This window comes from Sphingobacterium sp. UBA2610, assembly GCF_002339225.1.
Classification (GTDB): domain Bacteria; phylum Bacteroidota; class Bacteroidia; order Sphingobacteriales; family Sphingobacteriaceae; genus Sphingobacterium; species Sphingobacterium multivorum.
Map to the genome: position 1 here is coordinate 361,896 of NZ_DDKA01000023.1, position 57,671 is coordinate 419,566.

General features: G+C 41.5%; 45 protein-coding genes and 1 tRNA gene (2 of these 46 cut by a window edge). 25 read left to right on the plus strand and 21 right to left on the minus strand.

The annotated features are described in order from the left end of the window. Both B4Z47_RS17465 and fbp read right to left on the minus strand, forming a co-directional pair. Positions 1 to 781, minus strand: partial view of a L,D-transpeptidase family protein gene (locus B4Z47_RS17465; protein ID WP_083295796.1) — the 5' portion only. It extends 668 nt beyond the left edge of the window; only the first 781 of its 1,449 coding nucleotides appear in the window; its start codon is at positions 779 to 781; its stop codon lies beyond the left edge, outside the window. Between the two features lie 114 nt (positions 782 to 895). Next, positions 896 to 1,906: a class 1 fructose-bisphosphatase gene (gene fbp, locus B4Z47_RS17470; protein WP_070561917.1), complete on the minus strand. Its 1,011-nt coding sequence runs from the start codon at positions 1,904 to 1,906 to the stop codon at positions 896 to 898. A gap of 270 nt (positions 1,907 to 2,176) precedes the next feature. Here fbp and B4Z47_RS17475 point away from each other — a divergent pair, with 270 nt between their 5' ends. The 8 genes from B4Z47_RS17475 (at position 2,177) to B4Z47_RS17510 (ending at position 9,202) form a co-directional block, all read left to right on the plus strand. Next, positions 2,177 to 2,410, plus strand: a complete 234-nt coding sequence (locus tag B4Z47_RS17475; protein WP_046676375.1) for a hypothetical protein — start codon at positions 2,177 to 2,179, stop codon at positions 2,408 to 2,410. Positions 2,411 to 2,661: 251 nt separating this feature from the next. Beyond that, positions 2,662 to 5,259: a heavy metal translocating P-type ATPase gene (locus tag B4Z47_RS17480; protein ID WP_070561915.1), complete on the plus strand. Its 2,598-nt coding sequence runs from the start codon at positions 2,662 to 2,664 to the stop codon at positions 5,257 to 5,259. A gap of 55 nt (positions 5,260 to 5,314) precedes the next feature. After that, positions 5,315 to 5,593 (plus strand): lipopolysaccharide assembly protein LapA domain-containing protein, encoded by a 279-nt coding sequence (locus B4Z47_RS17485; protein WP_070561913.1) that lies wholly within the window; start codon positions 5,315 to 5,317, stop codon positions 5,591 to 5,593. A gap of 141 nt (positions 5,594 to 5,734) precedes the next feature. After that, positions 5,735 to 5,807: transfer RNA gene (locus tag B4Z47_RS17490), tRNA-Lys, on the plus strand. A gap of 179 nt (positions 5,808 to 5,986) precedes the next feature. After that, positions 5,987 to 6,763 (plus strand): hypothetical protein, encoded by a 777-nt coding sequence (locus B4Z47_RS17495; protein ID WP_070569787.1) that lies wholly within the window; start codon positions 5,987 to 5,989, stop codon positions 6,761 to 6,763. Between the two features lie 111 nt (positions 6,764 to 6,874). Beyond that, positions 6,875 to 7,450, plus strand: a complete 576-nt coding sequence (locus tag B4Z47_RS17500) for a Crp/Fnr family transcriptional regulator (protein WP_070569785.1) — start codon at positions 6,875 to 6,877, stop codon at positions 7,448 to 7,450. Positions 7,451 to 7,524: 74 nt separating this feature from the next. After that, positions 7,525 to 8,343, plus strand: a complete 819-nt coding sequence (locus B4Z47_RS17505; RefSeq protein WP_115048077.1) for an alpha/beta hydrolase — start codon at positions 7,525 to 7,527, stop codon at positions 8,341 to 8,343. After that, positions 8,330 to 9,202, plus strand: coding sequence for an EamA family transporter (locus tag B4Z47_RS17510; protein ID WP_070569781.1), 873 nt, complete (start codon positions 8,330 to 8,332; stop codon positions 9,200 to 9,202). The genes B4Z47_RS17505 and B4Z47_RS17510 overlap by 14 nt, the downstream gene beginning before the upstream one ends. Here the strand turns inward: B4Z47_RS17510 and B4Z47_RS17515 are convergent. Beyond that, a complete protein-coding gene (locus B4Z47_RS17515) occupies positions 9,183 to 9,608 on the minus strand; it encodes a hypothetical protein (RefSeq protein WP_070569779.1) in 426 nt (141 codons plus the stop codon). The genes B4Z47_RS17510 and B4Z47_RS17515 overlap by 20 nt on opposite strands. Positions 9,609 to 9,968: 360 nt before the next feature. Between B4Z47_RS17515 and B4Z47_RS17520 the strand changes: the two genes are divergently transcribed. The 9 genes from B4Z47_RS17520 (at position 9,969) to B4Z47_RS17555 (ending at position 21,607) form a co-directional block, all read left to right on the plus strand. Next, entirely contained in the window at positions 9,969 to 11,147 is a 1,179-nt protein-coding gene (locus B4Z47_RS17520) for a FecR family protein (protein ID WP_115048075.1), read from the plus strand. Between the two features lie 185 nt (positions 11,148 to 11,332). Further along, positions 11,333 to 14,734: a SusC/RagA family TonB-linked outer membrane protein gene (locus tag B4Z47_RS17525; RefSeq protein ID WP_115048074.1), complete on the plus strand. Its 3,402-nt coding sequence runs from the start codon at positions 11,333 to 11,335 to the stop codon at positions 14,732 to 14,734. Positions 14,735 to 14,751: 17 nt separating this feature from the next. Beyond that, entirely contained in the window at positions 14,752 to 15,789 is a 1,038-nt protein-coding gene (locus tag B4Z47_RS17530) for a RagB/SusD family nutrient uptake outer membrane protein (RefSeq protein ID WP_286727703.1), read from the plus strand. An 8-nt stretch (positions 15,790 to 15,797) separates the two neighbouring features. Further along, entirely contained in the window at positions 15,798 to 16,406 is a 609-nt protein-coding gene (locus B4Z47_RS17535; RefSeq protein WP_286727704.1) for a RagB/SusD family nutrient uptake outer membrane protein, read from the plus strand. Between the two features lie 55 nt (positions 16,407 to 16,461). Next, positions 16,462 to 16,881, plus strand: coding sequence for a sulfatase-like hydrolase/transferase (locus tag B4Z47_RS24620; protein WP_312194627.1), 420 nt, complete (start codon positions 16,462 to 16,464; stop codon positions 16,879 to 16,881). Between the two features lie 99 nt (positions 16,882 to 16,980). Continuing rightward, positions 16,981 to 17,985 (plus strand): sulfatase-like hydrolase/transferase, encoded by a 1,005-nt coding sequence (locus B4Z47_RS17540; RefSeq protein ID WP_312194629.1) that lies wholly within the window; start codon positions 16,981 to 16,983, stop codon positions 17,983 to 17,985. Next, positions 17,982 to 19,472, plus strand: a complete 1,491-nt coding sequence (locus B4Z47_RS17545) for an arylsulfatase (RefSeq protein WP_112374472.1) — start codon at positions 17,982 to 17,984, stop codon at positions 19,470 to 19,472. The genes B4Z47_RS17540 and B4Z47_RS17545 overlap by 4 nt, the downstream gene beginning before the upstream one ends. A 199-nt stretch (positions 19,473 to 19,671) precedes the next feature. Next, on the plus strand, positions 19,672 to 20,265 hold the full coding sequence (locus tag B4Z47_RS17550) for an RNA polymerase sigma factor (RefSeq protein ID WP_070569769.1): 594 nt from the start codon (positions 19,672 to 19,674) through the stop codon (positions 20,263 to 20,265). A 751-nt stretch (positions 20,266 to 21,016) separates the two neighbouring features. After that, positions 21,017 to 21,607, plus strand: coding sequence for a riboflavin synthase (locus tag B4Z47_RS17555; RefSeq protein WP_070569767.1), 591 nt, complete (start codon positions 21,017 to 21,019; stop codon positions 21,605 to 21,607). Between the two features lie 88 nt (positions 21,608 to 21,695). Here the strand turns inward: B4Z47_RS17555 and B4Z47_RS17560 are convergent, their stop codons facing one another. Then, entirely contained in the window at positions 21,696 to 23,495 is a 1,800-nt protein-coding gene (locus tag B4Z47_RS17560) for a chloride channel protein (protein WP_070569765.1), read from the minus strand. A gap of 6 nt (positions 23,496 to 23,501) precedes the next feature. Next, entirely contained in the window at positions 23,502 to 24,440 is a 939-nt protein-coding gene (locus B4Z47_RS17565) for a hydrogen peroxide-inducible genes activator (protein WP_046675858.1), read from the minus strand. A 226-nt stretch (positions 24,441 to 24,666) separates the two neighbouring features. Between B4Z47_RS17565 and B4Z47_RS17570 the strand changes: the two genes are divergently transcribed. After that, positions 24,667 to 26,829, plus strand: coding sequence for a S46 family peptidase (locus tag B4Z47_RS17570; protein ID WP_070569763.1), 2,163 nt, complete (start codon positions 24,667 to 24,669; stop codon positions 26,827 to 26,829). A gap of 162 nt (positions 26,830 to 26,991) precedes the next feature. Here the strand turns inward: B4Z47_RS17570 and B4Z47_RS17575 are convergent, their stop codons facing one another. After that, positions 26,992 to 28,170, minus strand: coding sequence for a MalY/PatB family protein (locus B4Z47_RS17575; RefSeq protein WP_070569761.1), 1,179 nt, complete (start codon positions 28,168 to 28,170; stop codon positions 26,992 to 26,994). A gap of 203 nt (positions 28,171 to 28,373) precedes the next feature. On the opposite strand from B4Z47_RS17575, the gene B4Z47_RS17580 reads away from it, so the two are divergent. Further along, positions 28,374 to 28,766 carry a diacylglycerol kinase family protein gene (locus tag B4Z47_RS17580; RefSeq protein ID WP_070569758.1) on the plus strand — a complete coding sequence of 131 codons (393 nt, stop codon included), beginning with the start codon at positions 28,374 to 28,376 and terminating at the stop codon, positions 28,764 to 28,766. Here the strand turns inward: B4Z47_RS17580 and B4Z47_RS17585 are convergent. Next, positions 28,740 to 29,228, minus strand: a complete 489-nt coding sequence (locus B4Z47_RS17585) for a hypothetical protein (protein ID WP_070569756.1) — start codon at positions 29,226 to 29,228, stop codon at positions 28,740 to 28,742. The two genes, B4Z47_RS17580 and B4Z47_RS17585, sit on opposite strands and share 27 nt — an antisense overlap. Positions 29,229 to 29,494: 266 nt before the next feature. Here B4Z47_RS17585 and B4Z47_RS17590 point away from each other — a divergent pair, with 266 nt between their 5' ends. Continuing rightward, on the plus strand, positions 29,495 to 29,683 hold the full coding sequence (locus B4Z47_RS17590) for a hypothetical protein (RefSeq protein WP_112374468.1): 189 nt from the start codon (positions 29,495 to 29,497) through the stop codon (positions 29,681 to 29,683). 153 nt (positions 29,684 to 29,836) lie between these two features. On the opposite strand, the gene B4Z47_RS17595 is transcribed toward B4Z47_RS17590, so the two are convergent. The 9 genes from B4Z47_RS17595 to B4Z47_RS17635 all read right to left on the minus strand — a co-directional run bounded on the left by B4Z47_RS17595 (position 29,837) and on the right by B4Z47_RS17635 (position 43,275). Further along, positions 29,837 to 31,570, minus strand: a complete 1,734-nt coding sequence (locus B4Z47_RS17595) for a thiamine pyrophosphate-dependent enzyme (RefSeq protein WP_070569752.1) — start codon at positions 31,568 to 31,570, stop codon at positions 29,837 to 29,839. Between the two features lie 302 nt (positions 31,571 to 31,872). Further along, positions 31,873 to 33,654, minus strand: coding sequence for a DUF4091 domain-containing protein (locus B4Z47_RS17600; protein WP_201303507.1), 1,782 nt, complete (start codon positions 33,652 to 33,654; stop codon positions 31,873 to 31,875). A gap of 129 nt (positions 33,655 to 33,783) precedes the next feature. Next, entirely contained in the window at positions 33,784 to 34,566 is a 783-nt protein-coding gene (locus tag B4Z47_RS17605) for a zinc-dependent peptidase (protein WP_070569750.1), read from the minus strand. A 1-nt stretch (position 34,567) separates the two neighbouring features. Further along, positions 34,568 to 35,338: a hypothetical protein gene (locus B4Z47_RS17610; protein ID WP_159332893.1), complete on the minus strand. Its 771-nt coding sequence runs from the start codon at positions 35,336 to 35,338 to the stop codon at positions 34,568 to 34,570. 155 nt (positions 35,339 to 35,493) lie between these two features. Next, positions 35,494 to 36,777: a glucose-1-phosphate adenylyltransferase gene (locus B4Z47_RS17615; protein ID WP_070569746.1), complete on the minus strand. Its 1,284-nt coding sequence runs from the start codon at positions 36,775 to 36,777 to the stop codon at positions 35,494 to 35,496. Positions 36,778 to 36,783: 6 nt separating this feature from the next. Next, positions 36,784 to 38,196, minus strand: a complete 1,413-nt coding sequence (locus B4Z47_RS17620) for a glycogen synthase (protein WP_115048071.1) — start codon at positions 38,194 to 38,196, stop codon at positions 36,784 to 36,786. Positions 38,197 to 38,231: 35 nt separating this feature from the next. Continuing rightward, complete coding sequence (gene glgB, locus B4Z47_RS17625; RefSeq protein ID WP_115048069.1) at positions 38,232 to 40,190, minus strand: 1,4-alpha-glucan branching protein GlgB; 1,959 nt, start codon at positions 40,188 to 40,190, stop codon at positions 38,232 to 38,234. Positions 40,191 to 40,193: 3 nt separating this feature from the next. Next, on the minus strand, positions 40,194 to 42,653 hold the full coding sequence (locus B4Z47_RS17630; protein WP_070569740.1) for a glycoside hydrolase family 31 protein: 2,460 nt from the start codon (positions 42,651 to 42,653) through the stop codon (positions 40,194 to 40,196). Positions 42,654 to 42,801: 148 nt separating this feature from the next. Then, a complete protein-coding gene (locus B4Z47_RS17635; protein WP_070569738.1) occupies positions 42,802 to 43,275 on the minus strand; it encodes a Dps family protein in 474 nt (157 codons plus the stop codon). Positions 43,276 to 43,611: 336 nt separating this feature from the next. Between B4Z47_RS17635 and B4Z47_RS17640 the strand changes: the two genes are divergently transcribed. Continuing rightward, entirely contained in the window at positions 43,612 to 45,291 is a 1,680-nt protein-coding gene (locus B4Z47_RS17640) for an RluA family pseudouridine synthase (RefSeq protein ID WP_070569735.1), read from the plus strand. Positions 45,292 to 45,667: 376 nt separating this feature from the next. After that, positions 45,668 to 48,190: a DUF5686 and carboxypeptidase-like regulatory domain-containing protein gene (locus B4Z47_RS17645; RefSeq protein WP_115048067.1), complete on the plus strand. Its 2,523-nt coding sequence runs from the start codon at positions 45,668 to 45,670 to the stop codon at positions 48,188 to 48,190. Between the two features lie 394 nt (positions 48,191 to 48,584). Here the strand turns inward: B4Z47_RS17645 and B4Z47_RS17650 are convergent, their stop codons facing one another. Both B4Z47_RS17650 and B4Z47_RS17655 read right to left on the minus strand, forming a co-directional pair. Further along, a complete protein-coding gene (locus B4Z47_RS17650; RefSeq protein WP_115048065.1) occupies positions 48,585 to 50,267 on the minus strand; it encodes a protein-disulfide reductase DsbD family protein in 1,683 nt (560 codons plus the stop codon). 99 nt (positions 50,268 to 50,366) lie between these two features. Next, the gene (locus B4Z47_RS17655) at positions 50,367 to 51,434 is read right to left on the minus strand and encodes a PLP-dependent cysteine synthase family protein (protein WP_115048063.1); all 1,068 of its coding nucleotides are present in this window, start codon (positions 51,432 to 51,434) and stop codon (positions 50,367 to 50,369) included. Positions 51,435 to 51,594: 160 nt separating this feature from the next. Between B4Z47_RS17655 and B4Z47_RS17660 the strand changes: the two genes are divergently transcribed. Continuing rightward, on the plus strand, positions 51,595 to 52,053 hold the full coding sequence (locus B4Z47_RS17660; protein ID WP_046675839.1) for an Lrp/AsnC family transcriptional regulator: 459 nt from the start codon (positions 51,595 to 51,597) through the stop codon (positions 52,051 to 52,053). Between the two features lie 77 nt (positions 52,054 to 52,130). On the opposite strand, the gene B4Z47_RS17665 is transcribed toward B4Z47_RS17660, so the two are convergent. From B4Z47_RS17665 to yihA, 3 genes are all read right to left on the minus strand, one after another. Continuing rightward, positions 52,131 to 53,807, minus strand: coding sequence for a PNGase F N-terminal domain-containing protein (locus tag B4Z47_RS17665; RefSeq protein WP_070569727.1), 1,677 nt, complete (start codon positions 53,805 to 53,807; stop codon positions 52,131 to 52,133). Between the two features lie 80 nt (positions 53,808 to 53,887). Further along, entirely contained in the window at positions 53,888 to 54,742 is an 855-nt protein-coding gene (locus tag B4Z47_RS17670; protein ID WP_070569725.1) for a UbiA-like polyprenyltransferase, read from the minus strand. A 17-nt stretch (positions 54,743 to 54,759) separates the two neighbouring features. Continuing rightward, entirely contained in the window at positions 54,760 to 55,389 is a 630-nt protein-coding gene (gene yihA / locus B4Z47_RS17675; RefSeq protein ID WP_046676372.1) for a ribosome biogenesis GTP-binding protein YihA/YsxC, read from the minus strand. Between the two features lie 413 nt (positions 55,390 to 55,802). On the opposite strand from yihA, the gene B4Z47_RS17680 reads away from it, so the two are divergent. Both B4Z47_RS17680 and B4Z47_RS17685 read left to right on the plus strand, forming a co-directional pair. After that, positions 55,803 to 56,738 carry an ABC transporter ATP-binding protein gene (locus tag B4Z47_RS17680; protein ID WP_115048061.1) on the plus strand — a complete coding sequence of 312 codons (936 nt, stop codon included), beginning with the start codon at positions 55,803 to 55,805 and terminating at the stop codon, positions 56,736 to 56,738. Further along, on the plus strand, positions 56,731 to 57,671 hold the 5' portion of the coding sequence (locus B4Z47_RS17685; RefSeq protein ID WP_046675835.1) for an ABC transporter permease. It continues 385 nt past the right edge of the window; 941 of the gene's 1,326 nt are visible here — the first part of the coding sequence; the start codon lies at positions 56,731 to 56,733; the stop codon falls past the right edge of the window. Before B4Z47_RS17680 ends, B4Z47_RS17685 begins: the two co-directional genes overlap by 8 nt.

The following is a 57,671-nucleotide window of genomic DNA, read 5'->3' on the forward strand; positions in this document are numbered from 1 at the left end:
GGCTTGTCTTCCCATCTTCCATGATATGTAAACGCTGTTCAGGTATGTTCACAAATACATATTTCTCCGGAAAAGCATCCCCCATCCAGCGCAATTTTTCCAATACCATTAACACCTGGCTTCGTTGTGCACTGTTTAGATTCCCATTTTCCAACAAATCTTGAAATCTAGTATAATATTGATTTTTAGGCTGTATATCGGCCAAGACGTTTCCGATTTTCACGCTGTCCAACAAGTTGACAACTTTGCCATAGCTCATACGTTTTTGAGGAACGAAATACCTTCCATAAAGGCGTTTGGGATTAACCACACCATATTTGATACTGCTGATATAAGCCACGAGTCCATCAGTGCTCAATAAGTCAAGCTTCGCCAATAAAGGATAAACTTCGGCAACATCTTTGCCCTTCAGTTTTCGAAGCGAAAACAACGTTTCCTTAATCGCAGCCGTATGGAAATAACTGGTCCGAATACCATGCTCTTCGCTTCGCTCGAAGTAAGTAATCATAGTATCGATACTACCATCAAAGAGATGTTCGGCAATTAAAGTCATCCCTTCAGTAGAATCCGATAATTCCTTCATCCAGCTCGGATTAACCAATTGGGATTTTTCCTTAGCATACACGTCACGGAAGACTTTTACGTAAGCAGCTGTGTCAAAATCCTTATAGGACTTATTTTCAAACTCCTTCGCCAGCACATCGCCATAAGTTGGAGGGTTATCTTTACAAGAAAAAAATACTACTGAAATAAATGAAATAAAAACTAAAAATCGTAACATATTACAAATCGTGAAAAAGAAATGGCTTCGCAATAATGAAGCCATTTTCTGGGGACAAAGATAAATAATTCTTATGGTCTAAAGAATCTTACCTGTCATTGAATCACTACAGAATCAATCACTGTATTTTTTCAGAAAATCTTCCAGCAATTCCACCATATCGGTATTGCCCAAAAAAGCTGCTGATCGTTGGTGCAAAGTTTTTGGCTCAATAGCTAGTATACGCTGAGATCCATTCGAAGCTTTACCTCCGGCCTGCTCGATAATAAAAGCGATTGGATTGCACTCATACATCAATCTCAGTTTCCCATTAGGGTGTGCAGAAGTCGTTGGATAAAGAAAGATGCCCCCTTTGAGGAGATTACGGTGAATATCGGCGACCATTGAGCCGATATACCGTGACGCATAGGGGCGTTTCGTTGCACTGTCTTCCATTTGGCAATATTTGATATATTGCTTGACGCCGTTTGGAAATTTGGAATAATTTCCCTCGTTAATTGAATAAATTTGGCCCGAAGCCGGAATTTTCATGTCGGGATGGGATAAACAAAACTCGCCGATCGATGGATCCAATGTGAATCCGTTTACGCCCTTTCCGGTTGTATACACCAACATGGTTGAACTACCATAGATCACATAACCTGCAGCGACCTGTTTCGTTCCATGTTGTAAAATATCATTGCTATTACAAGAAACACCCGTATCAGAAATTCGTCGATAAATGGAAAAAATAGTCCCCACAGATACGTTGACATCAATATTGCTTGAGCCATCCAGGGGGTCAATACACACAATATATTTGGCATTTTTGGAAACCCCTGACTGGATGTAAACTGGATTTTCATGCTCCTCTGAGGCAACTACACAGCATTCGCCCCCACTTTGAAGTGCTTTGATAAACTGTTCATCAGCGTAAACATCCAGTTTCTTTTGTCCCTCGCCCTGCACATTAACCTGTCCTACATCGCCTAAAATATCAACCAATCCCGCTTTATTTACCTCTCTATTTACAATTTTTGCCGCAATTCCAATATCGCGCAAGAGTCTAGAAAGTTCCCCTTTGGCATATGGAAAATCGGCCTGTTTTTCAATGATAAATTGACCTAGTGTAGTTATACCACTCATAATATTGTTTTATTGGATATTTGTTGCACAAAGCTAAAAAAGTTAAACAAACTTTAGCAAACACATGCTGCTCATATTTAGCATTTTAGCAGACCAAATACGCAATCGATTGCGCTAAGTTTTGAAAACTCTTCTTTGCTAAAACGATTATTAGCTATTAAAAAGATAATAAAAGGTGGAAAGCAGTGGATAAATTTCAAAGAGCGACGATTAGAAAAAAAAACAATAAATGCTAAGTATTTGGTAATTTTGGCTAAATATTCTGATACAATGCAACAACTTATACAGCTCATCGAAAAGGAAAAATTGGGAAGCCAATTGGTAAAACAGCACACGTTGATCATAGATGATAAACAGGTCGTTCACGGCGCCCTATTCATGGTCAAAACCACAAAAAAAACATTTAAACTGATGATCCCGGCACCTTTTCACGAAGCATTGCTGAAAGAGCAGGTCAGCATCAATACATTGATCAAACATCCCCAAGTGATGCTATTAGCTTAATCAACGAGATATTCCACCCCTCATAACTACCCCCAAGCAAACAAAACATAGTTCGATTGTGTTTATCATAGCGTGATTTCGATGTTTTTCACATCACATTCCGTCTCCCGAAGACTAAAAAGCTGGCTCGACCTAGAAAATGGGGGCAAATTGAAAGCATATTATCAACGGGAAATTTTACAAAAAAACCCGGTAAAAGTGTAAAAATCACCTCGATATAACTTTTAACTTTAGGCAACAAAGACAACGCTATGCAACACCGCTATACACTTTCAGGAATGTCCTGTGATGGATGTAAAACAACAATCGAACATGCATTGAACGAGTTACCTGGGGTTCATGCCGAGGTGACTTTAAACCCACCAAGCATCACAATAACATCCCAGAAACACATTCCGTTACAGCAATTACAGGAAATAATATCCAAATTGGGGCCATATCAAATCGGCGAAGCACATCAGCATACTTCCGAAGTTCCCTCCGATCAATCCATGGAAGTTCCGCCTATCCATAGCGAACAGCAACACAATCATTCCGCTCAGTCAAATGCGACAATGCATCAGTCACAAACATTAGCTACGCCCGACAAAGTACATCATAGTACGTCTGCAGATAAATACTATTGTCCCATGCATTGCGAAGGCGATAAGCTTTATGACTCACCAGGAAGCTGCCCCGTATGCGGCATGAACCTGGAAAAGATCCCCATATTAAAGACAGACCTTCAATATACTTGCCCAATGCATCCTGAGATTGTACAAGACCATCCCGGAAATTGCCCCATATGTGGTATGGACCTTGTGCCTATAGCCAATGGTAATAATGCGGACGACGATCATACCTATCGTAATCTTCGTATGAAATTATGGGTCTCTATCCTATTTACTGTCCCCATATTTATACTTTCCATGGGTGAAATGCTTCCGGGCAACCCGATCGGTAAAATCATTCCGCCGAGCTGGTCGGGATGGATACAACTGGTTTTATCTTTACCGGTTGTTTTTTACACCTGTTGGTCTTTTTTTCAACGTGGCTGGGTATCTTTCAAAACCTGGCGCCTTAATATGTTTAGCCTGATTGCACTTGGTGCTGGAGCTGCGTTTGTCTATAGTTTGGTAGGTCTATTTTTTCCGCAGATCTTTCCTGACGAATTAAAAAATCACCATGGCTACATTGCGCTTTACTTCGAGTCCGTTACCGTCATTCTAACGCTGGTATTGTTAGGCCAGGTGATGGAGGCTAAAGCACATTCCAAAACCAATTCAGCGATCAAAGAACTGATCAAGCTGAGTCCTTCCGAAGCTACGCGCGTGGAAAATGGAATCGATAAAAAAATAGGCATAGATCAAATTCAACTTGGTGATATACTCAAAGTAAAACCCGGTGATAAAATTCCAGTCGACGGACAAATTACGGATGGCAACAGCAGCATCGATGAATCCATGCTGACGGGTGAACCTATTCCAGTAGAAAAGCAGGAAGGCGATCATGTCAGTTCAGGAACCATCAATGGCGACCGCAGTTTCCTCATGAAAGCAGAGCGTATTGGTTCGGACACACTCTTGGCTCAGATTATTCAACTTGTTAATGATGCCAGCAGAAGCAAGGCACCCATTCAACGGTTAACAGATAAAGTATCCGAGGTATTTGTTCCGATTGTCATAATCATTGCAATTTTGACATTTCTTACCTGGTGGCTCTGGGTTCCGTCTGCTTCCTTGGCGTTCGGCTTTGCCAATGCACTTGCCGTATTAATTGTTGCCTGCCCCTGTGCCTTGGGGCTCGCGACACCGATGTCCGTCATGGTTGGTGTCGGAAAAGGGGCCAAACATGGTATCCTGATCAAAGACGCAAGTGCGCTGGAAAAAATGAACCAGGTCGATGTGGTACTAACAGACAAAACCGGTACCATCACCGAAGGAAAACCCACCGTCGATGATATTCAACCAAACTCCTCCAGTAGCAAAGACGAAATATTGTCTTTGGCTGCCGCTTTAAATGCCAATAGCACACATCCTTTAGGTCATGCTATTATTGAAAGAGCAAAAAAAGAAAATAGTAAAACAGAAAGTAAAGTTTCCGATTTCGAAAACGTAGCGGGACAAGGAATCAAAGGAAACATAAACGGAAACAGTATAGCACTTGGCAATCAATTGTTGATGGAGTCTATCGGTATAGCAGTTCCACACGATATGAAGCAGATGGCTGAAACCGCTCAGTTCAATGGAAAAACGGTGTCTTTCCTCGCAAAAGATCAAACCTTATTGGGCTATTTTAGTATTTCAGATCAAATCAAGGCTTCATCGAAGCAGGCAATTCAATACCTCCAAAAACATCAAGTCGATGTAATCATGCTGACTGGAGATAATGTCCATACGGCAAAGGCTGTGGCGGATCAAGTCGGCATCAAGCATTTCAAAGCCAATGCCTTGCCCAAAGATAAGTTGCAAGAGATTCATACATTACAGCAACAAGGCCATGTGGTAGCGATGGCCGGTGATGGTATCAATGATGCCCCTGCCCTTGCTCAAGCCGATATCGGCATTGCCATGGGTACGGGTACCGACGTTGCCATACAAAGTGCTTCTTTGACTTTGTTGAAAGGAGATCTTACTGGAATTGCCAAAGCAAAAGTACTGAGTCATAAATTGCTTCGTAACATTAAGGAAAACCTGGGTTTTGCTTTTGTCTATAATATACTCGGTATTCCATTGGCAGCCGGCCTGCTATATCCATCTTTCGGAATTCTCTTGTCACCCATGATAGCAGCTGCCGCAATGAGTTTTAGTTCCGTTTCGGTTATTTTGAATTCTTTGCGCTTAAATCGTGCAAAGATCGATATCGATTAAAAACAGATATTCCCTATATTCGCTGCTACAATAACGACATATAGCTTACAGTAACATGCGTAATATCTTTTTAATCTTAATTACGGTTATCATCACGGTTGTCTGTGTCAAGAACCCGCAATCGGTGCAGCTCAATTTTATCGGGGAATCGCAAGTGGCACTATGGAAGCTACTATTGGCCTTTTTTATTGCGGGAATTGTATTTGTATCTCTATTGAAAATCGGAAAAAAGAAACAGCGGGCGTATGAAGAGGAAGAAATAGACGAATCGGAAGAAGAAAACGATCACAAAAAGCCTCAATTATCGGATGAAGATCGAGAATTCCTCTCCTAAAAGAAAAAATAAACCACTAAAAATGAAGCCCTAAACAGCTGTAGCGCATTTTTATGGCACAAATACTTGCGTGGAATAGGGATTAACCCTATCTTTGCATCACTTCAAACAAGGAACGGTAGTTCAAAAACAAAGAAGTAAGATTCCGTAGCTCAGCTGGTAGAGCAATACACTTTTAATGTATGGGTCCTGGGTTCGAATCCCAGCGGGATCACAAAAGAAAAGCTAATCGCAAGATTAGCTTTTTTTGTTTTAAAGCTATTAGGATCCGAAAAAAAGTTCGGCCGGGTTCGATCCTTTCGGGGCTCAGCAATATTAAAAATCACTATTTCCATTGATTTTTTTACAGAGCTAATTTAATAGCTTTGTTAGGCACATTAAATAGCACAACGGATGAAAAATTTTGTTTTACTTCTTCTAACCTTTTTATGTATTCCTGCTCATGCCCAAGATAAATTAGCCTCAACAGATTTGGCGTATCCTGATTTAATTCCGACACTAATGCAGAACAGCTTATATGGCTACTCTGACAAATCGCTAAACATTAAGATAAAAGCGCTTTTTGAAAAGGCAGAATTATTCGAGGCTGATTACAATTTCCAACTTTTCCATGTGAATAATGCCGAGATCATTAAATATGGAACAGCAGACTATGCCTGGGTTCTATTCAATGGTGAGCGATACCGCATCGATAAAAAGGGTACACGAGTATATAAATACAATCCAACCGATTTTAAAACAGGTGAAACAACCATTTATCTGTACAAAAATTCAACTGTTTATTATAGCGACAACATAGATCAAAACACACTCTTTCAACACATCAGAGACAACCGGAACGGAAAACAACTATTTCCGGACGAGCAATCCATTCAGGAATTTCGAACAAAAAACAAGGAGTTGATTGAAGAAGGTGTTAAATTGGTTTTTCAGCCCAAACGAAAAGAAATACCCTACATAGATTTTACCAGTGAACACACTTTACTGAAGGGAATAAAAAATAGCGAAACCAATCAGATCGTTGTTAAAGCAAAGTATGCGAATATCGAGGAACTTTATAATAATCCACTACGTGAACAGCAGTATCCGCTATTTATTGGCTATCGCGGTGACCTCGATAAGGAAATCTATGTCGGCTTAAATGGAACAGAGTATTACATCAAAGACTAGTGTAAAAATCATTAATTTCCAAGTTACAGTCCGTAAAGACACTATTGCAGCTGTCATTTCACTAACTTTGTTAATAAGACAGACCAGCATGTACAAAAACAATTGCCCCAGATGATAGAAAAACTACTCTTCGAAATGAATACTTATGCTGCGCTCAGTGCAGAAACAACAGACATTTTGAAAACTATCTTTCAGGTGAAGCAGTTCAAAAAAAATGAACATATTCTACGTGCTGGAGAATATGCCAAGTACTATTATTTTATCTGCAAAGGATTATTAGGCTATTATAAATTAGACGCTGATGGTAATACCATCTATAAAATGTTTTTTGAAGAAAATAGCTTTTGTGCTTCCACCGCCGCCATCATCACAGAAACACCGAGCGCGTTCAACATCGTTGCACTCGAAGATGTTGAGTTGATTCAGTATTCTGCCAAGGCTTTCCGTGAGCTTGTCCGGACAAAGCATGATTTAGCACTCTTTCAGATAGCCTACCTGGAAAAGAATTGGGTGGTCAAAAAAGAACCACTTGAAATCGAGCTGAAATGGGAATCTGCGAAGGAACGTTACCTTGAACTTCATCAGAACCAAGTGCTTTTCAAATGCCTCAAACAGCATCATATCGCCTCCTATCTTGGTGTAACTCCCACGCAATTAAGCCGCATCCGTAAGGAATTAAAAGAATAATTCCATCAACATCTGTATACGTTTTTAAAGATTATACTCTTGAATTTTGCCTTATAAAGATAAAATTTTAAGCTATGAAAACAGTATACACCCTCCTATTTTCTGCCCTTAGCCTACCACTGGCGGCACAAAAAGTCGTTAAGACAAAAATCCATAGTGCCAAAATGGACAAAAACATTGAAACCATTATAATTACGCCCGACATGAAAGACGGGATCAATTATAAAACAGTTTATATTCTCCATGGTTATAGCGGCACCCCCACCCGTACAGTGCAAGAAGACATTCCCGACTTAATCCAAAAAGCAAAAACTTTTCAGACTATTTACGTGCTACCAGATGGAGATTTCAATTCTTGGTACGTAGATAGCCCCATCGATCCACATTCACAGTACAGCACCTTTATCGGAAATGAGCTAGTCAATTACATCGATCATCACTACCCGACGCAACAAAACCGAAATGCGCGCGGAATACTGGGCTGGAGCATGGGTGGCTACGGAGCATTGCACATCGGCATAGCCTACCCACAAACATTTTCGATCGTCGGAAGTTCATGCGGCGCACTTGATTTTGACCGCTTCGGACAGGCCTACCAGCAATATCAGGTAGACAAGGTATTGGGCGATTTCAAAAATCTGAACGATGTAGACCGCATCTACAGCAACGAAGATAAAATGAAGCACAATAAACAACGCTATATCCTCGATTGTGGAACTGAAGACCTGCAAATGCTGGAAATGAACCGTACATTCCACAAGCATCTGACCAACAAAAACATCGAGCATCTTTACATCGAATCAAAAGGCGGACACGATACTGCTTATTGGAGCAAATCACTATCACAACAGTTGGCTTTATTTCAAAACTACTTTCAACATGAAGGATTATAGATCGACACTCTATGTTGCTGCAGGCGCTTGCAGCTATGGACTACTCGCAACAATTGTGAAATATGCAAACCACTTAGGGATACACACAAGTCTGTTGACTTTTCTGCAGTTTATGTTTGGTTTTCTCTTTTTGCTGGCCTTTAATCTGTTGTCAAAACGTCACACAAAAGAACATAACATCATCAAATTTTCATCAAAAATTAAACTGATGGTCTGGGGCATTTCCCTTGGTCTAACAACAACACTTTACTATCTCTCCATCCAATATATTCCCGTATCCGTTGGGATTATCCTGCTGATGCAGTCTATTTGGATAAGTTTAGTGGCAGAAGCAGTGCTACTGAAAAAGCTCCCATCAAAAGGTAAACTAGCAGGAGTGATTATTGTTTTGCTCGGCACGACCTTAGCAACCAATTTATTCCAAAACAATAATGCGCTTGATTACAGAGGAATAATACTGGGTTTCGGAGCGGGAATAAGTTATGCGCTGGCAATTTATGCTTCAAGCACAGTGGAGAAAGAGTTACCGAGTTCGGTACGAAGCCAATTCTTGGTTTTAGGCGGACTGCTGCTCATCGTAGCATTTTGGAACATGGATATTATTCGGTATATACAACCTAACGCATTACCCTGGGGATTATTGATTGCCATTTTTGGAACGATTCTTCCACCCTTACTATTTACAAAGGGAATCCCGAAAACTGGAATAGCGATGGGAAATATTATTTCAAGTCTGGAAATCCCCGTTTCAACCTTATCTGCCATGTTGGTTCTGCAGGAAGTTGTTTCAGGGTTCCAATGGTTTGGCATACTCCTGATTTTAATGGCTGTCATCATAATTAATGTTGGTAAGTCGTAATAGCCAGCCAACGACTAAATCTATTATATTGCCATAAGATCAGCCCCCAAACCGGAACTATGGTTGCAGCCATGTGGAGCATTTCAAATATATTGGATGCTCCACCAGTTTGGATCAGAAAGGACGAAAACAATAGGCTAATAGCAGCGGGCAATAAAACAAAGGAAAGTGCCCGTGCAAGCCTACTGCTTCTGAATTGCTTATTTAAATTTAGAAAAATAGATATCGTACCAATCGCAATACAGAGTGCTACGAATGAAAGCAACGATTCTGTAAAAAAGGGCATGTAGCAACGTGCTCTTTTTGCAGCCTCATTATTTGCCTGAAGTATGGCTGTAAGGACAAAGGTCGTCGATACACTAAACCCTATAATTCGCAGAAAAATAAAACTTAGCTTTCTTTTCATCGGCACAATATTTTAAAATAAACAAAACCGCGAATAGGCCTGAACTTCTCGTCCCCTCCTATTTTCCCTTAATAAATTTCGACCAGGCCCCTTCCGAGCGCCTCAATTCCAAAACCGAATTCAAGGCTGACTTCTCACATAGCATAACTGCTAAACCCGCGTAACCTTTAAACGACAAGAATCTTTTTAAAGATGCAAATTAATCCTTGAAAGATAAATGCCAAAGCACTATTGGACGTGGTCCTGACGATATTGGACGGATGGAGCTTAATGTTTATCGGCATGCTACACCTGAATATTTTTTCATTTTTTTACTAAGGTTTATCCTTCCTGTTACGTATCTATCTAAAATTATACACCATGAGATTGACTGATGATATCAAACAACTAATCATAAAGTACATCGGCGACAACTTAACGTCGGATGAAAAGACCGATTTAAAGCTATGGTTGGACGAATCAGCAGAACACCGTATTTTTTTTGAAGACCTTTTAGATCGCGATGATTTTATCAACGATTTAAATCAATGGAGCCTACTCCAGGCCTCAGATACGATGAATTGGAACGAAAGGTTAAAGACAAAGACCCTAGAAACCATTCGAACCTCCGCCATTAAACCATCTCCTATAAGAAACCTAAAGCGTTTGCTACCCTACGCTGCAGCTTTAATAAGCCTAATTTTAGGTGGTCTGATGTATTTCATAGTGGTAAAAAAACAGGCTACACCGATCAGCTATCGAATGGTCTTAAATGATGTAGAAGCACAGAACAACAACGCTGAAATACGACTTTCGAATGGCAAAGTACTTCAGGTATCGAGTCAGAAAGGAGCCCTGGTTTCAGGGGATAAATTGACCTACGAAGACGGTACTGTTCTACAAAACGAATCTTTAAAAGAAGATCTGATGGCCACAGTTAATACCCCCGCCGGCACAATGCTGAAACTCCAATTGGAAGATGGCTCGGAAATTACACTCAATGCGAAAACAACACTCAAATACCCGCTTCATTTTGCAAAAAACAAACGTGTTGTTGAAGTTGACGGTGAAGCCTATTTCAAAATTGCAAAAAATAAAAAGGTTCCATTTCAGGTCGTTTCCAATGGACAGCTCATCGAAGTCACCGGTACCGAATTCAACGTAAACACCTATTCGAAATCCCAGAGTAGTACAACGCTTGTGGAGGGAAGCATCAATCTATCCGCGCAAGGGCAAACGTTACAGCTCACACCCAACCAACAAGCGCTCTTAGCTTCGGGTCAACTATCCAAAAAAGTGGTCGATCCCGCTAACTACATCGCATGGCTCGACAATAAATTCTATTTTAATGAAACGGACCTTCATACTGCCCTACAATTGATCGGTCAATGGTATGACCTGCAAATCATCTACACGCAACCGATAAAAGAAACACTATTATATGGCGAAATTCAACGTACGAAAAGTCTATCGGCAGTCCTAAAAATTTTGGAACGTAGCCATATTAAATTTGAATTGATTCAAGAAAATGGCATCCGTAAACTCTTTGTTTCAAACTAACCAATTATCCATGAAATAACCCAAAAACAACAATTATGAGAAAACCAACCTAAGGAGACAAAACGAGATACTAAAAAAAGCCGACCAATGCTACGAACATTAATCGGCCATAATAGCGATCTCCATTTTTGACCGATTTACCCAATCAGTTTAACAATAGATTATATCCCTAATTCAACAAATTTATGAATTTTAAATTTCTTGTTCATAGAAATCGAATTGCTGTGAACATTCCCAAGCAATGGAAGACCAAAAGGAAGCTGAGCGCATTTTTTACTCTTGCATGTGTTGTTAAGCTGTCTGCAGCCAGCTACGCACAATCAATCACGATTAACGCCAAAAAAATGTCATTGGTGCAGGTACTACGTACCATCCAAAAACAGAGTGGCGTCCCCTTTCTATTGAATGGTAAAGAACTTGCTGAACTAAAAATTGAGGCGCAGGTTCGCAATATGCCTTTAGAAAAAGCTGTACCGATCCTTTTAAAAGGCCAACCTGTGGATTGGAGTTTTCAGGATAATATGCTTGTCGTAACGAAGTTAAAAACAAACCACCTAACGTATGACCTTCCAAGCAATTACGTCTTAGTGCAACAAAACCACACCATCAAGGGAAATGTTCACGATAGCAAAGGAACCGCGCTCCAAGGTGCAACAATTATGATAAAAGGTTCGACAAAAGCAACTACTACAGATGCAAGTGGTAACTTTCAGATTGAAGCAAATAATAACGCCGTACTTGTCATTAAAATGATCGGCTACCAAACCAAGGAAATCCCGTTGGCCAACCAGCCCTACCTCAATATTGAACTTAGCCAGCATATAGACGCATTGGAGGAAGTCGTCGTCGTAGGCTACGGTACGACAAAAAAGAAAGAACTAATCGGTTCGGTTTCCCAAGTTGATGGGAAACAACTCGCCAAACGCTCCGTTCCCCAGCTTGCTCAGGCCCTCACAGGTCAAATGCCGGGCGTGACCGTCATACAGCGATCTGGCCAACCCGGGGCAGCAAACAATACGATACAGATTCGTGGTGTGGGATCATTCGGCGCCAGTACCGACGCACTTATTTTAGTTGATGGTATCCCCACCAATTCCTTTAATGATATTGACCCAAATGATGTTGCCTCGATATCGGTATTGAAAGACGCCTCCTCAGCAGCCATATATGGAGCTAGAGCCGCAAACGGCGTTATTCTGGTAACAACAAAAACAGGCGCAGCTGGCGGAAAATTAACGGTCAATTACAATGGTTATTATGGGATCCAAAAGCCAACAGCATTCCCCGAATTTGTCAACTCTTGGGAGTACGCTTCCTTACTCAACGAAACCACAAGTGGTGGCGGTGGTTATACGGCCGAAGAAATCCAAAAATTTAAGGATGGCTCAGATCCTGACAATTATCCCAATGCCAATTATATGGCAAGCTCATTTAAGTCGCAAGCAACACAAACAGGCCACAATTTAAATATATCCAATACCACAGATAAAATACAATACACCTTATCTGCTGGTTTTTTGAATCAAAAAGGTATTGTCATCAAAAACAATTTTGACAAATACAATGTCCGCCTCAATCTCATATCAAACCTCAATGACAAGCTCAAATTAACGACGCGGGTAGCAGCAATTCAGACCGAAACAGACGAACCGGCAGCACCGGCAACGCTCGACTTCTCCCGCATGACGGATATCATTTCTCAGGTGATTCGCTATCCCGCCATATACCCTATTCGGTTGAGCAACGGTGACTGGGGCGCAGGAAATAACCTGAAATGGACACCCGTATCTTTCCTGGAGAGCGAATCCTTCTACAAAGAAAAAGTATCCAATATCTCGGGAAACGCAAGGCTCGATTGGAAACCGATTTCAGATCTGACCTTATCCGCTATTGGCGGGTATACGCAGACGAATGGCCGTACAAAACTTTTCAGAGCTTCGCAACGGATCAACAATTCCATAATTCTGGGCCCCTCAAATCTGAACCAAAGTGCGCCCTACGACACTTACAAAACTTTTCAAGCTTTAGCAGACTACACGAAGACTTTCGGGTCGCATAACCTGAAAATATTAGGTGGTTATTCTTTCGAAAAAGGCTACAGCGAAGGTTTAAGCGCTTACCGCCAGAATTTTCCCAGCAATGATCTTACCGAGTTAAATGTAGGTTCACCAGATGGGCAACAGAACGCTGGGACAGCCTCAGAGTGGGCATTAGAATCATTATTTGCACGCGTACAATATAATTATGCCAAGAAATACCTTGTCGAGGGTGTTGTTCGATACGATGGGTCATCCCGTTTTCCAACCGATAAAAAATATGCTACCTTCCCTTCGATTGCAATAGGTTGGTTGCTGAGTGAAGAATCGTTTATAAAGGACCATTATAGTTGGATCGACGAATTGAAAATCAAAGGATCTTATGGGGTACTTGGAAACCAAAATATCGGAAATTACCCGTATCAAAATATTTTAAATACCGGATATAACTACCCCTTTGGTAATGCAATATCTCCAGGCTTAGCTCGAACCACCATTGTTGACCCTACCCTACGCTGGGAATCGACCCGAACGGCAGATGCGGGCATGGAAGTGGCTTTATTTAAAAATTTATTGACATTCAGTAGCACCTATTATAACCGATATACTTACGATATTTTGGTGAGCCCAGATTCTAGTGTTTCGAATGTGCTAGGTTTTGACGTCGGCCTACAAAATTCTGGAAAACTACGAAACACAGGATGGGAATTTACGTTAGGGCATCAAAAAAAATTAAATGATTTTTCTTACAATGTAAATCTAAACTTCTCTACGGTCAAAAATAGGGTCGTCGATTTGGGTGTCGGCAATATCAATCAACCTAATGGCTTAGTGGGAAATGGTTCAACCCTATTTATCGGTTACCCCATCCAATCCTACTACGGCTACCAGGCCGATGGCTTATTTATCGATGCTGCTGATATCGCAAGCTATGCCAATCAAACCAGCATCAACCCAAAACCGCAACCAGGCGATATCCGATACAAGGACATCAGTGGCCCCGACGGTGTCCCTGATGGAAAAGTAGACGCTACGTACGACCGAACTGTGATTGGATCACGTATCCCCAAATACACCTACGGGATGAATATCGGGATGAGCTACAAAGGGTTTGACTTAGGAATACTTCTTCAAGGTGTAAGCGGTGTTAAAGGCTTATTGGACAATTATGCTGGATTTGCGTTGACACAAAACGGCAATATCCAACGCTGGCAAGCTGACGGCAGATGGACAGCCGCCAATCCCGATAGAAATGCCATTTATCCAAGAATTGAACAATTGCCGAATACCGGCACACCCAATACCCTGCTATCAGACTATTGGTTACTGGATGCGAGCTACCTACGACTCAAGAACATCCAATTGGGCTATACCATCCCTAAGCACATCCTTACCAAATGGAAATTGTCGGGTTTAAGGGTTTACGCAAATGCCGAAAACCTATTTACCAAAAGCAACTATAGAAAAGGCTGGGATCCCGAAATCAATTCAAGCGGTGCCTACTACCCTATTATGCGCAATTTTACATTTGGGGTTAACCTAAGTTTCTAACCGATCGATAAAACACCATGATACACATTACATACAAACCTATAAAATTGGCCTTATGCATTCTTTTTGCATCAAGCCTGAGCATCAGTTGCAAAAAGCAACTGGAAACCAATCCATTGGATAAATTTGCCAACGAAACCTTTTGGACAAATGAAACCAATGCAAAATTGGCCTTGACCGGTCTATATAAAGGTGAAATCCAAATGAACTCCCTCGCCGAATTCAGCCCTACAGATTGGTGGTCCTATAATGGCCTGCTTTACCTGGAGTTTGCTTCGGATAATGCCTACGATAGACGTGGTGATAATTCGGTTTTCAATAAACTATCCGATGGTACACTAACGAACAATAATAGTGTTCTTGGAAATTACTGGACACTTTCCTACAAAAGAATTGCCCGTGCTAATTTTTTTCTTGAAAATATTGATAAGGCCCCTATTTCAGCTGAACTACTCGCTCGTTTCAAGGCAGAAGCGCGGTTTATTCGTGCTTGCCAATATTTCTACCTATCCCAGTATTGGGGTGACGCTCCCTTGGTGACCAAAACCTTAACACCCAATGAGGCGAATCAGGTATCCAAAGCAAAAAAACAGGAATTGGTTACTTTTGTTGAACGTGAATTACAGGAAGCGGCAAACGACCTACCGAGCTACGGCAAATTGACGACCGCAGAACGGGGCCGTGCAAGCAAACAGGCAGCCCTCGCTTTCCTGGGACGCATCCAACTGGCCGAAAAATCTTACGCCGATGCTATCAAAAGTTATGAGCAGATCATCAATGCCAATGAAAATAGCATTGATCCCAACTATTCAGGCTTATTTAATGGAACCAACGAAACGAGCAAAGAGATTATTTTTGCCACGCAGTATCTTGTTGATCTCGCTGGAAACGGTATGTTCCAACACAATTTTCCCGCAGTCGCCGGGGGTTGGCATCTCCATTGCCCGCTTGGTAGCCTTGTAGAAAGCTATGGTTTCACCGATGGAACGGCATTTTCGTACGATGATGCGCGATATAATGCGCAAGACATCAGCAAAAACCGGGATCCGCGTTAGCCTTCACGGTGATAACAAATGGAGACCGCTTTAAAAATTTAAAATACACCTCACATCCAGATTCCACATTGTCTATCGATCAATTGACAACAACAAAACAGGCAACACGCACGGGCTACGGATTGCGCAAGTTCAACGACGAAGGCTTTAGTGGAAACTTACAAAACTCTGGAGCCGATGTTCCTATTATACGCTACGCCGAAGTCCTCCTGAGTTACCTTGAAGCCAAACTCGAAAATGGCGATCCCATCACAAGTGAGCTATTGGACAAAACCATCAACGCTGTCAGAAAAAGAAGCAGCGTTAATATGCCAGCCATTAACGTCCAAAGCAGTACCGCGTTGCGTTCGACCTTACGTAACGAAAGACGTGTCGAACTTGCACTGGAAGGACTCCGTTATTGGGATTTATTACGTTGGGGTATCGCAAAAGATGTACTAAAGGGCGATTTCTATGGGGCATCATTCCCAGGTGCGAAAAATCTCCGCATAAAAGCAGGTGGAAACAAAGATCCTTATAGCCGATGGTACGTAACCAGTAAGGCCTTCCGAGCTGGCCAAGATGAACATTGGCCAATTCCACAGAATGAAATTAATATCAATCCAAATTTAAAATAGTACCTTGGGTATCGTCAATTGTCAAACGATACCCTTTAAACAAAATTCAACGTATATGAAGAAGCCACTATCTCTAGCGTTATTACTCTCCGCGAGCCTTTTTGTTACGCTACCCACCGTTAGTTTTGCCCAAAAGGCAAGTAAACCGAATGTCATCTATATTTATGCGGATGATCTTGGTTTCGGTGATTTAAGTAGCTATGGTGCCAAACAAATCGAGACACCCAACCTGGATAAGCTCGCCCGGAACGGCGTCCGATTTACCAATGCACATAGTACATCGGCAACTTGCACCCCTTCCCGTTTTGCATTGATGACCGGGACGTATCCATGGCGCCAGGAAGGGACAGGCATTCTGCCCGGCGATGCCAAACTAATCGTTCCTACGGATAAAATTACATTACCCAAGGTATTTAAACATGCCGGCTATGCTACTGCCATTGTTGGAAAATGGCATATGGGACTCGGAAATTAGGTCCAAAAAGACTGGAATGCCCCCATTAAACCCGGGCCTAATGATGTAGGCTTTGACTATTCATTCATTTTTCCTGCAACAGCAGATCGCGTCCCAATAGTGTTTCTTGAAAATGATCAAGTTGTGGCTGCTGAAGCCAATGATCCAATTCTGGTGGACTATGAAAAGAAAATTGGGAACGACCCTACGGGCAAAGAACACCCCGAACTGCTCAAAATGCATTCTTCACCGGGTCAGGGCCACAATCAGACTATCGTCAACGGTATCGGAAGAATCGGCTACATGAGCGGCGGAACACGTGCCAGGTGGGTGGATGAAGAAGTTTCCACAACATTTCTCCACAAAGCCCAGGACTTTATTTCCCAACATCAAAACAAACCGTTCTTTCTCTATTTCTGCTTGACAGAACCACATGTCCCACGTATGCCCGCAACACAATTTAAAGGGAAAAGCAAACTCGGCTACCGCGGCGATGCTATTCTGCAATTGGATTGGACCGTCGGACAAATTCAACAGCAGTTGCAGCTCTTGGGACTTGACAAAAACGCGATTATAATTTTCAGTAGCGACAACGGGCCCGTTCTCGACGACGGCTATATGGATGGAGCTGTGGCCCAACAAAATGGCCATCTACCCGCAGGCCCACTACGCGGTGGCAAATATAGCATCTTCGAAGGCGGAACGCGCGTGCCCTTTATCGTGAGCGGCAAAGGTGTTGCACAGGGAAAAGTTTCCAATGCTTTGATCAGCCAAATAGATCTGTTGGCAACAAGTGCCCAATTATTGGATGTTCCACTAAAAGCAGATGAAGCAAAAGACAGCGCCCCACTCTTGAAAACCTTAACCGGTCAAGATAATAAGGGACGTAGCAGTATGGTACAGCATGCGCAGACACTGGCTATCGTAAAGGACGAATGGAAATATATTGCACCCAGCAAAGGTGCCCCCTACATGAAACTAACTGATACTGAAACAGGAAGTCTTCCGGAAGATCAGTTATACGATCTCAAAAATGATATCGGCGAAAAGAATAATGTGGCTTCAAAATATCCAGAAAAGGTCGCTGAACTCAAGCAGTTATTGGAAGGAGAACGTAAAAAATGAAAATAAAAGCTGGACTCGCCCTCATCCTCCTCGGATGGGGGACTCTTTTTGCACAACAAAAGAAAAAGCAACAAAAATTGCCCAATATTATATTTTTTTATGCGGACGATTTAGGTTATGCCGAAACGGAGCCCTATGGACAGCGATTGATCAAAACACCCCATATCCAACAGCTGGCACGTGAAGGTCTACGTTTTATAAACCACTATACAAGTACGCCTGTCTGTGCCCCCGCCCGCTGCATGTTATTGACGGGCAAGCATGGTGGCCAATCCTATATTCGCGGAAATTATGAATTGGGCGGTTTTGCAGATAGTCTCGAAGCTGGCCAGATGCCACTTCCTGAAGGAACGTATACCATGGCTCACCTATTTAAAAAAGCCGGCTATCAGACCGCAGCCATTGGAAAGTGGGGACTTGGGATGAATAATTCCACCGGAAGCCCCAACAAACAGGGATTTGATTATTTTTTTGGCTACCTGGACCAAAAACAGGCCCACAATTACTACCCAACTCATCTTTGGGAAAATGAAACAAAATATCCCCTTCAAAACAAGGAAAAATTTGTACATACTCCTTTAGATTCCAGTAAGGCCACGGCAGAGGACTTCAAGCAGTTTGACGGTAAGGAATATGCACCTGAACTAATGACAGCGAAAGCGCTGGCTTTTATCGACAAAAACCGAAGTAAACCTTTTTTCTTATACCTTCCTTATACTTTGCCGCACTTATCACTACAAGTTCCCCAGGAATATGTGGATAAATATAAGGACCTCTTCCAGGACAAACCGTATTACGGACAGGACGGCTATACCGCTACCCCCTATCCAAGAGCGACCTATGCGGGTATGATCACCTATCTGGATGACCAAGTCGGTACGATTATGAAACATATCAAATCATTGGGAATAGATGACAATACCATTATTCTGTTTTCCAGTGACAACGGAACTGGTTTTAATGGGGGCATAGATTATCGCTTTTTCCGCAGTGTCGATTCGCTTAGGGGATTAAAAATGGATGTTTTTGAAGGTGGTATCAAAGTTCCGTTAATTGTCAGGTGGCCAAACCATATCAAAGCCAATGCTGAAACGGACCTTATCTCGGCCCAATATGACCTCATGGCAACCTTCGCACAGCTGGTTCAACAAAGCCCCGGACACAGCAATGGGCTCTCCCTCCTTCCAACCTGGCTGGGTCAGAAGAATCAACAGAAACATCAATACCTCTATTTCGAATATCCAGAAAAGGGCGGCCAGCTCGCCATACGCGAAGGACGTTGGAAGGCCGTCAAACTCGATCTGAAGAAAAACCCCAAAGCAAAATGGCAATTGTTTGATTTAACGACAGACCCTTGGGAAGAAAATGATTTAGCTGCACAATACCCACAAATGCTGCGACATTTTGATGAAATTGTTCAGCATGAACACCGACCTGCCCATATTCAGGAATGGGAAATTGTAGCGAATAAGATGATTAAAAAATAAATCGATTTCTTTCTTCATTTTTTTATCTTAAAAAACTTGGGTTGTCCGGATTGAATCATGACAACCCAAGTTTTTTATGTAATTTAGCACAGCAATCCACAGCTGGAGTCTAATGTGAATGTACCTATTGAATGACGTATCGACCATAGAGGAGTACAACATATTCCCAAGTCCAACGTAAAAGGATCAATAACCAAGTATGCGGCAAATAGAATCATACATCAATACACTAAAAGAAGGTGATGAAATGGCTTTATGCTTTTTTATGGATCATTTTGGTCATTCGTTACGCTATTTTGCCTTTTCCTACCTCCGCAACAAAACCGACGCCGAAGAAATTGTCTCCGATGTTTTTGTTAAGTTATGGAATAATCGACAAAAGGTAGAGAATTATGAAAGCCTGAAAGCCTTTCTTTTTATCGCTACTAAAAATGCCTGTATCGATATGCAAAGAACGACGCAATTCAAAATACGGAAAGAGGAGCTCGATATTCTTCAGCATATGTCGGTTCCGGAAGACGATGTACTCAAGAAAATATTCCGGACAGAACTCACCGAATTGCTGCTTGCTGAAATAAATTTGCTCCCCAGACAGCAGGCTCAGATCTTCAAGCTCAGCTTTTTGGACGGCTTGAATACCGAAGAAATTTGTGAAACATTAAACACAACCGCATCGACCGTCTATTATGCAAGGTCTAAGGCATTATACGCATTAAAAGAAAGGTTCAAATCTAAAAAATTTGAATACCTCAGTGTTCTTATGCTATCTGTATGGTATGCCTTCAAAGGATAATTAACTCCCTTCAATTTCCCGCATCCGACCCCTAGATAGACCAATAGGCTATTCACACAGCATCCCCCCTAAGGTTAACCACCTTCAGGCAATACTTCCCGTCCAACGTTGGAACGGTTTAAAAAATACAAACAACTGTTTATCAGTAAACTAAGAAAGCAATAATTTTAAAAAACTAGAAACAAAAAAAAGCTTAGCATTCGGTCGGGCGACCTGCTAAGCTTTTATAAATACCTCTTTGTAAGAGGCAATCAACCTAAACCTAGGACAAAGATAGTGCTTCAAATGATATAAACAAAAATTTTGTTATATTTTTTTTCAACTCCCATAAATTTGTTTTAGCATAGCAATCACAAAAGGAATAGTAAGTGTACAATGTACACTACAATCTTTTTGCATTTTTCAACAAGCTTTTTTTTTGGTAGCTTCGCTCAGCGCCTCCCAACCACAGTATTTAACTCGTGCATTATTTAAATTTACTATGTAATAAGGGAGCACTCCTTTGCTTCGTTTTATCAAGCACTCTTATTCTTTACAGGTTCAATTGGATGCATAAACAGGGTCCGAAATGATGGATTGCCCTTTTTAAAGATCCTTTTAACAATCGCTATAACGATCCTGCTAGTTTGAACATCAAGTCCAGTTTCAACTAGCATACGCCTGACTTATCGCGACAGTATTTGTGCGACCTTAACAATCATATTTCATTTTTTTATTTAGTAACTTTGGAAACAATCAAAAATAAAATAACATGTTTACTGGAATCATAGAAACCTTAGGAAAAATAGAAAATATCGAACAGGAGAAAAGTAATATCCATTTTTACGTCAGTTCTGCTATTTCCAATGAACTTAAAATAGACCAAAGCGTTAGTCATAATGGCGTTTGTCTTACTGTAGTAGGATTAAACAATGATCTCCATAAAGTGACAGCAATTGACGAAACCCTACAGAAGACAAATCTGGCTCAGTTAAAGGTGGGCGATCTGATCAATCTGGAACGCTGTACTTTGGCAGGCGGAAGATTTGATGGACATATCGTTCAGGGACATGTAGATCAGACTGCGCGTTGTATCCAAAAGAAAGATGAAAATGGTAGTTTTATTTTCACCTTTCAATATGATGTTTTCAAACAAAATATCACCGTAGAAAAAGGATCCATTACCGTAAATGGTATCAGCTTGACAGTAGTCGATTCTAAAGACGATCAGTTCTCCGTTGCCATCATTCCATATACGTTAGAGCATACCAACTTGCAGCAGGTTGAAGTGGGGAGCACAGTCAACTTGGAGTTTGATATCATCGGGAAATATGTCACGAAGATAATGGCTTTGCGCGCTTAAAAAATTCACTGTTCTTCCTTGGGTTTAAAGGTAATCCAAGGAAGTTCATCCTTACACGCTTTATTCGGGTCCTAACTGTCTAATTGATTTATTCCAAATAGTGCCCCTGACGGATCAGTAATGCGCGATATTTATTGAATACACTCGATTTGGAAACAAAGCCCATATATTTATTTTCGTCCCCTAAAACCGGAAGTATCCACGTATCGTCCTTATTCATTTTAGCCATCACGATTTCCATGTTTTCGTTGATCCCAACGGTATCATTTGGCTTCTGCGCTAATTTCTCAAAGGTGGTATCTCCCCCATCCACTTCGCCCAATAAGACTGAAAATAGAAACTCACTATAAAGAAGTCCCATAAATTTGCCCTCATAATCAACCACGGGAAAGATATTGCGTTTACTATGGATGATGTCTGTTTGTCGACCTTTTGGTGTTTCGTCAGGGCGTAAGATCACAAAATTAGTTTCCAATACATATTTAATCCGCATCATACTTAACACGGATCGATCCTTATCTTCATAAGAAATCAGATCGCCAGACTCGGCCAATACCTTGGTGTAAATGGAATGCTTTAGCACGGCTCGATTAATCAAATAAGAAATGGAACAAACCAACATCAATGGAACCATTAACGTATAACCTCCGGTCACTTCAGCAATCAAAAATATGCCCGTCAACGGCGCATGCATAATGCCGCTCAACGCACCGGCCATCCCCGCTACCACAAAATTTGGCACATTTAACTCGGCTATTCCGGTTAAGTTTACACCATACGAAAATGCAAATCCTAATAATCCGCCCATGACTAAACTTGGTCCAAATACACCACCATTTCCACCGCCATTTAAAGTAAATAATGCGGCAAGGGACTTTCCAAATAAAGTCAATATCGTATAACCCAGGACGACTAATCCCATATCTTTATAGTCTGAAAACAAACTGTTCTTAACAATCGAGTTAAACTGACCATTCAGAATCTGCTGAATGGTAATATAGCCCTCGCCATACAGTGCCGGGAATACAAAAATCATCAGACCTAAAGCAATTCCACTGACCCAGACTTTATTATAGGGATTCTTAATCTTAGAAAACCATTTACCCACACTTCTGGAAACACGTGCAAAGTAAATCGTATAAAGCCCAATCAACACGGCCAACAAGAGGTAAAATATTAAGGCCGAAACCTGCCAGTCGGAATTGAATGTGCTGAATAAGGGTTCATTATAAAGCACACGAGAGACAACAGAAGCTAATGCTGATGAGATCAGCAAAGGAATGAACACGGGAATTGAAAATTCTGGAAGCAAAATCTCGATGGCAAAGATCATTCCGGCCAAAGGGCTGTTGAATGCACCCGAAATTCCTGCTGCTGCACCGCAAGCCAATAACATGGTAACTTCCTTATACTGCAGTCCAAAAAAACGGGCGATATTAGAACCGATAGAAGATCCGCCCAAAGCAACTGGTGCTTCCAAACCACAGGAACCGCCAAAGCCAACGGTTATAGCTGAGGTCACTACCTGAGAATAAATATTACTGGGATCCAATCGGCTGCCTTTCCGACTGATGGCATAGATAATGGGTGTAATCCCATGTTCCATCTTCTTCCCTTTCAGAAATTTGCGAACAAAAAACACGCTGAGCAATATTCCGATCAATGGAAAAATTAAGTAAACTGAGTATTTTACTTTCCAGTCGATATCATCTTGTATAGTCGTTGCAATAAAATGGGTTAATCTTTTCAGTACAGATGCCATAATACCACCGACAATTCCAACCAAAAATGCGAGTATAATGATAAAGTTCCGATTCGAAACTTTCTTCATCCGCCATTGATTGATCTGGTCTATTTTTTTAAAAAAACGTCTTTTGAGGTTTCCCATATCGTTCTATTGAAAGCTCAACACTTCCTTCTTCTTTTTTGTTTTGAATTTATCGGGTACTACGGCCAATATTTCTCTTTCCAGCGCCTGGATGGCCTGTCTCTTCACATAGTTCTGTGTGGTCACCAATGATATCTCACGTACCGGTTCTGGTGATTTGAAATAACGGATCCGATCCAATTGCTCATCGGAATAATCCCAAATCGACAATTCAGGTAATATGGTGATGCCGTCGTTGATATCGACCATACGTTTTAAGGTCTCTACGCTACCGGTGTTATATTCAAATCTTCCTGTAAGATCTTGATTGTGTTTGTGGTGACAAATATTAAGTACCTGCCCACGCATACAATGCCCCTCATTGAGCAACCAAAGTTTATCATCGGCAATATCATCGCCACTCAGTATTTTTTTCGGAAACAGGGGGCTATTGACGGATATATAGGCGACAAAATTTTCGTAAAATAAGGGCGACTCCAAAATCCCAGGGTCATTTAAAGGAGTAGATAGCACACCACAGTCCAAAAGTCCGACCTTCAATTCATGCACAATCCGTTCTGTCGTGTATTCCCATATCTGCAGTTGTAGCTTCGGATATTTTTCCATAAATGTGGTCAGCACATTCGGAAGTAAATATGGTGCGATTGTCGGGATAACACCGACCCTTAGCGTGCCCTCAATTTCCCCTTTTTTATCCTGTACAATCTCATTGATTTTTCGGCTTTCCGTCAATACCATTCGAGCTTGAAGAATAATTTTCTCGCCGATTTCTGTAGGAACAACAGGCTGACGGCTCCGGTCAAAGATTTTTGCCCCTAAAGACTCTTCAAGTTTTTGTATTTGCATGCTCAACGTAGGTTGCGTGACAAAACATTTTTCTGCAGCTGCAACAAAACTTCGGTAGGTATCAACAGCTATAATATATTCCAATTGGATTAAGGTCATCTTACTATCTTTAAAGCACAAAATTACGATTCCTGTCGTAAACCAATGTCAAATCCTTTACAATTAAAGTCAACAGGGGTATTTGGCCTGCTTATTATACAATAAATACCTTGCCAAAAAGATCCTGTATATCCACTATTGTTACATTAGTTCACATAAAAAATCGATTTCATCGAAATGCTTTTCTTAAATTTGGAGATTTACAACAGTTGATAGTTAAAATCCTATGAAGTTTATAAATCGTACGACAATTGCACTAGCTTTATTCTTAACCATGGCAAACAGTCCTTATAGCAAGGCAAATCCTGATGAGGGAATGTTTCCATTGAGCGAATTAAATAGAGCTGGATTGAAGAAAGCTGGATTAAAGATCAGTGAGAGAGACATCTACAATCCTGGTCAGGTCGGACTGGTAGATGCCCTGGTTCAAGTCAGTGGATGTACCGGATCGTTTGTCTCAAACCGTGGTCTGATTATTACCAATCATCATTGTGCTTTTTCTGCCGTTCAACTTGCGAGTACAGCAATCAACAATTACCTAAAAAACGGTTTTGTCGCACAAAATCAAGAGCAGGAAATTGAGGCAAAAGGATTAAAAATAAGAATTACCGATTCTTATGAGGATGTTTCCGCTAAAATATTAAATGCTGTCGCCAACATCAGCGATCCAGTGGAGCGTATCAATACGATCAAACGTAAACAACAAGAACTGGTTAAACAAGCTGAAAAGGAAGATCCGACGATTAAAGCTGAAGTATCGGAAATGTTTATCGGCAAAAGTTATGTCCTATTCCGTTATAAAACAATTGAAGACGTTCGTTTAGTTTATATTCCACGTCAAAACATCGGAGAATTTGGTGGAGAGACCGATAACTGGGTATGGCCACGCCACACGGGAGATTATTCTTTTCTGAGAGCTTATGTCGGCAAAAACGGAAAATCTGCACCTTATTCTAAAGATAACGTTCCTTACCAGCCCAAAAAACACCTTAAAGTCAATCCAAATGGTGTACGGGAAAATGATTTCACCTTTATCCTTGGTTATCCCGGAAAAACATTCCGACACAGACCAGCACAATATATTCAATATCAACAGGAATATCTTTTGCCTTACGTATCCAACCTGTATGATTTCCAAAATAAACAGATGGAGGAAGCAGGAAAAGACAATACCGATATCGCCTTGTCCTTGGCAACACGCATAAAACGTAATGCGAATGTATTGAAAAACTATCGTGGTAAACTCAAGGGCTTACGAGGAATCGACTTGCTATCGACAAAAAAACAAGAAGACGAAGCACTGGCAGCGTTTATCTTAAGTAAACCCGAATTGAAAAACAAATATGGAAGTCTACTCGCTGATATTGATGCCTATTATCAGCTCAGTGATCAAGATGCCCTGAAAGAACTTTGGATCAACAATATTTACAACAGCACAAGCTTATTGAAAGTAGCTCGCGACCTAAACGTTCTGAAAACCAACTTAGCCAAGGAAAAATCATCCCAGGCGGCCAAACAGCTTTTCGATTTAAATATTGAAAAGTTAAAAACAGCACTTAAAGAAACTTACGAAAGCTACAATAAACAGGCTGATCAGCGTATTTTCTCCCGAATGTTGGAAGATGCCATTGCATTCCAAGGTAAAAATCAATTGGCCTCCATTCAGAAATTGCAATTTAATACGGCTACTGCACAAGAATTTGCAACAGAGATTATTCAGAACAGTAAACTTGGCGATCAAAATTACATACTAAATACCGTCTTGGCCAATGCCGATGCACTGCAAAAATTTGACGACAAATTATTGGATTTCCAGAGTAAGCTGAACAATGACATTGTCCATTTCGCCGCAGAGCAAAAAAGACGTGAAGGGGTACTGAACAAATTAATGGGCGATTATGTCGCCGTCAAGGAAATTTTTCAGGCCAAGAACTTTATTCCTGATGCAAATTCAACCTTACGTCTGACTTACGGGCACATCAAAGGCTACTCGCCTGCTGACGCAACCTATATGAAACCGTTTACAACAATCGAAGGGATTATTCAAAAAGGAAATCTTGGTTTAGCAGAATTTGACTATCCGCAAGAAATCAAAACAGCTTACCTCAACAAAAATTTTGGTCCCTATGTTCAAAAAGACCTGGGATCCGTGCCGGTTAATATCTTATATGATATGGATACTACAGGTGGAAATTCAGGATCTCCAATAATGAATGCCAATGGTGAATTAATCGGTGTAAATTTTGACCGTGCTTACGACGCAACAATTAATGATTTCGCTTGGAACGAGAGTTACAGCAGATCCATCGGAGTCGACATTCGTTATGTCCTCTGGGTTGCCGATAAAATTGACAACGCGCATTTTATCCTAAAGGAAATGGGTATCTAATCTGGTCTAAAACAAGGCGCAAGAAAGCCGCTGCATCGAGAGATGCAGCGGCTTTTTTTTGTTCACCACGCTATTTCCGATTCGCCCGGCGGCGTGCCACTACGAACGAAGAATTCACCGTAAATCAGAACCTATTCATCTAACTCAGAATAGCTTCGCGTACTATTTTGCCCCTTGGAGCAAAGAAGAGAAAACAGTCTTCAAACGCAACAAGCCTGTTGTCAATACCTCCCTCGAACAAGCAATGTTGAGGCGAATAAAGTCATCACTCCCCTTCCCGTACATCGCACCTACATTCACCTGCACATGCGCTTCATCCAATAAGAGCTTTCCCAATTTTCGACTTGAAATCCCCAAAGCGGCGCAATCTACCCATACCAAATAAGTACCCTCCAAAGGAAGCACATGCAAAGCAGGCAGATGTTCGTTCATAAAGCCTTTCAAATACAGATAATTTGCATGGATGTAGCTTAAAGCCTGATCCAACCATTCCCCGCCCCACTCATACGCAGCGATCAAGCCCGTAATGGCAAAGGGGCTAATGCTACTGATCTCATTAGCTAAGAAAGCCTGTTGCACCTTCCTCTTGAGTTCAGGATCGACCACGAGGACTGTAGCGACCTGCAATCCCGCCAAATTAAAGGTTTTACTCGGTGCTACACAGGTAATCGAATTCGCCAAAAAGGCTGCACTGATACTTCCAAAAGGAATATGTGTATAGCCTTCAAATACCAGATCGCAGTGAATTTCATCCGAAATGACTAAAACTTGGTGTCGCAAACAGATTTCACCAAGACGTTCAAGCTCAGCTCGGGTCCAAACTCGCCCAGCCGGGTTATGTGGGCTACATAAAATAAATAACTTGACTTTCGGATCACTTGCTTTATGCTCAAAATCCTCAAAATCGATCGTATACTCGCCATTACGATAAATCAGGTCATTGGAAACCACCTGGGCTTGATTGCGTTCTATGGAAGAAAAAAAACAATGATATACAGGTTCTTGCACCAAAACCTTATCTCCGGGTGATGTCAATGCGCTAACCAAAGCCGAAAGCGCCGGTACCACACCGATAACTGGAAGTATCCATTCCGGTTGAAGTACAAATTTATGTCGCCGTGAGGACCAGCTCATCACTGCGCTGTAAAAAGCAGCTGGAATCGTAGCATAACCATATACCGCATGTTGAACCCGTTGCGCAAGTGCATCCACGACTGGTTGTGCTGCTGGAAAGTCCATATCCGCAACCCAGAGTGGAATCAAATCGGCATAATCATGTTGATTCCATTTGACCGATTCGGTACCACGACGAACAATCGTTTTGTCAAAATTATAGATCATACAGCAATTTAATTAAAATTAGGAGGCATTTGCAAAAAAAATATGATAAAGTAAAAGGGGGTTCAGATCGCACGATAAATTACCTAGTGAAGGCTAATATACATAACAAAACTCGCGGACATAATAGACAACATGCAATAAAAAAATCCAGTATACCTGGATAAGCAGAAAGCGCTATCTTTACAGAAAATAGCATAACAACTATGGCCAAAAACAACTTTTCATTCCGTGCCAGATTAAAGAGTTTTCACTATGCTTTCAGTGGGTTGAAAACAGCCTGGCAGGAAGAACATAATTTCAGGGTGCATTGTATAGCGGCCATTATGGCCATACTGCTATCCGTTGTGCTTCACATCAGTACCCACGAATGGATTGCTGTACTCTTTGCCATTGGTTTTGTATTCGTCTGTGAGTTGTTAAATACTGCATTGGAAAATATGGCTGACTTTATCTGTCCAGAACATAACCCAAACATCAAAAAGATGAAAGATGTCGCCGCAGCGGCAGTGATGATAAGCAGCATCACCGCGCTATTGATCGGCCTATTAATTTTTACCCCCAAGCTGATCTCATTGGCCCTTCGTTACATTTTCTAACGCGAATTTCTCATCAAATGCAATCTTCTTCGGATCAACAAAAGACATTTTTCCAGCTTTCTCCTCCATCGCACCATAACCTTCCATTGCACGAGCTTTAGATAATTTAAATATCACCTGGCGGACCGATTCCTGTCCCTCAGAAGAAAAAGTATAATCGGCCGTTAAAATGTCCCCCTTCAATACACCATCAATATGTCCGCTATTACGATCTTTTTCCTTCCAGGCATAGCTAAGATCACCCTGTACCTTTTCTCCATCAACAGTGATTGACAGTGAAATGGTATCGCCATTTTTAAGGTACTGATATGTACTCTTTCCACTAAGAAACCCCGCGGTATCCAATGGTTGAGTAGTTTGAACAGTATCATTGCGTTTCGTTGAAGTAACTTGTTTTTTTTGTTCCTGATGGCAGCCAGCACAACACAGCAACGCTATAAATCCGAAATTGATTATTCTCATCGTCTATTTTTTGTTTGATCGTATAGATAGCAATTCAAAAGAATTTTTGTTTTAAATAACTACCATTTAAAATTTTCAAATTCAAAAAACAAAAAGCAAGCGAATATTGTTTATAAGTTAGATAACAGTCTACTATTTTAGCACGATATAAGCTATTAAAAATAAACAATTTAGTAACAATAAAATTATCGTAGGCTTATTGTAAAGCTAATTTTTATTAGTAAATTGTACATTATAAAATTCAGGAATTCTTAACCAATATTAGTATGAAAGATGTAAGCTTTAAGAAATTTGATAGTGGATGTACATCACTCACAAAATTGTCCATTGAAACAGACTTGGCTATTATTGTTAAAGAGCAAGTTACGATTCCTTCCGAATCCAAAATTGAAAAACTCAGACGCTGTAAAGAAGAGTTACTTAAAAGCCTTTGGTTTGTTCAACGTCAATGTTGAGATAACATTTTCCTTCAAATTTCGACTATCCGCCGATCAGCATCTTATGGTCTGACCGCCACACATTCAAGTCACTTTTAACACAAAATAAGCCCCTCTGCTTTATGCTTCTAGGGGCTTTAAATATATTCAATAATTCGCCGTCACAAGGGATCAAAGCGATTTCAAATGTTTATAGTTCGACTTAATGGTATCCCACACCTCTTCGAAATTACCCGACAACATTAATTTTGCCATACTTTCTGTCATCCCTTTCATTTGACTGAAGGATATTTTGGGTGGCATAGCCAATGCATTGGGATTGGTATATAGATCAATTAGGACAGGCTCATCGACAATCCCAAAAGCCTCATGGATAACACCATCCACCTCCTGGGGTTGAGTCACCGTAAATGCACGTATGCCCATCGCCTGGGCGATCATCGCAAAATCTGGATTGACCATATTAGTTTCCTGATCTTTAAGACCTGATACCTGCATTTCCAATTTAACCATACCAAGTGCACGATTGTTGAAGACGATGATTTTGATCGGTAAGTTATATTGTTTTATTGTTGCAAGATCCCCCAACAACATGGATAGGCCTCCATCGCCACAAAAAGCAATAACCTGGCGCTCAGGATGTGTCAATGCAGCTCCAATAGCCATTGGCATGGCATTAGCCATAGACCCATGATTGAAAGACCCCAGCATGATTCGATCCTTTCGCTGATTAATATAACGTGCTCCCCAAACACAGCACATACCGGTATCAAGCAAGAAAATCGCATCATCATTGGCTTTCTGATCAATGGTATGAGCGACAAATTCTGGCTGTATTGCGCATTCGCTGCCTGAATCCTCCACATACGTCATGAGATCTTCCTTGACCTTTTCATAAGAAGCAAGCTGCTTCTCCAGAAATTTCGTATCCGAACGCGCTTCTACAAAGGGCAATACCGCTTTTAAGGTATGCTCAATATCGCCAACAAGCCCATAGTCTACGATGGATCTGCGCCCTAGCTTTTCACCTTCAATATCAATCTGGATAATAGTTTTGTTGGTCGGTATAAAATCCTTATAAGGAAAATCAGTCCCTAAGAGTAAAATAAGATCGGAATGATGCATACTTTGAAAAGCCGAAGCCATTCCTAGAAGTCCTGTCATCCCGATTTCATTGGGATTGTCGCGTTGGATATCCAACTTTGCTTTAAATGAATAACCTACTGGCGCATGGATCTTTTGTGATAACGCTACAATTTGCTGCTGTGCTTTCTTGGCGCCAACACCGCAGAACAAGGTTATCTTTTCTGCCTGATTGATATATTGTGCTAATCGCCCAATTTCCATCTCTGAAGGTCTAATTTGCGGCTCGGTAAAAAACACCTTCGTTGAAGTATTCATTTGAACCGCTTCCATTTCTGATACGTCACCAGGTAGGCCGATAACTGCAACATCCCGTTTAGAGATAGCCTGTTGTAATGCATTTTGCACCATACGTTGCACCTGCTCCGGCCGAGTGATCATTTGGTTGTAGCAAGAACAATCATCAAACAGTTTGATTGGATTGGTTTCTTGAAAATAATCGGTTCCAAATTCGTAGGTAGCACATGTTGATGCGATCACAAGCATGGGTACACGAGTCTTGTGTGCTTCATAAACACCATTGATCAGATGCACATGCCCAGGCCCACTGCTTCCCGCACAACAAGCGATCCCGTGCAAATCAGCTTCTGCCGTTGCAGCAAACGCCCCCACTTCCTCATGCCTGACATGTATCCATTGCATCGTTCCATCTGCATGAACAGCTTCGTTGAAAAAATTTAAACTATCGCCGGTTACGGCATAAATACGCTGAATTCCCGCATCCTTTAAAAGACCCACAATCTGGTGTGCTACATTTTTCATACTTATACTATAATTTAAGATTTTGTGATAGCGGCATCGTGCAAATTATATTGCCGCTATTTAAGAACAACAATAATGTAGCATAATGGTTTGGGACATTAGCTGAACAGGTCTGTCGTTTCCCAAGCGTATAATCTGGTCGAATGTGCAATAACAGCCTCAATTGGGAGCAGGTATACACTGAGCTCAAATTAAAGCCAACAATTCGCTATACTTGAAATAAAAAGAAATTGTATTCAACAAAAAAAGCTGTTTCAAATTCATTGAAACAGCTTTTTTAAAATGATAGCTTGGATAAATCCTTAGTTGATTTGTCGCGACAACTCATCGACAAAACGCTTTGCATCATTGAGATCTTTATTCCAGTCCGCATAGCGTTTAGCGGTATTTAATTTTGCAATTTTTGCATTTAGCTTCGCTAGGTTGGCTTGATCTTTTGACTTCTCCAACTTGGCTTTCAGAATGCCGACTTTGGTATAATCCTGAATACCTTCCAACATACGCTCGTAACGGATAGAGCTTCTTCCTTGCGGATAAACGATATAGGTGTCTCCTGCCGGCCACGTACGGAACCTTGAATCATGCAGTGGATCCTTCACCCAGGAGTTGAATGCCCAACGCAATGCCCCATCGAAACCTGCCGCCAGCGCATACCAAGCCATATAGGTGGATTCTGCTGGATCCGAGAACGTAAATTGATTTGGAAATTCGTCCGAACAGCACACATAAAATGTCGTGATATATCCTTTTTTACGTCGCTCAATAAGATCGTTCTGATCAAAAGGATCGCCAGCGGCGACGCTGATATCTGTACTCTTATGATAGCGTTGGTAGCTTTTGTGATTATCAGCAAATGCAACACCAAATTCGGGCGCTACTTTTTCCAATAAGGCGATCGCTGGATCCATTTCTTCCCGGCCTCTTTCATCCATCGCAATATTGGTAATCTTTAACCAGCCCTTTGCGGTAATGTGCTTACTAAAATCCTTTAAGAAAGGCGTCCATAGCTCCTCAAATATTGCTGTACCGGGTTTTGCAATCACATTGACCAGTTCATTTTTGCTCTCATCGAAATAATGTACCTCGTTGTTCCATGGTAAAAGCGAATAGCAATTGATCTGTTTGTTGACCCCTAGATCCATCATAAAGTTTACCCATCGATCAAAAACAGTATAATCATAAGCCCAGGAACCGTCTTTTGCCTTCTTCCAGGTGATCATATCCGCATAGGGATCATAGGTCTGTACGTTCCACGCATCCTTATTTAAAGTCGCAGTAATCACTTTTTGCCCAGCAGCTGCAAGCTGTTTCATGGTCGGCTTCAACGCTTCAAAATGTTCATCGCTCCACATCTTCACATTATTGACCCGAGCTACAGCAGAAGGATGTTGCCATTGGTCCAAATGATAAGTCCACTGCGACGATGGCGGCAGCACATGATTTTGAACATTGACGATAAGCTGTAATTGCTCTTTCACCTTGCCATTTTGTTGAACCGAAATTGTCGTTTTATATTGTCCAGCTGCAGCTTCCTTGGGAACCTTTACGGTAATCCATACAGGACGGACTTTCTTCGCTTCAAGGTCATAGCTTTTGAGATCATCCAACATGTCTGCCGAAAGAGAAGCTTTAAAATCTTCTGGCTTACGATGGCCACAGCCACTTGCAAATTCATCAGTCATGACATAACGAACAAAACGCGCTTGTACCGCATCGCTGCCAATCACCTTGCCTGTTGTTGATTTTAATTCACTTGCTGATACAGCGACATGCGCTGTGGCAGCACTGGTCCATAACAATACTTGCGCCGATACTTGTTCACCTTTCCAGGCATCTACAGTCGCCGTACGTTGTGTTGTCAGATTTGGATTGACAGATTTGGGATAACGTTTGTCTATCGATACAAACGACGCATGTAGGCCGGCTTTAACATTCGACCAGTTGGATAATGTATCCTTTGTCGTATCGGCCATTTCAGTAAATGTTGTCCCTGTAGCAAAACGCTGCTGGGAAAATCCCGGATTACTGCCGCAAAATAGCATACAAGCCAGGGCAATAGAAGAATAAATTGTAGTTTTAGGCATAACAGTTATAATTAACAAAACTTTAGCGAAGCGATGATCTTCTTTCCAGCCCAGGAGCAGGGTGCTCGCAGAAAAAAGGCAAACAACTTCTGTTTGCCTTAAAAATAGTAAAATTTTATTTATCTATAACTAACTTTGTTCAAAAATTTCAGAAAGTGCTTTATACAGTTCAGGATGATGGGTCTTGAATTTCGCTGGATCCTCAAAGAAATATTCAGAAGCAACTGCAAAAAACTCGGCTGGATTGGTCATGCCATAGACATCAATATCAGATTTATTCGCCTTTATTTTGGCAATCTCTTCTCGTATCAGATTCATAAAAGGAATGACTGAAGCTTTATCCATCAGATGTGTTGGAATGCCATCCACAGTACCATCGGTTTTATCGATCAAGTGTACAAATTCATGTATCGCTGTATTCTGTCCATCTTTTGGGTTCCTAAAACCATACTCCAATGCCGATTTGGACAATATCATTTGTCCGTTCATGGCTCCCTCACCTACCATTCCCATTATATTTCGGTCAGCATGGCCTTCAAATTCATACGCTGTATTGAACTGGGAAGGATAAACCATAATATTGGTCAAATTGGGATAAGTCCATTTCTTAAAGGCAAATATTGGGATAATTGCACTGGCGGCAATCATCATATAATCTTTCAGCTCAACCGCTACGCCCACACCTTCAATTTTGACCGTATCCAAAAATTTTAAACAGCGGGTTTCAAATTCCATTTTATCCGCATCGGACAGATTGCGGTAATAGGCAACTTCTTTTTCCAGAATTTCCTTTCCTTCGTCGCTTAATACACGTTTAATGGCTTTGCTGTTTTTGGCCGTACGATTTAACAGGTAATAAACAACATAAATGGTTACTGGTATAAGCAGTATAATAAATAGTTTTCCTAACATATTAGTTGATCTGTATCCATTTGGGATCCCGAGCCTGCAAATTACGCAAAAAGCCTTTAAAATGTGAGGTTCCGAATAAGATTAAAATCTTTTGCTGTGGGGCGTCAGCAACTAATGATGCCAGGTTTTCTTCCCTTTTTTTCATGACAAATTCTTTATCAAATTTGTTCTTTAAGGCTGCTTTGATCGGTTTACAGGAATAAGGTTCTTGGAGCGGTGTTTTGTAATCACAATCATCCAGTTTGATCGTACCATACAGGTATTCAAACTCGTCAAGCAATTTATTTTTGGGAATATCCGCATTCACCGCCGTTTCATAATTCACCAGGAAAAAGGAATAATCGGGCTGACTGATGATTCGTTGCCCCAGTTTACGGTACATGGGCGCCCGAAGAACCCGGGAGGTATCGCCCGGTATTTCAATACATTGCTGCAGCCCGAGCCGATTGCCTGTAAGTTTTCTAAATTTGCGGTCATACAGATCACGTTGTGCCGCACTATCCACCTGATAGGCGATACTTTCATAAAAAACAACATAGCCCGAACGTTGGAGGGAATCTACAGCGCGCTGAATTTGATCATAGTACACCCGCGTACCCAGATGCCGCATTGGAATATAAACGACTGATCGATCGCCATGGCGAAGCTCGAATTTTCGTGAGGCATCACGCAAGACACCTGTACCTTGAACCATCAATGACGTTTGGCAGCCCAAAAGAACAAACAACACAAAACAAAGGGAGATAATCTGTCTCAATCGCATACTACTCATTATAATATCTATTCTTTGCTAGCAAAGACAATACCATCTGACGTTAATTTGCCGGTATTAGGCAAATTTTGACTTCAGGTAATTACTTTTCAAGATACTTTTATATGAATAACATAAAATGATAACAATATATTATCTCCCTTGTTCTATAAATTTTATAAGCTTGTCAATCCTATTGTTGTTCCATTTGGAATTACAGCATTTTTTTTGATGACAACAATGCCGTCACAAATGGTATAGGTGGGGTGATTGGCGTTCAGCAAATGAGGTCCACCATTGATCCGGACATCGTTGCCGATACGACAATTTTTATCCAAAATAGCATTCTCAATATAACACCGTTCTCCAACACCGACCACAGGTATATTTTTACGCTTTGCTTCCTCCATATCGACGAGATCCTCATAATAATCTGATCCCATCATATAAGTACCGCGCACAACAGATCCTGTACCAATCCGTGAACGAACGCCCACGACGGAACGGTCTATTTTATCAGCTTGGATAATACAGCCATCCGAAATGACCGAATTGATTAATGTTGTACCCGAAATCTTAGAAGGCGGCAACATCCTTGGACGGGTGAAAACCGTATTTTTATCAAACAGATTGAAGGCCGGAATATTATCGGTCAAACCAATGTTGGCTTCATAGAAAGACCCTATGGTACCGATGTCTGTCCAATAGCCCTCAAATTGATAGCTAAGCACCCGACTTGTATCAATGGCATCGGGAATAATTTCTTTACCAAAATCCATTCCGCGATTCTCTTCAAGCATACGTTTCAGGACGCCTTTTGAAAAAACATAAATACCCATAGAGGCCAGAAATTCTCTGCCCTCACCCTTTAAATGATCGCTCACTTCTGAACTCCAGTCTACCAGCTGCTCGCTATTCGGCTTCTCGATAAAAGAGGTGATATGATTCTTTTCATCCGATTTCAGTATACCAAAACCGGTGGCATCTTTGGCGTTTACTGGTATAGTGGCAATGGTCAGGTCGCCTTCGTTTTCGACGTGGAAGTCAACCAGTGCATCAAAATCCATTTGATACAGCTGATCCCCTGATAAAATCAGTACATAGTCATAATCAATACTCGCCAGCTTCCGAAACGATCGTCGCACGGCATCGGCCGTACCCTCGAACCATTTGTCGCCATCGTTGGTCTGTTCAGCAGCCAGAATATCGACAAAGCCCTTGCTAAAAATACTAAAGTTGTAGGTATTCTTAATGTGGGAGTTGAGCGACGAAGAATTGAATTGTGTCAACACAAAAATCTTGTTAAAACCCGAATTAAGACAATTCGAGATGGGAATGTCCACCAAGCGATATTTCCCGGCAATGGGAACTGCTGGCTTAGACCGTTGATCGGTCAATGGATACAGACGTGAGCCCCTTCCTCCGCCCAAGACGATAGCTACTACATTATGACGTGACATATCAAATTACATTAATTGGTTATATAGACTTATATACTTCGCTGCAGATTTATCCCAAGAAAAATCCAACTGCATCATTTTACGTTGATTCTCCTCAAACTGCTTTTTACTATCGTAAAAATTTATAGCCCGAACAATCGCTGCACTAATTTCAGTGATTGTCAGACTATCAAAACCTATACCGTAGCCATCATTTTTCAGATCGATTACCGTATCTTTTAATCCCCCCACCTGATGCACGATCGGCAATGTACCGTACTTCATAGCATAGAGCTGATTAAGTCCACAAGGCTCAACACGGGAAGGCATTAAAAGAAAATCCGCACTGGCATAAAGCCAATGGGCCAGATTTTCATCATAACCAAAGAACACATCAAAATTATCAATTCCATCATCGACGAGTGATTTCACACGTGACTGGATCGCTGGGTCTCCGGCACCCAGTATAAATATACTTAATCTATCGTGATACTTCTCCGTCAAATCCAAAATTATCTCCGGAAGTAAATCCGCTCCTTTTTCTGTTGCAAATCGGCCGATAAAAACAAGCAACGGTCGATCTGGATTGATTTTATACTGCTTCGCCAAAGCCTCCTTATTTTTCAACTTTCCGGAAAAAGCTTGTACAGCATCGTAGTTTTCTAGCAAGGTATAATCAATTTTAGGATCCCAGATTTCCCAGTCAATTCCATTGACAATACCGACAGATTTATTTCGCTCATCATAAAACAGCTGCTGCAAACCATTGGCTTCCACATATAGCTCTTCCAGGTAACCTTCGGAAACCGTTGTGTACGCATCGCAACATTTAATGAGGGCTGCAAGCGGATTAATTAAACCATCCCAGTCCAATAGTCCCCATTTCCAACTATCGAAAGCGGGAAACAGAATAGCTTTACTCCAATGTGTCCAGCCCTGATACTGCCCATTGTGGACGGTGGCCACCGTTTTAACGTCGGCAAGAAAGTTATAGTCATTGCTATACCTCATCAAAAAAGGCATTAAGCCGACATGATGATCATGGCAATGCACAATATCAGGTACTATATTTTTATCCTTAAACCACGCCAAAACAGCATGTTGAAAGGCGATAAACTGCTCGCCTTCATCCGGATAACAATATACCTCCTGCCGATCGAGTTTACCTGGAATCTTAATCAGGTAGAGCTCAAATCCAAGTACCTGATGATCTTCCTTATAAACACTGTAGCGCAGCAATTCAGATCCTTGATAAAAAGTACCTTCATGAACTAGGCTAAAAGCATGATCCCTAACAAAAGGACGATCATACCAAGGCATGACAACCGCCGCCTCCCATCCCAGTTTGGTTTGGTATTTGGGCAGCGCGCCCACGACATCCGCGAGACCACCTACTTTGGCCACGGGATAACATTCTACACTCAAGTGAAATACGTTCATTCTTCTTTTACAGCATGAGATTTAATAACAAGATTTTATACAGGGATACGCTCGCCTTGTTTAATGGGATTGACTTCCTTTACCGCTCTCTTCCTTTTCAAAATATATCCGCCAAGCGGAGGTAAATGAACTTGAGCAGACTGTACCTGGTTCATCCAATGCAGGTGTTCACTATGAATGAGCAGCTGATGTATTCCAGAACCGAAATAGGTCAAATCATCCGAATTCAGCAGCACTTCCCATTCACCAGCGTAAGGTAAACCAATACGGAAATGTTCCCGAACAACAGGCGTTAAGTTAAGTACAACAACCGTATCATCCCAGGCGTCAAATCCCTTTCGCCAATAGACGACAACCGAATTTTCACGATCACCAGCATCTATCCATTCAAAGCCCGAAGCGTCAAAAGCCTTCTGGTAAAGACTTGGTTGGCTCCTATAAACCGTATTCAGGTCGGCTACAAATTGCTTCATACCCTGGTGTGGCGCAAATTCCAAAAGATGCCAATCAAGCGATTGGTTTACATTCCACTCCGAAGTCTGCCCAAATTCTCCGCCCATAAACAGCAATTTTGTTCCTGAAAAAGTATACATAAAGAGATACAATGCCCGCAGGTTGGCAAACTTTTGCCATTCATTGCCCGGCATCTTATAAATTAATGAATGCTTTCCGTAGACAACCTCATCATGTGACAGCGGTAGCATAAAATTTTCATGGAAAGCATATACTGTCGCAAAGGTCAGTCGATCATGATGATAGCTGCGATTAATCGGATCCTCTTTAAAATAATCCAATGTGTCATGCATCCAGCCCATCATCCATTTCATTCCAAACCCCAATCCACCAGCATAGGTTGGGCGACTGACACCTGGCCAGGAAGTCGATTCTTCCGCGATGGTCTGCACATGTGGGAAATGTCCGTAGACGGCCTCATTCAGTTCTTTTAAAAATTGTACCGCTTCAAGATTCTCATTTCCACCAAACTCATTGGCAATCCACTCGCCTGCGTTTCGACTATAATCCAAATAGAGCATAGAAGCAACCGCATCGACCCGAAGTCCATCGATATGAAAACGATCCAACCAATAAAATGCATTACTGATCAAAAAAGAACGCACTTCATTACGTCCGTAGTTGAAAATATAGGATTGCCAATCGGGATGAAACCCTTTCCGGGGATCTTCATGCTCGTATAAGCTCGTGCCATCAAAACGATAAAGACCATGTGCGTCACCTGGAAAATGTGACGGAACCCAATCCAGCAACACCCCTATCCCGGCGGCATGCAGCTCCTCAATCAGATACATGAGATCTTGTGCCGATCCGTAGCGTGAACTCGCAGCAAAATAGCCCGTTATCTGGTATCCCCAAGAAGGGTAATAGGGATGTTCCATCAGGGGCATAAATTCTACATGGGTAAAATTCATTTCCTTCACATAGGATACGAGCGCCACAGCGATTTCGCGGTAGTTGAGCAAAGTATCCGGACTTTCGGGATCCCGCGACCAAGATCCTAAATGCACTTCATAGACAGACCATGGTTGATCCAGCCTGTTTTTAACAGCCCTTTCCTGCATCCATTGCTTATCCTGCCACTCGAACCAGGTCGAATGAACAATGGAAGCAGTCTTTGGCGCGATCTCCCACTGAAAAGCAAAGGGGTCTCCTTTTTCAAGTTGTTCGCCAGTATAAGTCTCAATAACATACTTATACGCCTCCCCATTGCCAAGCCCCGGAATAAATCCCTCCCAGATTCCGCTACCATCCCAGCGCACATAGAGCGCGTGACGCGCTTTATCCCAAAAATTGAAGTTGCCGGTTACAAAGACCGATTTTGCATTTGGAGCCCAAACCGCAAAATAAACGCCTTTTTCACCATTGACTTCCAGCTCGTGTGAACCGAACTTTTTGTATAATTTGAAGTGCTTACCCGACTGGAATAAGGCGACATCAAATTCAGAAAATAGACTATGCGGAATTACTTCATTGGTCATGTTTTAACCTTCTATCAATATGTTATCAAATTCTCGTGCGACATTAATCCAATACCGCCCCTTATCATCTACTTGTACTTTTGTTTCAATACCATCGGTCTTCACCTTCTTAGCCTGAAAAGGCAAGCCGATTAACTGTAATTTATATTCCTCATATCGCTCCGTAAAAAGCCCATCTTGCGTCTGTTTAATCGACAGGGATTCTTTGAGCCCCGATACGGTAAAGCATTTTTCAAGATAAATATCCTGCTCATAGGCAAAGGTGTCGCCATGATCCGAATACACATACGAACGGGTTACACCTTCAGCGAAGTAAACATTGAGCTGCAGCTCCTCAATTTTCTTTTCACCAGTATATTGCATCACTGGATATTCGGGGATAACAGATCCCCCACGAATGAAAATCGGCATCTCATCAATCGGTGTAGGAACAGTATGTTCTTTACCGCCCACGTAGGTTTCATGATTGAAATAATAAAACCAAGTACCTTCAGGCAGATAGACAATCTTGCTTTTTTGTCCCGGCTGCAAAACTGGGGATACCAATATTTTATCCCCAAAACAGAATTCCTCCTCACGTTGCCAATTGGTCGGTATATGCTGTTCGACCATGGAAATCGGACGTAATATGGGAAAACCATACTTCGTTTGCTCCCAAAAACAGGTATAGATATACGGCAACAACTTATAACGGAGTTCGATAAATTTCCGATTGATCTTTTCCCAATCCTCCCCAAAACTCCAGGGCTCCCGGTCGCGGGTATCGCCAGCGGAATGCACACGCATAAAAGGCGAGAAAACGCCAAATTGCATCCATCGCGTAAATAACTCACCGTCGGGTTCACCCGTAAACCCACCGATATCCGTTCCACAAAAGGACATGCCCGAAGTCGACAAACGCTGTAACTGCAAGGTTCCCAACTTGAGATGTTCCCAACTCGCCAAATTATCGCCGGTCCAGACCGAAGAATAGCGTTGTGTTCCCGCATAAGCCGCTCGGGTGATGGTAAATGGCCGTTTATTTTTATACAATTTCTTTAAACCATCATAGGTTGCCCGGACCATCTGCATGCCGTAGATATTATGTGCCTTACGATGCGAGCCCCGATGCCCGTCATATTGGTGACGTACATCGTCGGGGAACGTTCCGCGGCCAAATACGGCCGGTTCATTCATATCGTTCCAGAAGCCAGCCACGCCATCTTCCACAAGGCCCTGATATAAGGTGCCCCACCATTGACGAACCTCCGGATTGGTAAAATCAGGAAATTGACAACGTCCCGGCCACACAAATCCTTCCATAAAATAATCATCCCCGCGGCGACAGAAATACCTATTTTCCTTTCCTTCCCTGAACACCCAGTAGTTCTCATCAACCTTGATGCCCGGGTCGATCATCACCACCGTTTTAAAGCCATCATTGGCCAAATCGCTGATCATATTCTTAGGATTGGGAAAATACTGCTTGTTCCAGGTAAAACAGCGGTATCCTTCCATGTAATCGATATCAAGATAAATCGCATCACAGGGGATCTGTCGCTTCCGAAACTCCTCAGCAACCTTCCGGACATTCGCTTCGGGATAATAACTCCAGCGACACTGATGGTAACCAATTGCCCACAGCGGTGGCAGGTAATGCGTACCTGTCAGCGTATGATAGCGACGGATGACGTCGATAATATGTGGACCATGGATGTAGTAGTACTGCAGTTCCCCTCCTTCGGACCAAAAGCTTGTTTTTCCCGGATCTTCCGCGGCGAAATCAAAATACGTTTTAAAGGTATTGTCAAAGAATATACCGTAGGCTTCACCATCTTTTAAACCAATATAAAACGGAATAGTTTTATAAAGTGGATCCTGATCGTAAGCAAAAGCATAAGTATCTGAATTCCAATTTTTAAGTCTTTTACCTCTCAGGTTCAATTTAGTGGCCTTATCCCCCAGTCCATAAAAAGCTTCGTTTTCAAAGGCCACTTTTGTGCTATATACATAATAGCCTCCAAAATCAGGGTTTTCCTCCCAGTGCATCGGCGCCAAATCTGCATTGAACAGTTTACCTGAACGATCAGCAAAAGAAATCAAAAAGTCATTCTTATTGATCTTACAGGAAATAGTATTCGTATGCACCAGATAATGATCTGCCTCTTCCTTGCATTGATGTATACTGACGCGGTGATCTTTCTTGGCCAAGGCATACGAAAAATCCTCCAAAAAAGTCCCTTGTGGAGCCAGCCGTACCCGCACGATCTCATCCGTGACGATCTTAATTTCTACCTTGGCTTTGCCGTCAGAAAAATAATAAGACTTATCGTTTTGATTGTGGGCTACTATCGTTTCAAGGTATTTCTTTTCAATTTTCGGTAAATCCAATACCGGATTATTCACATGATGCATACTCTCCAAAGTACCATCATTTTCCTCCTCATGTAGTGTGGTTTGATTTAGGTTGTCGTCTTCAAGCATAATTGTAATATGTTAAAAAGTTTCTGAAGGCTTAATTCCTCTTTAAGATAGAAAATTAATCCTGCGCTGACAACAAAACACAAAAAAAAATCCCGCCTATTGGGATAGACGGGATTTTTTTCAATACCTGTGGATAAACTTCTACAGCTTACTTAACAAAATGCGCACGAAGCATCCAGGCCATCTTTTCATGCTTTTCCAATAGTCCAACCAAAAAGTCCTCCGTACCATTATCTGAAGTGCCTTCAACCACAGAAATGTCGGCACGAATTGACATCGCTATAGCTTCATGGTCAGCCAACAATTCTTTGTAATAGGACTGACTGTCGGTTTTTTCTGAAGTAGACTCCGTTAAACGAGTCAATTTCAAATATTTATCAAAGGTACCTACCGCATAATGCCCTAAAGTACGTACACGTTCTGCTACTTCATCGATCACTTCAGCTAGTTCATCGTATTGTGATTCCAAAAATAAGTGAGCAGCATGAAAATCCGCACCTTCCACATTCCAATGCGCGTTACGCGTCTTCATGTAGACAATGTGTTCATCTGCCAACAGCACATTTAACAACTTTGCAACTTTTTTCAAGTCCGCATCTTTAATTCCAATTGAAGTTTTCATATTATAATCTTTTGTTAACTATATGTTTTAAATGCTTAGTTAAATTTACCCAAAAATGCGGTAAAAACCAAATAAAAGCCAGTCAAATTCACAACAATTACCTCACCCCACTATACCAAACCAGACTTACATTTCGTATTACTGCAAAGCGTTTGCTAGACTGAAAAAATGAAAAGCGAAGGCTGCACCGACAGTGTTCTTTGTAGAAACAGATAAGACCTAGATTGTACCTTATGAACGAAACATTTCAAACAAAAATCGATCAAGCTATTATTTAAAGCACATAATGTTGTATTTTTGCAGACATCTTTATTTTGAGGGAAAGCTGCGGACAACATGGACAACAATACCTATTTTCACAAATTCAAACAGGATATTTCAGCGATTGAACTTCCAACACGATTTACCTTCCCATTTTGCTATGAACCGCACCCCCTCGCCGTAACCGCCGCAAAAGAACTTCAATATTACATCGAAACACAAGAGGACTGGACCCACAATTTTGGCCTGGACAGCGCCATGGAGGGCCTCGCTATTGGAAAAATGTTCGGTGTGCTGGTTGTCAGAAACCAACACAATGAGCTTGGCTACCTTGCCGCTGTTTCGGGAAAACTGGCCGGAAGCAACAAACACCGCTATTTTGTACCGCCAATATTCGATATGTTGGAAGAAAACAGTTTTTTTCTAAACGAAGAGGTGCATCTCAATGCACTGAACCGCAAAATAGAAAGGCTTGAAAATAGTGAAGAGCTAGCAGACACGCAGCGTAATCTTGACCGGTTAAAAAATGAATGGGATAAGTCGCTCGATGAGCTAAAATCGAAATTAAGAACCCAAAAGAAGGAACGAAAAGAAACCCGTACAAAACTGAAGGTCAGTTTATCCGATGCGGAATATGAATTATTGATGGAAGACATGCGGAGCCAGAGTTTAAAAGACAAACAACAGCTTCAGCGCTTTCAATATGACATGCATTTGGCTCTGGAAACAGAGAGTAACCATTTACAACAATTGCTATCTACGATTACCGCGCTAAAAGAGGAACGCAAAACACGCTCAGGCAATCTGCAAAAACAGCTTTTCGAACAATATAATTTTCGCAATGCAAAAGGGCAACGCAAGAATGTCGTCGACATATTCCATGAATTTGACACGATAACTCCGCCTGCGGGATCGGGGGAATGCGCTGCGCCAAAACTGCTGCAATATGCATATGAAAACCAGTTAACACCCCTAGCTTTGGCCGAATTTTGGTGGGGCTGCTCCCCTGCATCTGAAATACGCAGGCACAAAAACTACTATCCGGCATGCCGCAAAAAATGTGAACCGATTTTAGGGTATATGCTCCAAGGCTTGGTCGTAGATCCGAATCCCATGCAGCAGGAAACGACCTTGGATATCGCACTTCCTCAAATTTATGAGGATGAAGATATTATCATCATCAACAAACCAGCAGAATTTCTTTCTGTACCAGGAATATATGTCAAGGATTCGGTCTACAACCGTATTCTTCAACGTTATCCAAAAGCAGGCCCGATTATTATCCACCGCCTGGATATGTCGACATCCGGCCTATTGGTTGTTGCCAAAAACAAAGAAGCGCATAAATTTATTCAGGATCAATTTATTCAGCATACCATCAAAAAAACATACATTGCCTTACTTGATGGTATTATCGAAGCTCCATCCGGCTTGATCGACCTCCCTCTTCGCGTCGATCTGGATGATAGACCCCGACAAATGGTCTGCTACACCTATGGCAAGCCAGCGCAGACAAAATGGGTAAAAATTGCGATAGAGAATAATCAAACGAGGGTCAGGTTTTATCCCTTGACTGGCCGAACCCACCAGCTCCGCATGCATGCCGTGCACCCCAATGGGCTAAATACACCTATTGTTGGTGACGATCTCTATGGCAAAAAAGCTAATAGATTACACCTTCATGCCGCTTCAATTACCTTTATACACCCTCGTTTCAAAAAAGAAATGACCTTCGAAATCGAGCCAGATTTTTAATAGCGCTGACTATATCGTTACAAAAGTCAGTAAATAAAGTAGCGGAAAATCATCGCCAAGTCAAAATGTAATGTGAAAATTATTGACCCAAATCAATAATTTAACATAAACAACTCACAAACAAATACTTACGAACAAATGTAATTCAACTACTTTCCTTTATTACATTACAATAAAATTTTAATTATTCTTAATTTTTTGTTTCCTTTGTTCACTGATTTTTTGATTTTAATACCTATAAAGTCAAAAATAAAGTAGAAACAGGAAAACAATTTTGAATTTTCAAGATTATAGCAATATAATGAGAGCTAAAATAGACGCAACAACCTTCATAACTAAACTCTTTTTTTCGATAACGCTCGTACTAACGGTGTCCATGGCTTTTGCCCAAAACAAGACCGTAACCGGTACAGTTAAAGATGCAAAGACCAAGAATCCTATACCCTATGCTACCGTAGCCGTCGTTGGCGCTCCGGCTTCTGCTGGAACCACGACGTCGACCAATGCAAATGGTGAATTTAAACTTGTCTTTCCAACATCGTATGTAAAAATCAGAGCAAGTTACATTGGGTATGACAGCAAAGACGCTTTTGTTACGAATGATGCAACGCAAACAAAAGAAATTCTGATGGATCAACAGGACAACATGCTGGAAGAAGTTGTTGTCAAGGCCACAAAGAAAAAATACAGCAACAAAGATAATCCTGCTGTCGCACTGATCCGAAAAGTCATCGAGAATAAGGAGAAAAATAGACTTTCAGGACAACAATATGCTGAATTTGACCAGTATGAGAAGATGTCTTTAGGACTGAGCAATCTTTCGGAGAAATTCGTCAATAAAAAAATATTCAAAAACTATCAATTTCTTTTTGAAACGGACGACTCCGCTAAAACAGCCAACAAATATGTTTTGCCTGCCTTTATTGAAGAAAAAATGTCCAAGGTATATTACCGTAAAGATCCAAGCAAAACCAAACAGTATATCCTTGGTGACCAACGGGCACAATTTGACCCTAGATTTATTGATAATGATGGTCTGACAGCCTACTTCAATAAACTGTACGAACAAGTTGATATTTACGACAACAACATTTCATTGGTTACCAATCAGTTTTTAAGTCCAATTGCTAATTCCGCTCCTACTTTTTATAAGTTTTTTATAACGGATACCATTAAGACTGTTCAACCCTGGTTGGTCGAATTAAGCTTCTTTCCACGCAACAAGGCCGACATGTTATTTAAAGGTCAACTGTATGTGACGTTAGACGGCAATTATGCGGTGCAGGGCGCCAATATGACTGTGGCCGATGATATCAATCTAAACTTTGTACGTGACCTTCAGATACAGCTTAAATTTGAGAAAGACAGCAAAAGTCGCTTCTACCTAAAAACAAGTACCCTGGGTATCGATTTTTCTTTAACGGAAAAAGGCATGGGGATCCGCGGAAGTCGTACAGTTGATTACAACAATTACAAAGTCGGCATTCAGCGTCCTGATAGTACCTATGATGGTCCATCTACGGTCATTGCCTATAATGTAGAAAATAAGAAAGCGATTAAAACATTGTTTGAAACACAACGTCCGCTTGTCCTTGCGCAAAACGAACTGAATATTTATCATAATATTGATACCTTACAAAAGATCCCTTCATTCCGTTCGTTCATGGATATCGCTGCCTTATTGCTGTCAGGATACAAACAGGCCGGCCCAGTTGAGATCGGTCCAGTCAATACATTCTATAGCTTTAATCCCGTAGAAGGTTTCCGTTTACGTGTCGGCGGACGTACAACAGAAGCGCTAAGCAAGCGTTTCTATGCTGAATCGTATGCGGCCTATGGTTTTAAAGATCAGAAATGGAAATACTTTTTCAGCGGTACCTACGCATTTAACAACAAATCGGTCTACTCCTTCCCAATGCACTACATCAGGGCCTCTTATAAAAAGGATACGAAGATTCCTGGACAAAAACTGGAATTTATTCAGGAAGACAACTTCTTGCTGTCTTTCAAACGCGGTGATAATGACCGTTACATTTATGAGACAAATTACGGCTTAGAGTATAAAAAAGAATTTTTAAACCACTTGGCTATTGGCGCGGCATTCAATATCAACAGACAAACACCTGCTGGAAGCCTTACCTACCAGATGGTAGATGCCAACAATGAAAGTAGACTGTTTAATGAATTGAACTCGACAGAAGTATCCGTAAATTTCAGATATGCTCCACATGAAGAGTTCTATCAAGGCAAGATTTACCGGACACCTATATTCAATCAATATCCGATCTTCACGCTCAATTATACTGCTGGAATCAAAGGATTGGCTAAAGGTGAATACAATTATCACAACTTTAATGTTGGTGCATTCAAACGCTTTTATTTTAGTCAATTTGGATTTGCTGACGTAACAGCTGAAGGCAACTATATTGCAGGTAAAGAGATCCCATTCCCTTTCTTGACAATCCATCGTGCCAATCAGACCTATGCTTATCAATTGAACTCGTATAACTTAATGAACTTCCTGGAGTTTGTTAGTGACCACAATGCCTCATTGAACGTGCAGTATTACATGAACGGTTTTCTGTTGAATAAAATTCCTTTGATCAAAAAGCTTAAATTACGTGAAGTATTTAGCTTCAAAGGTGTATATGGCGGACTGCGCAAGGAAAACAATCCTGACGATCCTAACTATGGCTCAAAGGTATTCACTTGGCAGCACAATGCAGAAGGTGTACAGAGTTCTTATACCTTCGGTTCAGAACCTTATATGGAAGCCAGTATCGGTCTATCCAACATTTTTAAAATATTACGCGTGGACTACGTAAAACGTCTAAATTATCTTGATCACGTCGATGCACCAGCTTGGGGTATTCGTGCGCGGGTCAGATTTGACTTCTAATAGTTTCCATAAATTTATAGTATAATTTGAAGCCCTGTTCATATAAATGACGGGGCTTCTTTTTTTGCCCTAGGCTTCCGCAACATAGGCTCCCCCGCCAACGATTTCTGGACGAAATAGCGGGGAAAGCTTCGTACCTGCTTCGTACCTTATTCGGAGATACAACAGATGTTGTACAGATGTTGATCAGATTCCGACCAGCCCCTGACCAGGAATTACCTGGTCAGGGGCTGGTCAATATTTATTGCAAGATTGTCGCCTTCCGAAGCTGGTACGAACACAATACGAGGAAAGCCCCACTGCATCAGGCCTGCAGACACAAAAACCGATGGCTTATGAACAAAAAAATCCCCCTTGCATAGTACAAGGAGGATAAAATAGCATATGACGATGGTTAGTTTTTATGTTTAAATGCATCCACACCACTTTGTAGGAATGCCTTGTACTCTTCTACATTGTAGTTGGCACCACTCTGGGGCACCAGTTTTTTGCCCGTCGGATCGACAATAACGTACAGCGGCTGCGAATTGCTATCGAATGTAGCCGCTTGAAAATCGCTGTTTTTCTTGCCGATGGTATTGATCTTTTTGCCACTATACTTTGAAACAAATTGTTCGTTTGCAGCCAGCTCGGTTTTATCATCCACAAAAAGTTCGGCCATCACAAATTCTTCTTTTAATAATTTTGCCACAGCTTTGTCCGTCCAGACATTCGCTTCCATTTTACGACAATTGACACAATTCCAGCCCGTAAAATCAATTAAAACAGGCTTGTTTAATTCTTTAGCCGTAGCTAAGGCCTGGTCGTAATCATAATAAGGATCAAATCCCTTAGGCGTGCCTCTGTCATGAAAAATTTCAGCATATTTTTTCACCTTTCCATCTGAATGCGCAACAGCTCCGGCACTTACACCCGAAGAAAGATCAAAATCTTGTGTTGCCGATGGCGGTAAAAAAGCGGAAATTGATTTTAAAGGCGCTCCCCATAAACCTGGCACCATATAGACCACAAAAGAAAAAACAACAATGGCCAAAATAGTTCGAGGAACAGACAGGAATTTCAGCTCACTATCATGGGAGAACTTGATCTTGCCAATCAGGTATAGCCCCATCAACGCAAAAATAGCAATCCATAGCGACAGGAACACCTCTCTATCCAACAAGTTCCAGTGGTAAGCTAGGTCGACATTGGATAAAAATTTCAACGCTAAAGCGAGTTCCAAAAAGCCTAAAACGACTTTTACACTATTCAGCCAACCGCCAGATTTCGGCAAGGATTTAAGCATCGAAGGAAACATCGCGAACAAACCAAAAGGAATGGCCAAGGCAATGGAGAATCCCAGCATCCCAACTGCTGGACCCAATCTCTCGCCTTTCGAAGCTGCCTCAACCAACAGTGTCCCTATAATCGGTCCCGTACAAGAAAATGAAACCAAGGACAAACTGAAGGCCATAAAGAACAACCCCACTAATCCACCTTTATCCGATTTGGCATCCATTTTATTGACAAAGGAGCTTGGCAAGGTAATTTCAAAAGCACCAAAAAAAGATGCCGCAAAGCCCACCAACAACAAAAAGAAAATGAAGTTGAAGATACCGTTGGTGGAAAGTGCATTGAGTGCATCAGACCCGAATGCGATCGTGATAATCATCCCCAGAGCCACATAAATCACAATAATAAATAATCCATATAACAGGGCTTTACTAATACCACTGGCACGACTCCCCGCCTGTTTGGTAAAATAACTCACCGCCAGCGGTAACATCGGAAAAATACAAGGCATCAATAAAGCGGCAAAACCGCCTAAAAGGCCCGCAATAAAGATACTCCACAGCGATTTTTTGCCTTCTGCCCCAGCTTTGTCTACGATTGTCCCAGCTACCGATTTCATCTGGGCGGAATCGGCTTTTACGGTAGCGGTATCTGGAGACTCCTCAAAGGACAGTGAATCGGGACTTATCGTACCATCCGTAAACTCAAGCCCCTCCAACGTGTTTGTTGTATCCGCTTGGGCAAACATTGCCACAGGCGCAACCAACAACAACAAAAGGATTAATAATTTAAAATTGACTTTCATGTTGTGTTATTCTTAGGTATAAATTGGTTTTTGAATAAATGAAACCCGAGGAGCTAGAGACTCCCCGAGTTAACTATAAACATATGAAACTAAATCTTTTTAAGCACCAAATACCGGATTTGCCAATCTGCAGATCGGTTGAAAACCCGAGAAATCAACGTCCGTAGAAAGATACCCTTCTTTTACCGGCTCCTCTTTCACCAAATCGGTACTTAGGTATTTTTTGTTATCATCACAAAGTAAGGTCACCACGACAGCTTCATCGCCCAGCTCCTGCTGTAATTTAATCGCTCCGATTACATTTGCTCCCGAAGAGATTCCAACAGCCAATCCCAATTGGCGCGATAGCTTCTGCGCCATGATAATGGAGTCGCCATCGTTGGCACATACGACCGTATCGAGTTCATCCAAATCCACAATGGCAGGAATAAACTCATCAGATATTCCCTGAATACGGTGTGAACCTACCTTATGCCCTGTAGTTAAGGTTGGACTTTCTGCCGGTTCTAGCGGATGGACGCGGACATTTGGGTTTACCTTTCTTAAGCTTCTACCTACACCCATGACCGTACCACCAGTTCCCACACCAGCAACAAAAGCATCAGCAACTAAGCCCTGTTCCTCCAGTTGCTTTACAATCTCGTAACCGGTGGTTTTCTCATGCGCTTCGGCATTATATTGATTCTCGAATTGGCGTGGAAGAAAAACACCGCCCTTTGCAGCAAGCTCTTCACTTAAACGAATACTTCCTAAAAAACCACCTTCTTCTTTGCTTATCAGCTGTATATCGGCACCCATGCTGCGAATAATATCGGTACGCTCCTTACTCAACCAATTGGGCATAATAATCTTTACCTGATGACCAAGTGCTTTACCGATTGCTGAAAAGGCAATCCCTGTGTTGCCACTTGTGGCTTCAATGACAACATCACTCGGCCGGATCTGACAATTCATATACGCTTTGTATAAAATATAAAGCGCCATCCGATCCTTAATGCTACCAGTCAGATTGTAGTTCTCACATTTCACGAAAATTCGTCCGGGTTTACCTTTGTAAGTATACTGTAGTTCCAACATCGGTGTATTTCCGACCAATCTCCACAGATGTTTGAATCTCTTGTCCAATGCAGGTGACAAACACGCACTTAATAATTCTTGTTCAGCCATTTCTTATAAATGATTATTCTGTTGCAAAATTGACCATCGACAAGATAATATTCAACACATCACTATAATTTCAATAAAAATTAAATTAAAAGATATAAAAACCAATAAATAATTCAGAACAATAGCGTATTTTTACAACCGTACCGAAAATATTCAGATTATGGAATTGGATGAAATAGATGTAAAATTATTACGCCTCCTACAACAAGATGCCTCCATGAGCAATAAAGCGCTATCCTTTGAACTTAACAAATCTATCGCTGCTGTTCACGAACGCGTTAGAAAGCTAAAGCGGTTGGGCTACATCAAAAAAACGGTGGCAATTTTGGACCGCCACAAGATAGGCATTGGGTTAATTTCCTTTTCTCAGGTCTTTCTCAAGGCGCATACTTTTGAAGTGTTGAATGAATTCGAAAAAGAGGTAGCTAAATTTCCCGAGGTGATGGAATGCTACCAAATGGCGGGTTCTTACGACTTTATGTTACGTATCGCAACCAAAGATATGGATGCTTATCATATTTTTCTGCGGCATCGACTGGCCGTACTACCGCAAGTAAATACCGTACAGACCTACTTTGTATTATCGGAGACAAAAAGCGAGACGGCCTACCCCCTTTAATCTTTGTCTTAAAAACCCAAGGAATATTGCTGTCATATGCAATAGCATTATTGCATATGACAGCAATGAAAAACTAATTAATCGAACAACAAGGTTCCTGTCACATTCCAGCTACTAAAACTTGTTCCTTCAGGAGCTCCCTGTGGAATCTGCACCTGCATCGTATGGTCACCTGCTTTTAAATCCCCCAGATCAATGTAGATTGGTGGTGTTACTGTACCCGGGCACCAATTGGAGCGGCTTAGATCGGATGAAGACAGACCTGTGGCAAAATTGCCTGAAGCTGGGTTTGACAAACGGTACGAGCCACAATCATTACGCCACGGCGTGTATTTAAAGCGTAATGAATTGTCTAGGAAAATGCGGTTTTCCTTCGGCACAAACTCATCACCATTGCCCCAGCCTCCATGCCCTGTGGTAATGTAGCGTAATTGCACGTTTTTAGCGTCCTGGTCCAAATGAAACGAAACAGTAAGACCTTTCTCCTTATCAAACATAGATCCATACTCCTGGCCGCCCATTTCCATAACGTTGGTTGTGGTGAATAAAGACATCGTCTTTTTCAGACTACCTTTTGACTCGGCATCGAAACCCGGATGCACCGTCAGCTCCACACTCACCTCATGTCCATTTTTATCATAATTGCCAATGAAGGCGCCTACATAGATTTCCTGCTCGCTCAACAGACCAGCCAGTTCCGTTACGTCCTGACGGTACAGCACCGAATCTTGCCAAACCTTATCCTTTAACTGAAGATAGTTAAACTGCTTAACACCAAAGGGTGTAAAGAAACGCATCAATTCAACAATAGGTTCAAAAGATGCTGTTTTTACAACGCCTTGATAAGCTTTACCATTTCCATTTTCGTACTTAGGCAGGGTACCCATACCATTTTTCATGCCATCCAAAAAGCTCTGCGCTTTGTTGGTCGGGATGATAAAAACTGACCCGGTGCGATCGTAGGCATCACCTTTCGATTGTTCGACCAACTGCACAAATACATTATCGCTAGTCTTTATTTTTGGGATTTTCACCTTTTTTACCAAAACAGTCCCATTGGCAAAACGCAAAACAGAATCCGACTTTACATCATCCGCAAAACGTATACGCTCCTTCCGAAAAATAGGTATTTGGATAAAACGATTTTTCCAGATCAGATCTTTATACGAGAGTTCATCGTACAATTTTTCATTTCCTTTTAGCCGCAGTTGATCCGGTATCGTCTTGACCTTTTCTACTTTGGTGGCAAAAGTCCGTGTATTCCCATTGCGGATTACCTCAAGTACCAAACCAAGATCCTGACCAAGTTCCGTGGGTGCACCTTTTACCCCTAATTTATCGGTATACCAAACTTCTATTTTATTGGAATTGATGCTGGTCTCTACTTTTTTGCAGGGATAGCCCAAGATTGTTTTAGTCTCGTTTGTCGTGTTAAACTTTTGCTTCGAAAGCGCGAGCGAATCTTTGGTTAGAATGATTGATCCATCTTTGAGTTTAGCAATTTTAAGTAAGGCATTGCCTCCGGAACGCTCCACCACAACCCGTTCGTATGGCGGCGCCAACTGTCCCTGCATTTCCTTCGCTGAACTGACAAAAGTCTCCTTTTCATTGGCATAGACGAGGATGGCATTTTGATTGGCAGCTGTATTCCCATTGAAACTTTGGTTATATTGAATGACATAACTCGACAGCTTTTGCGCCTGCGACGACAATGACAAACATAAAATAGAGGTAAAAAGAATACTTTTCTTCATAGCATGTGTATTGGTTTAGATGCAAAAATAAGAAAGGCTTTAGGAATTCCTAAAGCCTTTCTTATTTTATGCTAAAACGTTTATTTGATCAACCAGATATCCAAGAGGTAGAATACCGCAAAAATCACCGAGGCATAACCATTGGTTGTCATAAAGTCACGATTGACCCGACTTAAATTAGTCGATGAAAACAGGGTATGCTGGTAAATCAGCAAGGCTCCGTAAAAGGCCACACCTAAATAATAAATCCAACCTACCAGCATCAAAAATGCTGGTATTAAAATAAATATAAAAGAAAACACGTGCAGACCTTCCGAAACGCGCATGGCTCCCTTCGTTCCCAACCAAACGGGTATAGAATTCAGCTGATTGGCCCGATCAAATGCTTCATCCTGCAACGCGTAAATAATATCGAAGCCGCTCACCCAGGTCAACACTGCGAAGCCATAAAGTACCGGAACAGTCGCAAACTGTCCTGTAATAACCATATATGCACCTATTGGAGCCAATCCTAGCCCTGCTCCCAATACAAGATGGCATAAGGGTGTTATGCGCTTCGTATAGGAGTAAAAAAGCACAACAAAAAGTGCAATGGGCGACAACATAAAGCAAAGAGAATTGATAAAATACGTCGCTGCGATAAAAATAAGGCAATTTACTAACGTAAAAATCAATGCATTTTTAGCAGAAATTTTTCCGGCAGGAATATCACGCATGGCCGTTCGCGGATTAATGGCATCAATATCGCGATCCAAATAACGATTGAATGCCATAGCGGCATTACGGGCCGTTACCATACACACGAGCATCAAAACCAATAATTTCCACGAAAAGGTGTAGTCCGTTGTATGCAATGCCAAAAAGAAACCGATGAAGGCAAATGGTAATGCAAATACACTATGGGCAAATAAAACTAAGGACAAGTATTTTTTCATCTGAACTTAAGATCTAGCTAAAATTGTTCGTTTCCTTCGGGTTCAGGGCGAACAAATCGGCCGTTAACTTCATCGATAGCCTCTAAAATAGGCTCATGCCCCATTTTCTTTTCTGCTGAAGTTAGGAAAATCGGCGGCACCTCTTCAAACCATTGAAGCAATGATTTTTTAAATTTCGCAATATTCACATCGGATTTGACAGTCGATTGCTTGTCTGCCTTGGTAAAAACCAACATAAAGGGTAAACCACATTCGCCCAACCAATAGCAAAAATCCAAGTCTATCTTCTGTGGTTCATGACGGCTATCTACCAATACAAAAACACATTGCAAATTGTCCCGATGGGTAAGATACCTACGGATGAACTTCTCCCATTCCGTGCGACTTGTTTTAGAGGCTTTGGCAAAACCATAACCCGGCAAATCCACCAGATACCAGGTATCGTCGATGATAAAATGATTGATCAACTGAGTCTTACCAGGCTTTTGGGAGGTCTTGGCAAGTCCTTTCTTGTTGGTCATTGCATTGATCAACGATGATTTACCGACATTTGAACGTCCGATAAACGCATACTCCGGCAAATTGGGTGCAGGTAATTTGTCAACTCTCGTGTTACTGCACACGAATTCGGCTTTTTTCACTTCCATGGAACAAAGGTACGTTAAATGAATCCCTTTGACAAGATGTGTACCGCTTCTATTCCATAAAAAAGCTCCGTCTCCTATTTAATTGGCCAGGGACTAAAATGTCCCCAATTATTTTTAACTTTCACTTCAAACGATTCATCAAACAACTGAGCGCATTCCGAAGATGCACTATGCGGTTGGGTATACGTCTTATTAGCCAAATAAAAGAAGTCCTGCATGCCATAAAAAAAATAAATCTTGTAATAAGAAGTCCAGTAGGTAAAATGGAAGCATCACCAAACAAGAAATTTTTCGGAGCTGCTGTAACAATTCAGCTGCTCAAGATACTAATCACATAAATAAACGTCAGTCTTTGGGAAAAAAGGAATATTTCTAACAAACTCAAAGAACGAATTAATTAAACCTTAAAATAGATGTTACTCGAAATCAATCATGTCACCAAAGATTACGCCAATCACCGTGCATTGGACGACGTATCCATTCAAATCCCAAAGGGTAAAATTTTCGGACTATTGGGGCCAAACGGGGCTGGAAAAACGTCCCTGATCCGTATTATTAACCAAATTACCGCGCCCGATTCCGGTGAGATTTTGTTTAATGGCGAAGCGCTGGGTCCACAGCATATTGCACAAATCGGCTATTTACCCGAAGAGCGGGGGCTGTACAAAAAAATGAAAATCGGCGATCAAATGTTGTATTTGGCGCAACTTAAAGGACTTTCCAAGCGAGAAGCCCTAGCACGCATCCAAGATTGGTGCCAGCGCCTGGACATCACATCCTGGTTGGACAAAAAAATTGAAGATCTCAGTAAAGGTATGCAGCAGAAAGTACAATTTGTCGCCACGGTCATCCACCAACCACAATTGATTATCTTGGATGAACCCTTTTCGGGATTTGATCCCGTCAATGCCAATATCATAAAAGAACAGATTCTCCGATTGAATCAAGAGGGGGCGACCATTATATTCTCCACACACCGTATGGAGACTGTGGAAGAGCTTTGCGATAATATCGCCCTCATCAACCGATCCAAGAAAATACTCGATGGTTCCGTACAGGCGATTAAAAAAGAATACCGAAATCAAACCTATCGATTGGAATATACAGCCAATGAAGATAATTTTCTTCTATCCGAAGACAGCCTATTTAAAGTCATCACGTCCACAAAGCACGACAAAACATACAACACTACAATTCAGCTAAATAACAATATTCATATCAATAATGTCTTAATGCGTTTCTTACCCCAAATACAGCTCAACCAGTTGATCGAAATCGTTCCCTCTATGGCGGATATTTTCATTCAAAAAGTTACACAAGTCTCACCCCTATCTCAAGATCATGCATAAAATACTACTTATCATTCAACGGGAATACCTATCCCGTGTCAAGAAAAAATCTTTTATTGTCATGACTTTTGCCGTGCCATTGTTCTTTTTTGCATTGTATGCAGGCATGTTTTATCTGACAAAAAAGAGCTTTAAAGATTCACACACCGAAGTCTTTATTTTAGATGAACAAGGCGACTTTGCGGGAAAACTGCAAAGCAATAAAAATGTAAGTTATACAATCAGTAAACTGGATCTCCAGGCACAAAAAGCGCAGCTGACCCAAAGTGAAGGAAAACAGTCGATCCTTTATATCCCAAAAGATATTTTAACAAGCCAAAGAGCCGAACTCATTACCAGTGGCAAGACCAGCTTTGTCATACAGGAGATCATTAGCGGACAGCTGGAAGAGATCATCCGTGAAAAGGAATATAAAGCCAAGGGAATTGACCTGCAGATTATCCAGTCCATTAAGCCGAAAGTCAGCATCGATGCAAAAGAAATAACAGCCGACGGCGAAGAAAAGAACAGCAACACGGCCATTGCAATGGGCCTTGGTGTCGCTTTGGCTATCTTAGTCTATCTATCCCTGTTTCTTTATGGTGCCCAGGTAATGCGTGGTATTATCGAAGAAAAGAGCAATCGTATCATCGAAGTTATTATTTCCTCGGTCAAGCCCTTTCAGCTCATGATGGGTAAAATTGTTGGAATCGGTATGGTTGGACTGACCCAATTTGTGATGTGGCTTGTGCTTACCGGGGGCTTATTTATCACAGCAACGCTACTGTTTGTCAATCCGCAGGATATGCAGGAAGTAGCCGCTAGCCAACCTGGAGCGGGTAATATGAGTACCGTATCAAAAGCTATGGCCCAGAATGATTCCGCTTCGATCCTTACGTCGATCCAAAGCTTTAATTTCACGGAGGTCATCATTTTCTTCTTTCTGTTTTTTAT

Coding starts and splice junctions, on each gene's coding strand:
- fbp (WP_070561917.1), bottom strand. CDS start 1,906: ATGAGTGGTATAACTACACTAGGTCAATTTATCATTGAAAAACAGGCC.
- B4Z47_RS17475 (WP_046676375.1), top strand. CDS start 2,177: ATGCAACAACTTATACAGCTCATCGAAAAGGAAAAATTGGGAAGCCAA.
- B4Z47_RS17480 (WP_070561915.1), top strand. CDS start 2,662: ATGCAACACCGCTATACACTTTCAGGAATGTCCTGTGATGGATGTAAA.
- B4Z47_RS17485 (WP_070561913.1), top strand. CDS start 5,315: ATGCGTAATATCTTTTTAATCTTAATTACGGTTATCATCACGGTTGTC.
- B4Z47_RS17495 (WP_070569787.1), top strand. CDS start 5,987: ATGAAAAATTTTGTTTTACTTCTTCTAACCTTTTTATGTATTCCTGCT.
- B4Z47_RS17500 (WP_070569785.1), top strand. CDS start 6,875: ATGATAGAAAAACTACTCTTCGAAATGAATACTTATGCTGCGCTCAGT.
- B4Z47_RS17505 (WP_115048077.1), top strand. CDS start 7,525: ATGAAAACAGTATACACCCTCCTATTTTCTGCCCTTAGCCTACCACTG.
- B4Z47_RS17510 (WP_070569781.1), top strand. CDS start 8,330: ATGAAGGATTATAGATCGACACTCTATGTTGCTGCAGGCGCTTGCAGC.
- B4Z47_RS17515 (WP_070569779.1), bottom strand. CDS start 9,608: ATGAAAAGAAAGCTAAGTTTTATTTTTCTGCGAATTATAGGGTTTAGT.
- B4Z47_RS17520 (WP_115048075.1), top strand. CDS start 9,969: ATGAGATTGACTGATGATATCAAACAACTAATCATAAAGTACATCGGC.
- B4Z47_RS17525 (WP_115048074.1), top strand. CDS start 11,333: ATGAATTTTAAATTTCTTGTTCATAGAAATCGAATTGCTGTGAACATT.
- B4Z47_RS17530 (WP_286727703.1), top strand. CDS start 14,752: ATGATACACATTACATACAAACCTATAAAATTGGCCTTATGCATTCTT.
- B4Z47_RS24620 (WP_312194627.1), top strand. CDS start 16,462: ATGAAGAAGCCACTATCTCTAGCGTTATTACTCTCCGCGAGCCTTTTT.
- B4Z47_RS17545 (WP_112374472.1), top strand. CDS start 17,982: ATGAAAATAAAAGCTGGACTCGCCCTCATCCTCCTCGGATGGGGGACT.
- B4Z47_RS17550 (WP_070569769.1), top strand. CDS start 19,672: ATGCGGCAAATAGAATCATACATCAATACACTAAAAGAAGGTGATGAA.
- B4Z47_RS17555 (WP_070569767.1), top strand. CDS start 21,017: ATGTTTACTGGAATCATAGAAACCTTAGGAAAAATAGAAAATATCGAA.
- B4Z47_RS17560 (WP_070569765.1), bottom strand. CDS start 23,495: ATGGGAAACCTCAAAAGACGTTTTTTTAAAAAAATAGACCAGATCAAT.
- B4Z47_RS17565 (WP_046675858.1), bottom strand. CDS start 24,440: ATGACCTTAATCCAATTGGAATATATTATAGCTGTTGATACCTACCGA.
- B4Z47_RS17570 (WP_070569763.1), top strand. CDS start 24,667: ATGAAGTTTATAAATCGTACGACAATTGCACTAGCTTTATTCTTAACC.
- B4Z47_RS17575 (WP_070569761.1), bottom strand. CDS start 28,170: ATGATCTATAATTTTGACAAAACGATTGTTCGTCGTGGTACCGAATCG.
- B4Z47_RS17580 (WP_070569758.1), top strand. CDS start 28,374: ATGGCCAAAAACAACTTTTCATTCCGTGCCAGATTAAAGAGTTTTCAC.
- B4Z47_RS17585 (WP_070569756.1), bottom strand. CDS start 29,228: ATGAGAATAATCAATTTCGGATTTATAGCGTTGCTGTGTTGTGCTGGC.
- B4Z47_RS17590 (WP_112374468.1), top strand. CDS start 29,495: ATGAAAGATGTAAGCTTTAAGAAATTTGATAGTGGATGTACATCACTC.
- B4Z47_RS17595 (WP_070569752.1), bottom strand. CDS start 31,570: ATGAAAAATGTAGCACACCAGATTGTGGGTCTTTTAAAGGATGCGGGA.
- B4Z47_RS17600 (WP_201303507.1), bottom strand. CDS start 33,654: ATGCCTAAAACTACAATTTATTCTTCTATTGCCCTGGCTTGTATGCTA.
- B4Z47_RS17605 (WP_070569750.1), bottom strand. CDS start 34,566: ATGTTAGGAAAACTATTTATTATACTGCTTATACCAGTAACCATTTAT.
- B4Z47_RS17610 (WP_159332893.1), bottom strand. CDS start 35,338: ATGAGTAGTATGCGATTGAGACAGATTATCTCCCTTTGTTTTGTGTTG.
- B4Z47_RS17615 (WP_070569746.1), bottom strand. CDS start 36,777: ATGTCACGTCATAATGTAGTAGCTATCGTCTTGGGCGGAGGAAGGGGC.
- B4Z47_RS17620 (WP_115048071.1), bottom strand. CDS start 38,196: ATGAACGTATTTCACTTGAGTGTAGAATGTTATCCCGTGGCCAAAGTA.
- glgB (WP_115048069.1), bottom strand. CDS start 40,190: ATGACCAATGAAGTAATTCCGCATAGTCTATTTTCTGAATTTGATGTC.
- B4Z47_RS17630 (WP_070569740.1), bottom strand. CDS start 42,653: ATGCTTGAAGACGACAACCTAAATCAAACCACACTACATGAGGAGGAA.
- B4Z47_RS17635 (WP_070569738.1), bottom strand. CDS start 43,275: ATGAAAACTTCAATTGGAATTAAAGATGCGGACTTGAAAAAAGTTGCA.
- B4Z47_RS17640 (WP_070569735.1), top strand. CDS start 43,612: ATGGACAACAATACCTATTTTCACAAATTCAAACAGGATATTTCAGCG.
- B4Z47_RS17645 (WP_115048067.1), top strand. CDS start 45,668: ATGGCTTTTGCCCAAAACAAGACCGTAACCGGTACAGTTAAAGATGCA.
- B4Z47_RS17650 (WP_115048065.1), bottom strand. CDS start 50,267: ATGAAAGTCAATTTTAAATTATTAATCCTTTTGTTGTTGTTGGTTGCG.
- B4Z47_RS17655 (WP_115048063.1), bottom strand. CDS start 51,434: ATGGCTGAACAAGAATTATTAAGTGCGTGTTTGTCACCTGCATTGGAC.
- B4Z47_RS17660 (WP_046675839.1), top strand. CDS start 51,595: ATGGAATTGGATGAAATAGATGTAAAATTATTACGCCTCCTACAACAA.
- B4Z47_RS17665 (WP_070569727.1), bottom strand. CDS start 53,807: ATGAAGAAAAGTATTCTTTTTACCTCTATTTTATGTTTGTCATTGTCG.
- B4Z47_RS17670 (WP_070569725.1), bottom strand. CDS start 54,742: ATGAAAAAATACTTGTCCTTAGTTTTATTTGCCCATAGTGTATTTGCA.
- yihA (WP_046676372.1), bottom strand. CDS start 55,389: ATGGAAGTGAAAAAAGCCGAATTCGTGTGCAGTAACACGAGAGTTGAC.
- B4Z47_RS17680 (WP_115048061.1), top strand. CDS start 55,803: ATGTTACTCGAAATCAATCATGTCACCAAAGATTACGCCAATCACCGT.